Raw genomic sequence first — 54024 nt, 5'->3', positions numbered from 1 at the left:
GGGCGCGCGAAGCCGTGCGCGGGTTCGACGCGACCGTCGACGTGCTGTTCGACGGCCGCAAGGCGTCGATCGCGAGCGTCGTCGGCCTGCTCGGCCTCGGCGCCGGCGAAGGCGCGACGGTCGAACTGGTCGGCCGTGGCGCGCACGCGCAGCAGGCCGTCGATGCGGTCGAGCACGAGCTGCTGCGCGAAGCGCACGGCGAAGTCGAGGAGCAACCGGCGCGGCTGAGGTCGCCCGCGCCGCAGACGGTCGCGCGCAACGTCGGTGCCCCCATCGACCCCAACACGCTTGCGGGCGTATGCGCGGCGCCCGGCATCGCGGTCGGCACGCTGGTGCGTCTCGACGATGCGGAAATCGTGCCGCCCGAGCAGGCCGCCGGCACGCCGGCCACGGAAAGCCGCCAGCTCGACCAGGCACTGAAGGCCGTCGACGCCGAACTCGACGAAACGGTGCGCAACGCATCGGCGCGCGGCGCGGTCGGCGAAGCGGGCATCTTCGCGGTGCACCGCGTGCTGCTGGAAGACCCGACGCTGATCGACGCGGCGCGCGACCTGATCAGCCTCGGCAAGAGCGCGGGCTTCGCCTGGCGCGCGACGATCCGCACGCAGATCGACACGCTGTCGAAGCTCGACGATGCACTGCTCGCCGAACGCGCGGCCGACCTGCGCGACATCGAGAAGCGCGTGCTGCGTGCGCTCGGCCATACGAACGGTGCCGCGCGTGCACTGCCCGATGAAGCGGTGCTCGCGGCCGAGGAATTCACGCCGTCCGACCTGTCGTCGCTCGATCGCCAGCGCGTGACCGCGCTCGTGATGGCGCGCGGCGGCGCGACGTCGCACGCGGCGATCATCGCGCGGCAGCTCGGCATTCCGGCGCTGGTCGCGGTCGGCGATGCGCTGTACGCGATTCCGGACGGCACGCAGGTCGTCGTCGATGCGAGCGCGGGCCGGCTCGAACACGCCCCGACCGCGCTCGACGTCGAGCGCGCGCGGCACGAACGCCAGCGCCTGGACGGCGTGCGCGAGGCGAACCGGCAACTGGCCGGCGAGGCGGCCGCGACGGTCGACGGTCGCGCGATCGAGGTGGCCGCGAACATCGCGACGCTCGACGATGCGAACACCGCGGTCGACAACGGCGCCGACGCGGTCGGCCTGCTGCGCACCGAGCTGATGTTCATCCATCGCCAGGCCGCGCCGACGGTCGTCGAACACCAGCAGAGCTACCAGTCGATCGTCGACGCATTGCAGGGCCGCACGGCGATCATCCGCACGCTCGACGTCGGCGCCGACAAGGAAGTCGACTACCTGACGCTGCCGCCCGAACCGAACCCGGCGCTCGGGCTGCGCGGCATCCGTCTCGCGCAGGTGCGCCCCGATCTGCTCGACGATCAGCTGCAGGGCCTGCTCGCAGTGAAGCCGTTCGGCGCGGTGCGCATCCTGCTGCCGATGGTGACCGACGCGGGCGAGCTCGTGCGGCTGAAAAAGCGCATCGACGAATTCGCGCGCGCGCAGGGCCGCACCGAACCGATCGAGGTCGGCGTGATGATCGAGGTGCCGTCGGCCGCGCTGCTGGCCGACCAGCTTGCGCAGCACGCGGATTTCCTGTCGATCGGCACGAACGACCTGACGCAGTACACGCTCGCGATGGACCGCTGCCAGGCCGACCTGGCAGCGCAATCCGACGGCCTGCATCCGGCGGTGCTGCGCCTGATCGACATCGCGGTGCGCGGCGCCGCGAAGCACGGCAAGTGGGTGGGCGTGTGCGGCGCACTCGGCGGCGATCCGCTTGCGGTGCCGGTCCTGGTGGGCCTCGGCGTGACCGAGCTGTCGGTCGACCCCGTATCGGTGCCGGGCATCAAGGCGCGTGTGCGCCGTCTCGATTACCAGTTGTGCCGTCAGCGCGCGCAGGATCTGCTCGCGCTCGATTCGGCACAGGCGGTAAGGGCAGCAAGCCGCGAGGTCTGGCCGCTCGACTGAGCGTCGACGGCAGGTTCGCGACCGGTTTCAAGACGAAAGCAATTAGGTCAACGACGATTAACGACGAGACAAGGATTGGAGGACTGAATGAACGGGAATCCGTTTCTGAAAATACAGGGTCTAGGCCGGGCGCTGATGCTGCCGATCGCGGTATTGCCGGTCGCCGGCATCCTGCTGCGACTCGGCCAGCCGGACGTGTTCAACATCAAGATGATCGCCGACGCCGGCGGTGCGATCTTCGACAACCTGCCGCTGCTGTTCGCGATCGGCGTGGCGGTCGGTTTCGCGAAGGACAACAACGGCGTGGCTGCGCTCGCGGGCGCGATCGGCTACCTGATCGAAACCGCGATCATGAAGGACATCGATCCCAAGCTGAACATGGGCGTGCTGTCCGGGATCATCGCGGGTGTGGTCGCGGGCCTGCTGTACAACCGCTATAAGGACATCAAGCTGCCGGACTACCTCGCGTTCTTCGGCGGCAAACGGTTCGTGCCGATCATCACGGGCCTGGTCTGCGTGATACTCGGCATCGCGTTCGGGTACGTATGGCAGCCGGTCCAGCATCTGATCGACGCGGCCGGCCAGTGGCTGACGACGGCGGGCGCGATCGGTGCGTTCGTGTTCGGCTTCCTGAACCGCCTGCTGCTCGTCACGGGCCTGCATCACATCATCAACTCGCTCGCATGGTTCGTGTTCGGCAACTTCACGCCGCCCGCCGGCGGCGAGATCGTGCACGGCGACCTGCACCGCTTCTTCGCGGGCGACCCGACCGCGGGCACCTTCATGGCCGGCTTCTTCCCGATCATGATGTTCGGCCTGCCGGCCGCGTGCCTCGCGATGCTGCACGAAGCGCCGAAGGAACGCCGCGCGATGGTCGGCGGCCTGCTGTTCTCGATGGCGCTCACGTCGTTCCTGACCGGCGTGACCGAGCCGATCGAATTCAGCTTCATGTTCCTCGCACCGGTGCTGTACGTGATCCACGCGGTGCTGACGGGGCTGTCGCTCGCGATCTGCCAGATCCTCGGCGTGAAGCTCGGCTTCACGTTCTCGGCCGGCGCGATCGACTACGTGCTGAACTACGGGCTGTCGACGAAGGGCTGGATCGCGATTCCGCTCGGCATCGCGTACGGCGCCGCGTACTACGGGCTGTTCCGCTTCTTCATCCGCAAGTTCAACATGGCCACGCCGGGCCGTGAGCCGGCATCGGCCGACGCGGCCGCGGAATCGTACGCATCGGGCGGCTTCGTCGCGCCGGCTGCAGGTGCTGCCGCGACGGCTGCGGCGCCGCGTGCGCAACGCTACATCGCCGCACTCGGCGGGGCAGGCAACCTGTCGGTCGTCGACGCGTGCACGACGCGCCTGCGCCTGACCGTCGTCGATCCGGAGAAGGTGTCGGAGCCGGAACTGAAGTCGATCGGCGCGCGCGGCGTGCTCAAGCGCGGCGGCAACAGTGTGCAGGTGATCATCGGGCCCGAGGCCGACATCATCGCCGACGAGATGCGTGCCGCCATCGGCAGCGGCGCGGCAGGCGCAGCATCGACGGCGACGGCCGCCGCGGCACAGCCCGTCACGGGCGCGGCCGCCGGCCCGCTCGATCCGGAGCCGACGCGCTGGCTCGCGGTGTTCGGCGGTGCGACCAACGTCGTGTCGCTCGACGCGGTCGCGACCACGCGCCTGCGTGTGGTCGTGCGCGATCCGTCGGCGGTCGATCGCGATCGTCTCGGTGCGCTCGACGTCGCGTGGGTGTCGCTCGACACGTTCCACATCGTCTGCGGCAACGCGGCGGCACGCTATGCCGAACAGCTCGGCGCGCGCCTGCCGCCGTCGGGCAGCGGGGCGGCCGCACAACCGGCCTGATGCTGATGCGATGAAGCCGATCCGATCCGCGCTGCGGTTTCGGGCTGGCCGGCAAAACGAAAACGGCTTGCGATGCGTCGCAAGCCGTTTTTCTTGGGTGCGGGCGATGGCGCGATGCGTTCGCCTGCGTCGCGCCGTCGCTCAGCCCTGCAACCGCTCAGCCGGTCACGGATTCGTCAGCGTGAAGGTCGGCTTCCGGTAGCCGACGCCGGCCCGGTCGAGCTTCGGCAATTCGCGTTGCGTGAGCAGCGTCGCGAAGCCGGCCCAGTCGCGCTGCAGCGCGGCGATGTCGACGTGATGCGTGTCGCCGCGCCTGAAGCGCACGCCGGCCGCATACGGCAACTCCCAGTCGGCCCGGTGCCATGCGCGCTCGGCGAGCGCGAGCAGCCGCGGGTAGGCCATGTATTCGAGGAAGGTGTCGTTGCGCATCACCTCGCCCCACGCCTGGCCCTGCATGCCTTCGATGCGCGGCGCGGGGCCCGTGCCTGTCACCTCGAACGGGTTGCCGTCACGGTCGCCCATCACCTCGGCGTTCTGCGGCAGGTTCTCCGGCGCGAACGAAAACACCTTGTACTCGTCGGTCGCGTGCGAGCCCCAGTAGTAGCCGCGCTCGCGCGGATTGAGCGTGTACGGGAAGTCGAAGTACAGGTAGTCGGGCAGCGCGAGCACCGTCTGGTAGCCCTTGCCGCTCAGGTCGCGCGCGCTGTCCGATGCGCCCCAGAAGATCGTGTCCCACAGCGACACCATCACGTGGCGCGTGCTGAAGTCCTGCGGCCCGTTCGCATGCTTGATGCCGTCCTGCCACGCGGCCATCGTGTCGATCCCGTTCGCGCTGACCGCTGCACTCACCTGTTGCGCGAAACGCGTCGGCAGCTCGTCGATCGACTTGATCTCGCCACGCTGGAGCAGCGCCGTGCACGCGGGCGAACGCGCCCACGGCTTGTCCTGCGCGGCGAGGTCGATGCGCCCCTTGTTCGGATCGGTGCCGTTCAGCGGCTGGAAGCCCCCGCCGAGGAAGATGTTCTTCGCCTCGTCACCGCCGTAGTGCCAGATGTGCAGCGGCGCCTGCGCGTCCGCATGCATCGCCGCGATCTCGCGGATCACCTTCGACGCGAAATTGAGCGCGCCCGGCACGCACGGGTTCAGGTCGCTGCGCCGGTCGTAGAACTGCACCGTCGTCAGGTTCGACGTGTCCTGCGGATCGAGCAGCCGGTACGCGTTCGCTTCCTGCTCGCGGCCGGCCGCATGCAGCCGCTTGTAACGTGCCTCCATCGTCACGACGGCGGCGCGCGCATGCGCGGGCATGTCGATCTCGGGGATGATCTCGACGAAATGCGCGGCCGCGTAGCGCACCAGCGACACGTAATCGTCACGCGTCAGGTAGCCGCCGCCCGAGCGGTTGTCCGGGCCGGAGCCGAGCTGCGGCAGCAGGCAGCGCGTCTCGCTCGGATCGTGGCAGCGGCGCGAGCCGATCTCGGTCAGTTCGGGCAGGCCGGGAATCTCGATGCGCCAGCCCTCGTCGTCGGACAGATGCAGGTGCAGGCGATTGAGCTTGTACGCGCTCATCTGGTCGATCAGGCGGCGCAGCGTCGCCGGATGCTTGAAGTTGCGCGCGAGATCGACGTGCATCCCGCGATGCGTGAAGCGCGGCGCATCCTCGACGAGCATCGCCGGGATCGGGCCGCCGCCAACGGGCGCGAGCGAGTACAGCGTCTGCACACCGTAGTAGAGGCCGGCGCGATCGTACGCCTCGATGAACGCACCGCGCGGCCCGATCGCGAGCCGGTAACCGCCCGGCGTCGCGATGTCGGCCGGCAGTCGGCGCGGCGCAACCACACCCCATACCGGCACGCGTGCGCCGTCGAGCCCGAGTGTGCTTGCGCGTTCGCGCAGTGCCGCGACCTGCGCGTCGGGCAGGTTCGGCAGCGCGAGCTCGACGCCGCGCAGGTCGAGCGTGCCGGGCAGCGGCTGCTCGCGCTTCACGCTCGGCAGCGCGCGGCTCGCATCGGGCCGTGCGGCCACGGGCGGCGCATTGCCGGTCGAGTTGTTCTGCGCGTCGGCCGGCAGCGATTCGACGTAGCGGAGCTCGTCGTCGGTGTCGTTGTAGCGGAGCACGGCGGGCGGCGCGCCGTCGACGACCACGTACGGGCGCGGGATCACGTCGCTGTAGCGCAGCAGCCAGTATTCGGCGACGAAGGGCAACTCGATGCGCTCGCCCGGTGCCAGCCGCACCGAGCCCGGTTGCGGCGTCAGTTCGTACAGGTCGCCGGTGAGCCGCCGCAGCGCGAAGCCGGGGCGGTCGATCCGCAGCAGGCGGCGGATGCTGTGCAGGTAGAGCTTCCAGCCGCCGTCGGCGATCGCCTGGTGGCCGCGGTTCTGCAGGATCAGGCGACCGGTCGCGCAGGCCGCGCCGTCGGCGCCGAGATCGGCGCACGGCACGCCGGCCGCGGCGGCATGATTGTTGTCGACGGCGACGCGCAATGCGAGGCCGTTCGACAACCGCGCCGCGAGATCGGCCGGCGGCACGGGTGGACGGACGGCGCCGGCCGTCGCGACCGCCGCGCTGCTCGACGCTGGCAGCGCGCCGAGCGCGACCGGCGACAGTGCCGCGACCAGCAGGCCGGCAAACAGGGTGGACAAGGTTCGGTTCATGCGGACTCCTGAGACAAAAGGGGGCGTAGCGGCGTCACGGGATGACGTCGCTGCGAGCGGGTCTTTCAACGGAGCTGCGGGGACAACAGGGTGCGCGGGCGATGCGGCTGCCCCGCGCGAAGTCGGCACGCGGGCGCGTGCGTTACGGAACGGGTGGCGGGCAGGCGTGCCGGTCGGATCGGCGCGGACGGGTACGCGTCTTCATCGGCGGCGCACGGCAGCGGCTGCTGCTGATGTTGATGCCGTGACGGCGTGCCCGTTGGCAAAGGCGCGCGCGCGACCTGCGCGGTCGATGACGGCAGCGCTCGCCGACGCCGCGCAACCGGCCGCCGCACGCCGACGGCGAAATGGCGCGCAAGCGCGCGCCACATACGGGATTCGCATGTCTCCCCCACCCAGAAGGATTCGGCCTGTCAGCGGCCGTGTCCAAAGATCTTATGAAACCTTTTATTGGTATTCAAGTGGTATCAATCTGGCGCTAAATTGGCATCGGTGTGACGGGCCTGTCCGGCCGGCCCGGGGCGAAAAAAAACCTCGCGCGAGGCGAGGTTCCTTACGGACGGCGGCCGCATGACCGGCCATGCGCGTCAGTCGCGACGCGCACGCACGGGCGCTTCCTGCGTCTTCTGCCGCGCTTCGAGCCACATCGCATTGACGATGCCGAACGACAGTGCGACGCCGATACCGAGAATCCAGCTGAAATACCACATGATCCGACTCCTTGCGAAACGGTGGGCGAGGGCGCGTGTGCGCCCCGGCCCGGTTCAAAGCTTCAATACATCGAATGCTTGTTCTCTTCGAGCACGTCGCGCGTGACCTTGCCGCGCATCACGCGATATACCCAGCTCGTGTAGAGCAGGACGATCGGCAGGAACACGATCACCGCGAACAGCATCACCTGCAACGTCATGTGGCTCGACGTCGAATCCCACACGGTCAGGCTGCTGCGCGGGTCGAGCGACGACGGCATGATGAACGGGAACATCGAGAAGCCGGCGGTGAGGATCACGCCGGTGATCATCAGGCCCGTGCAGAAGAACGCCGTCTTCTCCTGCTTCGAGCCTGCGAGCAGCAGCGCGATCAGGCCACCCGCGATCGCGACGACGGGCGCCGCGATCATCCACGGGAATTCGCCGTAGTTCGCGAGCCACAGGCCCGAGCCGGCGGCGACGTCCTTGAGCAGCGGGTTCGCGACCGTATCGGTCGGCGCGGCGTGCGTGATGTGGAAGCCGCCGATGGTCGACGCGACCAGCACGCCGGCCAGCACGAACAGCACGACCGCGAGGAACGACGCCACGCGCAGCGCGACCGACGCGCGGCGCGCGATCACCCCTTCCGTCTTCATCTTGATGAAGGCCGCACCGTGCGCGACGAGCATCGTGAGGCTGACGAGCCCGCACAGCAGCGCGAACGGGTTCAGCAGCGCCCAGAAGCCGCCGTAGTAGGTCACGCGCAGGTCGCTGTCGAACTTGAACGGCACGCCTTGCAGCAGGTTGCCGAACGCGACGCCGAACACGAGCGCCGGCACGAAGCCGCCGACGAACAGGCCCCAGTCCCAGCCCGCGCGCCAGCGCGGGTCGGGCCGCTTGCTGCGATAGTCGAAGCCCACCGGCCGGAAGAACAACGCGAACAGCACGAGCAGCATCGCGAAGTAGAAGCCGGAGAACGACGCCGCGTAGACGAGCGGCCAGGCCGCGAACATCGCGCCGCCGGCCGTGATCAGCCACACCTGGTTGCCTTCCCACGTCGCGCCGACGGTGTTGACGATGATGCGGCGTTCCTCGTCGGTCTTGCCGAGGAACGGCAGCAGCGCGGTCGCGCCCATGTCGAAGCCGTCGGTGACGGCGAAGCCGATCAGCAGCACGCCGACGAGCAGCCACCAGATCAGCTTGAGAGTTGCATAGTCCATAGCGATTCCTTGTTCGGTTGCGAGGGCGTGCTCAGACTGCGGCCCGCTCGCCGGCGGCGGCGAGTTCGTGGTGATAGCGGCCGGTATGCAGCGACGACGGGCCGAGGCGCGCGTACTTGAACATCAGCTTGATCTCGATGACGAACAGCGCGGTATAGAACAGGATGAAGCCCGCGAGACTCAGGTACAGGTCGCTCGGCTGCAGGCTCGACGCGGACAGGTGCGTCGGCAGCACGCCGGCGATCGTCCACGGCTGGCGGCCGAGCTCGGCGACGATCCAGCCGAATTCGATCGCGATCCACGGCAGCGGGATTGCCCACACCGCATAGCGGAGGAACCAGCGGCGGTTGTCCTGCAGCAGTTCGCGGCGCGCGCAGAACCAGAATGCGGCAACGAACGTCGCGACGAAGAGGAAGCCGAGGAACACCATGATCCGGAACGAGAAGAACACGGGCGCGACCGGCGGGATCGTCTTCTTCGCGGCGGCCTTGATCTGCTCGGGCGTCGCATCGACCACGTTCGGCGTGAACTGCTTGAGCATCAGCCCGTAGCCGAGGTACTGCTTGTGCTGGTCGAACAGCGCGCGGGTCGCGTCGCTCGTGTCGCCCTGCTTGATCTTCTGCAGCGCGCCGTACGCGACCATCCCGCTCTGGATGTGCTCCTCGCTGTGCTTCGCGAGTTCACGCAGGCCGATTACCGGTTCGTCGATCGAGCGTGTCGCGATCAGGCCGAGCGCATACGGGATCTTGATCGCATAGTCGGTGCGCTGTTCTTCCTGGTTCGGAATGCCGATCAGCGTGAACGATGCGGGTGCCGGCTGCGTTTCCCATTCGGATTCGATCGCGGCGAGCTTCATCTTCTGCACTTCGCCGGTCGTATAGCCCGATTCGTCGCCGAGCACGATCACGCAGAGCGTCGCCGCGAGGCCGAAGCCGGCCGCGACCGCGAACGAGCGCAGCGCGAAGTCGACGTCGCGCTTCTTCAACAGGTACCACGACGACACGCCGAGCACGAACATCGCCGCCGACACATAGCCGGCCGACACCGTGTGCACGAACTTCACCTGCGCGACCGGGTTGAAGAGCACGTCGAACAGGCTCGTCATCTCCATGCGCATCGTCTGGTAGTTGAACTCGGCGCCGACCGGGTTGTTCATCCAGCCGTTCGCGACGAGGATCCACAGCGCGGACAGGTTCGAGCCGAGCGCGACGAGGAACGTGACCATCAGGTGCTTGACCTTCGACAGGCGGTTCCAGCCGAAGAAGAACAGGCCGACGAACGTCGATTCGAGGAAGAACGCCATCAGGCCTTCTACCGCGAGCGGCACGCCGAAGATGTCGCCGACATAGTGCGAGTAGTACGACCAGTTCGTGCCGAACTGGAATTCGAGCGTGATGCCGGTCGTCACGCCCATCGCGAAGTTGATCCCGAACAGCTTGCCCCAGAACTGGGTCATGTCCTTGTAGACCTGTTTGCCGGTCATCACGTACACCGCTTCCATGATGACGAGCAGCCAGGACAGGCCGAGCGTCAGCGGCACGAACAGGAAGTGGTAGAGCGCCGTGATGCCGAACTGCAGACGTGACAGATCGACGACTTCACTACTTATCATGGTGGTCTCCCTCGGTAGATGCAGGCGCCGGTACCGAGAGCAGCTTCTCGGCGACGGCGGCAGGCGGCAACGACATGTGCTCGGCCTGCGGATGATTGAAGAATGCGTATTTGAGCGACATCAGGAGGATCAGCTTGACGATCAGCACCAGGGTGATGTCGCGGGCGAGGGTCGGGCCGCGTGCCCACGCGGCGATGCGCGCGCGCCAGCCGATCGTGCCGGCCGGCCGCGGCGGAGGCGGCGCAGGCTCTTTATTGATCGAGATCAAGGCGATTATCCTGAATCGATTTAAGTCTGATTTGGGGCGACTTTACGTCGGATTTATGACGGCCGTGAAGCTGTTTTAATCCTTTTGCGCCTGACATGCCAATTTTAAAAGGACGGCTTTCCGATGCCGAGTGCTGCGCTGCGGCAGACCGTCGCGAAACGCGGGCCGAAACTTGAGGCAGATCAAGGTTATGCGGAAGGTGCCCCCAAACGGCCTATTACCTGACGAATCAGGTCAATTAATCCGCACTGAAACGAGCCGAAAAGCGAGCGAAGAAGCGAATGAAAAGCAACGGAAAAGACAGGCGAAAAAAAACCGCTGCCGGTCGGGCAGCGGTTTTTGATGAGGCGCTCTAAATCGCAGCGATTTATGCGTATTCGGCGAGGGCAGTGCGCATCTTTTTCATCGCGCTCGCTTCGATCTGGCGGATGCGTTCCGCCGACACACCGAACTCGGCAGCCAGATCGTGCAGCGTCGAGCCGCCCGAGCCGTCGTCGTCGACGTGCAGCCAGCGCGCCTCGATGATGCGTCGGCTGCGCGCGTCGAGTGCGCCGAGTGCCTGCGCGATGCCGTCCGTCTGCAGCGTGTCGCGCTGACGCGCGGCCAGCACGGCGGTCGGTTCGTTGTGCGAGTCGGCCAGGTAGGCGATCGGCGCGTACGATTCCTCGCCGTCCTCGACCTGCCCTTCGAGCGCGATGTCGCCGCCCGACAGGCGCGTTTCCATTTCGGTCACGTCTTCGCGCTTGACGTTGAGTTCCTTCGCGAGGCCGTCGATTTCCTCGGGCGTCATCGCCTGCAGGCCCTTCTTGTGGCTGCGCAGGTTGAAGAACAGCTTGCGCTGCGCCTTCGTCGTCGCGACCTTCACCGTGCGCCAGTTGCGCAGGATGTACTCGTGAATCTCGGCCTTGATCCAGTGGATCGCGTACGACACGAGACGCACGTTCTGGGCCGGATCGAAGCGCTTCACGGCCTTCATCAGGCCGATGTTGCCCTCCTGGATCAGGTCGCCGTGCGGCAGGCCGTAGCCGAGATAGTTGCGCGAGATCGACACGACGAGTCGCAGGTGCGACAGCACGAGGCGGCGTGCCGAGTCGAGGTTGTTGCTTTCGCGGAATTCGGTCGCGTACTGGCGTTCCTCTTCCGGCGTCAGCAGCGGAATGCGATTGACGGCCTGGATATACGCGTCGATGTTGCCAAGCTGGCCGGGCAACATCGATTGGGCTGCGAGCGCCAGCGAGCCTGCCGATGCGGCCTTGGCCGGCGTGGGGCTCAGGGTGTTCGGGAGGGTCAGGGCGTTGCTCACTAAAAAACTCCTTTGGAATCAGGGACAAACCCCCGGTCTCGGATGAGATTCCGGGAGCCATCTTAGCACTCCCGGAAACCGAGTGCTAATTCCTTAGAGCAAGCGTGGGCATCGGAGTTCCCACTTTTTCTATCGAGCAAGTCGAGTCGATAGTCTATTCTGCGACAGAGCGGACGAAGCGAAGTTCCGTAAGCCGTTGTTTCTGATGGCAATCAGTAGACGATTTCAATTTTTGTCGTTTCGGAAGGAAGCCATTTCGCTTTGTGATGCCTATCCGAAAAGTCCTTTACCATACCATTCAGTTCGCTTGAGCCGGCCGAAGCGGCAGGCTCCATTCAACCCACAAAGTTGGAGTGTCAGATGAACAATAAGAAGAATCGCCGGCCCCGCAGCCGGCTTGCGCTGCACGCGCTGCTGGCGGCGTCACTTCTGGGCGGATCGGGTGCGGCGTGCGCGGATCGATGGGGGATTCAGGCGGGCGGCGGTTTTTCGGATCGCCGCGGCGTCGACAAGGCCGATCTCGGCGTGGTGTGGGATCCGGGCTGGAACTGGTGGGAAATCGGCGGCTGGCACTTCGCGTTCGTCGTGGAAGGGCACGCCGGCTACTGGCACACGGGCGGGAACGTCCACAGCAGCATCGGCGAATTCGGCGTGACGCCGATGTTCCGCTTCATCAAGAGCGCCGGGGAGATCCGTCCGTTCATCGAGGCCGGCGGCGGCGTCAGGCTGCTGACGCACCCGACGATCTCGGATCACTTCTCGTTGGGGACCGCGTTCCAGTTCGCGCCGACGGGGGGCGTGGGCGTGCAGTTCGGCCAACGGCAACAGTATCAGGTCGGCTACCGTTTTGAACATGTGTCTAACGCGGGTATCAAAGAGCCGAATCCTGGTATAAATTTCCACCAGTTCTACTTGCAGTACAACTTCTGATCCGCACGCCCGCGCACGGCGTGCGCGTTGCCGAGGAGTCAGGCGATGGCGAAGGTGGTCGATGCGATCCGCGCGCTCGAGCGCGATCGGTTCCGGGCGATGGTGGACGGGGACGGCGAGGCGCTCGACACGCTTTTGTCGGACAAGGTGTTCTTCGTACACACCAACGGCAAACGCGAAACCAAGCAGCAGTTCATCGACGCCATCGTCGCCGGCCGCCGCCGCTATCGCCAGATCGAAATCCAGTCGCAGGACGTGCTGCCCGTCGGCGATGAAACCTGCGTCGTCACCGGGCGCGCGTTGATCGAGATGGAAACGAACAACGGCGGCCTGGTCTTCCCGATTGCCTATACCTCCGTCCACACCCACCAGCAGGGCCGCTGGAGCCTGTTCGCGTGGCAGGCGACGCGGTGCGCGACCGAGACATGAGCGCGCGTGGCGCTCCTTTTCATGTCCCGACCGAAGCGGCCTTCTGGGCCGTTTTTTGCTGCCTCGTGCGGCGCGGATCGCGCGGCGCACGGGCGGTCACGCCCCGCTCGCTGACGTTTGAACCCTGAAACGGAACCTGTCGCTCAGGCCGCCGCGCGGCGATCCGCGCAGTGCCAGGCCGAGCGGTTGATCGCGCTGACGACCGCATCGCGCGCGGCGCTCGCCGCATCGGCGTGCAGGCCGACGCCGTGCCGCAGCGGCGCATCGCCGACCCGGCAGCCGACCGATACCGCGATCCGTCCATCCGCCGTGCGTGCGTGTTCGCACGATGCGACGTCGATCGCCGCGCCGGCGGCCGCCGCGAATGCCGCGGCAAAACGTCGCACGGCCTCGTCGGGCGTCGTATCTGCGGCGGGCGCTGCCGCGATCTCGCGGTTCTGCCAGCGCGCGCCGTTGCCGTGTCGCGCGGCCGGCCCGTCGGTGTCGAAGAATTCGCGCGCGAACAGCGCGCAGATCGCGTCGCCCGTCACTTCCTCGCCGGACGCGTCGGCGAGCGTCTGCACCGCATGGCTGAATTCGATCTGCACGCGGCGCGTCGGCGTGAAACCCATCCCGCGTTCGAGCAGGAACGTCGCGCCGCCCTTGCCCGACTGGCTGTTCACGCGGATCACCGCGTCATAGCTGCGGCCGAGGTCGGCCGGGTCGATCGGCAGGTACGGCACTTCCCAGGCCGCATCGGGGCGCTGCTGCGCGAAGCCCTTGCGGATCGCGTCCTGGTGCGAGCCCGAGAACGCGGTGAACACGAGGTCGCCCGCGTACGGATGGCGCGGATGCACGGGAATCTGGTTGCAGCGTTCGACGACGCGGCGCACCGCGTCGATGTCGGAGAAATCGAGGCCCGGATCGATGCCCTGCGTGTAGAGGTTCAGCGCGAGCGTGACGAGATCGACGTTGCCGGTGCGTTCGCCATTGCCGAACAGGCAGCCCTCGATGCGGTCGGCGCCCGCGAGCAGCGCGAGTTCGGCCGCCGCGACCGCGGTGCCGCGATCGTTGTGCGGATGCACGGACAACACGATGCTGTCGCGGTACGCGAGGTTGCGGTCCATCCACTCGATCTGGTCGGCGAACACGTTCGGGCTCGCGGCTTCGACGGTGGCCGGCAGGTTGACGATCATCTTGTGATCGCGGGTCGGACGCCACGTCTGCGCGACCGCGTCGCAGATTTCGCGCGCGAACGTCAGCTCGGTCATGCTGAAGGTTTCCGGCGAGTACTGGAAGGTCCACTGCGTGTCGGGGCGCGCGGCGGCGTGTTCCTTGATGATGCGCGTGCCGTCGATCGCGAGCGCCTTCACATCGGCCTTCGACATCCCGAACACGATGCGGCGGAACGACGGGCACACCGCGTTGTACAGGTGCACGATCGCGCGCGGCACGCCTTCGAGCGCATCGAACGTGCGGGCGATCAGGTCCTCGCGCGCCTGCACGAGCACTTCGATCGTCACGTCGTCGGGAATCCGCTTGTCGTCGATCAGCTTGCGGACGAAATCGAAGTCGGTTTGCGACGCCGACGGAAAACCGACTTCGATCTCCTTGAACCCGATCGCGACCAGCATCTCGAAGAACTCGAGCTTCTGCTCGATGCTCATCGGCTCGATCAGCGACTGGTTGCCGTCGCGCAGGTCGGTGCTCATCCAGACGGGCGCGCGCTCGATGGTGCGCGACGGCCATTTGCGGCCATTGAGGCGGACGGGCTCGAACGGACGGTACTTGTCTTGCGGATTGCGCTGCATCTTCTGGACCTCGGGTCTCAAGTCGCGAGCGAAGACGGGCGGCATGGGCGACGGTTGGCGCTGCCTCGCTCCGCGGCACGTGAACGCGCTGCGGATGCGGATGATCTTCGCGAGTCGGCCGACGGATAGACGGACGAATGCTGACGACTTCGGGTTGTAAAAACTACGAGAGGGGTGCTGCGAGGAACTGCTGGGAGGGACCGTGCGGACAGCACACGGCGCTACGAAAGCCTTAGGCTAGTCGTAGCGATAGCGGCCGCGCTAGGCGGCCGGAGGTAATTCGGAGGGTGTTCGGAAAGGAACGCATGAGGGCAACTCTATGCCAGGATGCGCTCGCGTGTCAAATGCCCCGCAAGCGGGGCCGGTTCGCGAGCGTGCCTTCAGCGTGCGATGCGGGCGATCTGCACGATCGTCGCGACCTGCCGGGCGACCGTGTCGGGCACCGGCACTTCGCCGCGCAACACGGCGTCGGTCCACGCGGCCGTCGTGGCCGCGTCGCGCGATTCGGGCAGGGCGACAGGGGGCGCATCGGTCGACGAGCGTTCTGCGTCGATCAGCGTGTCGCACACGCCGTCGTGCAGCCAGTCGACCTGCACCTGGCGCCGCGTGTCGGCAACGGCCTCGCCCTCGGTGCCGCGTGCCAGCAGCGCGCCGCCGAGCGCGGCGTCCGGATGATCGCGGAACAATTGCGCCAGGCTGTCGCGGTACGGCGGGTGCGTGTAGTTGACGAGCCGCAGGCCGGCCGGCGCGAACGGCTGCAGGATCTTCACGAGCGTGTGCGTCGAGTTGCGCACGCCGAGCACGCTGCGCATCGACAGCAGGTGTGCGATGCGCGGCGCCAGCACCTCGATCGACGCGAACGCGACGCGGCGCTCGGCGAGCATGTCCTCGATTGCATCGTGCGACGCCGACGGCGCGAGCGACAACGCCGAGAAGATCTCGGCGCTCGTCACGCGGCCCGGATCCTGCTCGACGCCATGCACGAGCACCGGCACGCCTTCGCGCGCGAGCAGCAGCGCGAGCAGCGGCACGAGGTTCGGCTGCTTGCGCGCGCCGTTGTAGCTCGGGATCGACACGGGGCGGAACGCGGCATCCTGCACGTGCACCGGCTCGAACGACGCCTGCGCGGCGGCGAGCATCGCGGCCAGCTCGTCGGCGGATTCGCCCTTCAGCCGATAGGCGATCAGGATTGCGCCGAGTTCGACGTCCGACACGCGCGCGTCGAGCATGGCGCGATAGAGCTCGAACGTGTCCTCGGCGGACAGCGCGCGTGCGCCGTGCGGGCCGCGGCCGATTTCCTTGATGAAGCGGGCGCACGGGAACGGAACGGCGGCGGAATCGTGGGAAGCGGTCATCGGGGCGTGGGGCGGGCGGCCGGCATCGGGCCGCGCAGTGAGCGGTGAGGAATGCCCCGAGTATCGCATGGGTGCGGCCGGCGCCAAGCGAGGCCGTGCAGCGCGGCGCGCTACACTCTGATTCCCGGCGGTGCGCGCCGGCTGCGCCGCGCCCGTGCCGTCGCCGGCCGAATACGACTACGAGAGACATCCCATGAAGCTTTACAGCTATTTCCGCAGTTCCGCGTCGTACCGCGTGCGGATCGCCCTGAACCTGAAGCAGCTGCCGTTCGACTATGTCCCCGTGCACATGCTGCGCGACGGCGGCGAGCAACTGAAGGACGCGTACCGCGCGCTGAATCCGGATGCGGTCGTGCCGACGCTGACCGACGGCGACGCGACGCTGCAGCAGTCGCTCGCGATCATCGAATATCTCGAGGAAACCCATCCGGAACCGGCGCTGCTGCCGCAGCAGCCGGTCGATCGCGCATATGTGCGCGCGGTCGCGCTGCAGATCGCGTGCGAAATCCATCCGCTCAACAACCTGCGCGTGTTGAAGTACCTGAAGCACACGCTGAAGGTGCCTGAAGAGGCGAAGAACGCGTGGTACCGGCACTGGATCGAGGCCGGTTTCGAGACGCTCGAGACGCGTCTCGCGAGCGATCCGCGCACCGGCAAGCTGTGCTTCGGCGATACGCCGACGCTCGCCGACGTGTGCCTCGTGCCGCAGGTGTTCAACGCGAACCGCTTCTCGATCGACACGACACGCTATCCGACGATCCAGCGGATCGTCGACCATGCGTCGACGTTCGATGCGTTCAAGGCTGCCGAGCCCGGCGCGCAGCCCGACGCCGAATGAGCGGAGCGCGCCCTTGGTGACGGGGGCGCGCATGAAAAAGGGCGCCCGAAGGCGCCCTGTGCGATGCGTACCGGCGGTGTTCAGCCGAGCAGCGCGTCCGCGAATTCGACCGCGCTGAACGGCTGCAGATCCTCGACCTTCTCGCCGACGCCGATGAAGTAGACCGGCACCGGGCGCTGCCGCGCGATCGCGGCGAGAATCCCGCCCTTCGCGGTGCCGTCGAGCTTCGTGACGATGAGGCCGGTGAGGCCGAGCGCGTCGTCGAATGCCTTGACCTGCGTGAGCGCGTTCTGGCCGGTGTTCGCGTCGATCACCAGCAGCACTTCGTGCGGCGCGCCGTCGTGTGCCTTCGAGATCACGCGCTTCACCTTCTTCAGCTCTTCCATCAGGTGGAGCTGCGTCGGCAGGCGGCCGGCCGTGTCGGCCATCATCACGTCGATCTTGCGCGCGCGCGCGGCGCTGACCGCGTCGAAGATCACCGCGGCCGGATCGCCGCTTTCCTGCTGCACGACCGTCACGTTGTTGCGCTCGCCCCAGACCGCCAGCTGTTCGCGCGCGGCCGCGCGGAACGTGTCGCCCGCGGCCAGCAGCACCGACTGGTCGAAGCTCTGCAGGTGCTTCGCGAGCTTGCCGATGCTGGTCGTCTTGCCCGCACCGTTCACGCCGGTGATCATCATCACGAGCGGCTGCGCGCGGCCGAGCATCAGCGATTTCTCGAGCGGCGTCAGCAGCTCGACGAGCAGGTCGTGCAGCGCGGATTTCACCTGCTGCGGGTCGGTCAGGCGGCCCGTGCGCACCTTTTCGCGCAGCGCGCCGAGCAGGTACTCGGTCGCGTCGACGCCCGCGTCGGACATCAGCAGCGCGGTTTCGAGCTCCTCGTACAGATCCTCGTCGATCTTCGTGTTGACGAACACGCCGGTGATGCTCGAGCCCGTCTTGGCGAGCCCCGTTTTCAGGCGCGCGAGCCACGATTTCTTCGCGGTGGCGTCCTGCAGCGGCGGCGGGACGATTTCGACCGTCTCGACGACTTCGTCGCGGCCGTCGTTGGTCGGCGTGACCGTCATCACGACGGCCGGCGCGGCCGGTTGCGCGGGCGCTTGCGGCACGTCGGCCGCGGGCGGGGCCTCGACCGCGGGCGCTTCGGACGGGTCGTCCGTTTGCTGCGCGTCGGCCGATTGCGATTCCGCCGGATCGGGCTCCTGCGTTTTCTTGAATCGTTTGAAGAAGCTGAACATGGTCTGACGTCGGGAAGAGGGCGCGCCGCCGCCAGGGGCGGGCACCGGAGGGGCCGTTCTGCGTTCGCGCGGGCGCGGCGCACGGCGGCCGAAACCGTGCATTTTATCAGTGCGGCGTGGCGCTCGCGCCAGTGCGCATCGCCGCTGTGGTAACGTGCGCCTGTTTAGCGGTGCGCCCCCGCGCGCACCCGGTCCCTCCGTCGTCGATATTCCGTATGTCCCGTTCCTCTCCTGGCCGCCCGGCGGCCCCTTCTGGTCGCGGCAAGCCGCACACGATCCGCATCATCGGCGGTGACTGGAAACGCACGCCGCTCGCGGTGCTCGATCTCGACGGCCTGCGGCCGACGCCCGATCGCGTGCGCGAGACGCTGTTCAACTGGCTCGGCCAGGATCTCGAAGGCCGGCGTTGCCTCGACCTGTTCGCAGGCACCGGTGCGCTCGGTTTCGAGGCCGCGTCGCGCGGCGCGGCGAGCGTCGTGATGGTCGAGCGCCATCCGCGCGCGGCGCAGCAGCTGCGTGCGATCAAGGACAAGCTCGGCGCGCGTGCGGTCGAGGTCGCGGAGGCGGACGCGCTGCGGCTCGCGGCCGGGCTCACGCCGGGCGCGTTCGACGTCGTGTTTCTCGATCCGCCGTTCGACGATCAGGCCGCGCTCGAGCGCGCGATTGCGCTGGCGGCGCCGCTCGTCGCGGCCGGCGGCGCGCTGTACGTCGAGACGGGGGCGGAGCTCGATCCGGCCGCGCACGAAGCGCTCGCCGGCTGGGAGGTCGTGAAGCACGGCAAGGCCGGTGCGGTTCACTATCATTTGCTGCGGCGCGAAAATGATGAATAATGCGCGTTCCATACGAGGCGGCGCGCCGCAAAGGCGACGTATGCCCATCTCGGCAGCGGCGTGCGCATCGCACGGCTGCCATCCCGTTTGCGTGATGACAGGAGGAGCGACATGGTAGTCGCCGTGTATCCCGGTACGTTCGATCCGCTGACGCGCGGGCACGAAGACCTCGTGCGGCGTGCGTCGAGCATTTTTGATACGCTGGTGGTCGGTGTGGCCGACAGCCGCGCGAAAAAGCCGTTTTTCTCGCTCGAGGAACGTCTGACGATTGCGAACGAGGTGCTCGGCCATTATCCGAACGTGAAGGTGATGAGTTTCACCGGCCTCCTGAAGGATTTCGTCCGCACCAACAATGCGCGCGTGATCGTGCGCGGCCTGCGCGCCGTGTCCGATTTCGAATATGAGTTCCAGATGGCGGGGATGAACCGCTACCTGCTGCCCGACGTCGAGACGATGTTCATGACGCCGTCCGATCAGTACCAGTTCATCTCGGGGACGATCGTGCGTGAAATCGCGCAATTGGGCGGCGATGTCAGCAAGTTCGTGTTCCCGTCCGTCGAGAAGTGGCTGACCGAGAAAGTCGCTGCGATAGGAGGCCCTGCCGCGTAATGCGGCGGCGGCCGGTTTCGTTGCGAAGCCGGCCGCCGGCCTGAAGAAGTGAGATCAGTATGGCTTTGATGATTACCGACGAGTGCATCAATTGCGACGTGTGCGAGCCCGAGTGCCCGAACGGCGCGATTTCGATGGGCCCGGACATCTACGTGATCGACCCGAACAAGTGCACCGAGTGCGTCGGCCATTTCGACGAACCGCAGTGCCAGCAGGTGTGTCCGGTCGAATGCATTCCGCGCGATCCGCAGCATGACGAATCGCACGCGCAATTGATGGAGAAGTATCACGCGTTGACCGCCGAAAAGGGCGACGACGCGTCGTGACCCAGCGGTGACGCGCGCGCTCGAGTCCTTCGGCACGCCCGTCACGCATCCGGATCGGTGCCGCCCGGCGCCGGTTCTTCCGTTTCAGGCCAGCAGCTCGCGCAACGCCGCGACGAGCGCATCGCATTCGGCGTCGGTGCCGACGGTGATGCGCAGGTGCTGGTCGATCCGCGGCAGCCGGAAGTGCCGCACGAAAATCTCCCGTTCCTTCAGTTTCGCCGCAATCGCACCCGCGTCGTGCGCGGGATGGCGCGCGAACACGAAATTCGCGGCCGACGGCACGATGTCGAAGCCGAGCGCGTCCAGCGCATGCGTCAGACGCGTCCGGCTGTCGATCACGCGCCGGCAGGTTGCATTGAAATAGTCGGTGTCTTCATATGCGGCCTGCGCGGCAACTTGCGCGAGCCGGTCGAGCGGGTACGAGTTGAAGCTGTCCTTCACGCGGTTCAGCGCGTCGATCAGCGCGGCATCGCCGAACGCGAAGCCGACGCGCATGCCCGCAAGCGAGCGCGCCTTCGACGTCGTGTGGACGACGAGCAGGTTCGGGTAGCGATCGATGAGCGTAATCGCGGACTGCGCGCCGAAGTCGACATACGCTTCGTCGATCACGACGACCGACGACGGATTCGCGGCTGCGATCCGCTCGACGTCAGCAAGCGGCAGCGCGCGCCCGGTCGGTGCGTTCGGGTTCGGAAACAGTACGCCGCCGGCGTCGTCGAGATAGTCGTCGACGCGGATCGAGAAGTCGTCCGCGAGCGGCACGATCGACGTCTGGACGCCGTACAGGCGCGCATAGGTCGGATAGAAGCTGTACGTGATGTCGGGGAAGCGCAGTGGCCGGTCGTGCTTGAGCAGCGCCTGGAACGTGTGCGCGAGCACCTCGTCGGAGCCGTTGCCGACGAACACCTGCTCGGGCTTGATGCGGTGATGGGCCGCGACCGCTTCGCGCAGCGCGCGCGCAACCGGGTCGGGATAACGGCGCAGCGTGTCGCCGGTCTCGCCGAGTTCGCGCGCGATCGCCGCGACGACGCGCGGCGACGGCGGATAGGGATTCTCGTTGGTGTTCAGCTTGACGGGGTGTGCGAGCGCGGGCTGCTCGCCCGGCACGTAAGGCACGAGTTGCTGAACGATGTCGCTCCAGTAACGGCTCACCGCTTGGCTCCTGTCGGGCAAAGCGACCAGATTACCGCATGTGCGCGCAGGGTGGGGCGGGCGGGGCCGCCCGGTGGCGCCGGACAGCTCGATGCACCGGAGCGGTGCGATGCGGTCAGTTGCGATGCAGCTGCATCGTCGCGCGGTCGAGTTCGCCCTTGACGACCATCGGCATCACGGCGAGCGCGCGTTCGATCGACGCGTCGATCACGTCCTGTTCCTCGCGGCGCGGCGGTTTCAGCACGAAGTTCGCGACATCGGGCTTCGCGCCGGCGCGCGCGCTTTCCGGAATCAGGTCGCGCGGATGGCCGATGCCGATCCGCAGCCGCCAGTACTGCTGCGACGACAGGTGTGCGGTGATGTCCTTCAGGCCGTTGTGGCCGCCGCTGCCGCCGCCGAGCTTCAGCTTCACGGTGCCGGGCGGCAGGTCGAGCTCGTCGTGCGCGACGAGGATCTGGTCGGGCAGGATCTTGAAGAATTGCGCGAGCGCGACGACCGACTGGCCGGAACGGTTCATGTAGGTTTGCGGCTCGAGCAGATGGACTTCTTCGCCGTGCAGGCGCGCTTTTGCGTAGAAGCCATGGAAGCGGCGCTCGTCGCGCAGCGTCGTGCCGGCTTCGCGGGCGAGCTGGTCGATCAGCCAGAAGCCGGCGTTGTGGCGCGTCGCGGTGTATTCCGCCCCGGGATTGCCGAGGCCGACGATCAGTTTGATCATGACGTTTCGAAGGCGGCAACGGCCGCCTGGCGCAGAAAAAGAAAAACCCGCCGGGCAAGCCGCGGCGGGTTGCGTCGACCGTTTCGTGAAACGGATCGATGGGGCGCGTTGGCAGCCCGCTTAGGCAGCCGGCGTTTCGCCTTCTGCTGCGTCCGACACGGCACCAGCCGGGACCGTCGCCGATGCGACAACCGGGTTTTCCGCGTCGATGTGTGCGACCAGCGCGACGCCCTTCGGCAGCGTGATGTCCTTCGCGTGCAGCGATTGACCGGCTTCGATCTTCGACAGGTCGACTTCGAGGAACTCCGGCAGGTCAGCCGGCAGGCACTCGATTTCGATTTCCGTCGCGACGTGCGAAACGATCGCGCTCGACAGCTTCACGGCCGGGCTGATTTCAGCGTTCAGGAAGTGCAGCGGAGCCTTCGTGTGCAGCTTCTTCTTCGCGTCAACGCGTTGGAAGTCCACGTGCAGCACCAGTTGCTTGAACGGGTGGTATTGCACGTCGCGCAGCAGAACCTGTTGCGACTGGCCAGCCACTTCGAGGTCGAGGATCGACGAGTGGAAAGCTTCCTTCTTCAGGGCGTGCCACAGGGCGTTGTGATCGAGTTCGATCTTTTGCGGGGCTGCTTCGCCACCGTAAACGATACCCGTGGTCTTACCAGCGTTGCGCAGGCGGCGGCTCGCACCCGTACCTTGCTCTTGGCGCTCGAAAGCGACGACTTTCATGTGATTCTCCAATAGCTGCCCGCGACCAGGCAGTAAAACGGGGCCGTCAGACTGCGGCCCCCGATGAAACGGCCGGGGTTTCGTCTATCCCGTCCGATTGTGCAAAAAGCGAAGCGTTGCCGCTTCGCTTTCTGCGCATGCTTTGTTCAGTCGATTCGCGATCAGGATTCCGCGAACAGCGACATCACCGAGTCGCCGCGGCGGATCCGCGAGAACGTTTCGGCCAGCAGGCTCGCGCTCGTCAGCGAACGGATCTTCGAGCAGCCGAGCGATTCGGCGGACAGCGGGATCGTGTCGGTGACAACCAGCTCGTCGAGCGCCGATGCGGCGATGCGATCAGCTGCGCCACCCGACAGCACCGGGTGCGTCGCGTACGCGAAGACCTGCTTCGCGCCGCGCTCTTTCAGCACTTGCGCGGCCTTGCAGAGCGTGCCTGCCGTATCGACCATGTCGTCCATGATCACGCAGGTGCGGCCTTCGACTTCACCGATGATGTTCATCACTTCGGAGACGTTCGCCTTCGGGCGACGCTTGTCGATGATCGCGAGATCGCAGTTGAGCTGCTTCGCGAGTGCCCGGGCACGCACCACGCCGCCGACGTCCGGCGACACGACGAGCAGATCCGGGTAGTTCTGCTTGCGCAGGTCACCCAGCAGGATCGGCGTTGCGTAGATGTTGTCGACCGGGATGTCGAAGAAGCCTTGAATCTGGTCGGCGTGCAGATCCATCGTGATGATCCGCTCGACGCCGGCGATTTCCAGCATGTTCGCGACGACCTTCGCCGAGATCGCGACGCGCGCCGAACGCGGGCGGCGATCCTGACGGGCGTAACCGAAGTAGGGGATGGCTGCAGTGATCCGGCCGGCGGATGCGCGCTTGAGCGCATCGACCATGATCATCAGTTCCATCAGGTTGTCGTTCGCCGGTGCGCACGTGGATTGCAGGACGAAGACGTCCTTGCCACGCACGTTTTCCTGGATCTCGACCTGGATCTCGCCGTCGGAGAAACGGCTGACCATTGCTTTGCCGAGGGGAATTCCAAGGATATTGACGACTTCCTGGGCGAGCGCGGGATTCGCGTTGCCAGTAAAAACCATCAGGCCGTCATGGCTGCTCATCGTGCACCTGCTTCGGGCTTAGGCGGGAAATGCGGGAAAATTTTTGGCAGGGGAGGAAGGACTCGAACCCTCGCATGCCGGAATCAAAATCCGGTGCCTTGACCAACTTGGCGACTCCCCTACACTCAACTGATAACTTCACCGAACTTGTGTAGGCCGTTCGGCAAAGTAAAACTTCATGACGCGAAAGCGAAGAGCGGATGCTCGTTCAGGCTCTCGGCAACTGCACCGTTCCAACCGGTGGGCAGCTTGGCTTGCGCCGCTTCTGCCTCATGCTTGCTGCGAAACGCTGCAAACACGCTTGCTCCGGAGCCGGTCATCCTCGCGGGGGTCACATCATACAACCATTTGACCACCTGCGCAACTTCCGCGTACTTACTTGTCACAACTTGCTGCATATCGTTCCGACCGAAACTATCTGGCCATCCCGCGTCGCTGCTTTGCTGTGCAAGAAAGTCCGTAATTGTGACGCGCTTCGAATCTCTTGTCAACAACTCATCTGAAAATATTTCAGCGGTTGGGACATGAACGCGGGGCGTTACAACCAAGAACCAGCGAGTCGGCAATTGTACCTCAGCTAATTCTTCTCCGATACCCTCTGCGAACGCATTTTTTCCAAAAATAAAAAACGGGACGTCTGCGCCGAGTTTTACCGCGAGCGACTGGAGCTCGGCGCGCGGCAGGTCGAGTTGCCACAGGCGGTTCAGCGCGAGCAGCGTCGTCGCCGCGTCGGAGCTGCCGCCGCCGAGGCCGGCCCCCATCGGCAGGCACTTGTCGATCTCGATGTCGACACCGTGTGCGGTGCCCGTATGCGCTTTCAGCAGGTTGGCTGCGCGCACGACGAGATCGCTTTCCTCGGGCACGCCGGGCACGTCGGTTACGCGTGCGACGCGGCCGTCGTCGCGCAGCGTGAAGTGCAGCGTGTCGCCCCAGTTCAGCAACTGGAACACGCTCTGCAGATCGTGATAGCCGTTCGGACGGCGGCCGGTGATGTGCAGGAACAGGTTGAGTTTCGCGGGCGCAAGGCAGTTGCGCAGCGAGCGGGTCGAATCGGTCATGCGTATGTCTGGGCTGGGCGGGTGCTCACTGATCGAGCACGAGCTTGATGTCGAGCGGCGGTGTCGCGCGCACGAGGTTGACGCGTTTGACGCCCGTGGCCGGGGCATCCGCGTAGGCAAGGTAGTCGATCGTCCAGCCGTCCTGGCGGATCTGCTTGACGCGCGTACCGTCGGCCGGATCGCGCACCGTCTGCGCAGGCGTGGCGGGCGCGGCTGTCGGCAGCAGCCAGTAGCGCAGGCCCGCGAGCGGCAGTTCGAAGCCGAGCGTTTTCTGCATCAGGTCGCCGACGTCGGGCGCATATTGGGTCGGGCGGTTCGGCAATTCGAGCGACGCTGCGCGCGGCGTCGACTTCACGACCGCGAGCGTCTGGCCGAGCGGGCTGCGCAGCTCGAGCGACACGTCGTCGCCGTGCTCCTGCCAGTCGAAGTTGCCGTACACGTTCTGCGGATTGCCGAGACGGTCGTCGTACCGCACCGCGAAGCGGCCATGGTAAGCGTGCGTCGCGGCGGTCTGCAGCGCCGCGCCGGTCGGCGCGCTGGCCGACGGCGGCGTGCTCGCGCAGCCCGCGAGCACGAGCGCCGCGCCGGCTGCAGCCAGCGTGCGCTGCGCGCGGAAGGACAGGGAAAACGTCGGGAACATCTGCATCAGAGACCGTTGATCTGGAGGCGTTTCAGCGTCTGCACGAGCGTTTCGTTGTCCGGCTCGAGCTTCTGCGCGTCACGCCATGCGGAACGCGCATCGTCCTGCGCGCCGCTCTTCCACAGCACTTCGCCGAGATGCGCGCCGATCTCGGCGTTCGGCTGCAGTTCGTACGCGCGCCGCAGCACCTTCGCCGCGCCGGCCGTATCGCCCATCCGGTACTTCACCCAGCCGAGGCTGTCCATGATGTACGCGTCGTTCGGCGCGAGCGTCATCGCCTTGTCGATCAGCTTGCTGGCTTCGGGGAGCCGCTGGTTGCGGTCGGCGAGCGAATAGCCGAGTGCGTTGTATGCCTGCGGATTGTCGGGCTGCGTGCGGATCAGCTCGCGCAGCTGCTTTTCCATCGTCGTGTAGTGGCCGGTCTTTTCGGCCGCCATCGCGTAGTCGTAGCGCAGGTCGGGATCGTCGGGGAAGTCCTGGACCGCCTGCCCGAGCCGTGCCTCGGCCTCCGGATAGCGCTTCGCGGTGAACAGGATCGACGCGTCGGTGCGTGCGACCACGGCCGCATCGCGCGGATCCGTGATCGGCAGGTCGTCGAGCACCTTGCGCGCCTCGTCGGTCTTGCCCTGTTTCTGCAGCAGCTGCGCGCGCGTGATCTGCGCGGGGAGGTAGTGCTGGCTCGTCTGGTCGACCTTGTCGAGCCATTGCGACGCCTGCGCGTCGTTGTTCTGGTCGATCGCGATCTGCGCGAGGTAGATGTAGCCCTGCCCGACGTCGAGGTTCGGCTGCTTGTCACCGAGCTGGACGTACTGCTTCAGGAAGACCGTCGCTTCGTCGAGCTTCTTCTGCTGGATCTTGATCAGCGCGAGCGCCATCAGCGGCGTCGGATCCTTCGCGTCGAGCTTGCGCATCGTCTCGAACTGCTTCTGCGCGTCGTCGAGGCGATCGTCGGCGAGATAGAGCTGCGACAGCGCGAGCCGCGCATCGCGCGACTTCGGATTCTGCTGAACATACTTCTCGAACGACACGATGCCCGCCGCGCGTTCCGCCGGCCCCATCTGCGACAGCATCAAAGCTGCCGGCAGGTAGTCGGGGCGGAGCTGCAGCGCCTGCTTCAGCGATTGCGCGGCGCCGTCCTTGTCGTCGACCGCGAGCTGCTGGCGCGCGATCGCGAGCTGGGCTTCGGGCCGGTTCAGGTCGTTCTTCAGCATGTCCTTCAGCACCGCGAGGCCGCCGACGCGGTCGGAGCCGCGCACGAGCAGCGCCTGCAGCGCGAGGATCGCCGGGCCGCGCGTCTCGCCGGTCGCCCGGGCCAGCTCGCGCGCGAGCATCGGCTGCGCGTCGGCCGGCTTGCCGGCGAGCACCAGCAGCGCGGCATCGACCTGCGATGCGCGATTCGAATCGGGTGCGTACTGGCGCCACAGGTTCGCGGCGGACAGCGCGTCGGCCGGGCTCTGCGCGCCGAGTGCGATCTCGGTCGCGCGCTGCGCCATGCGCGGATCGCGCGTGTCGCGGGCGAGCGCGAGGTAGGTCTGGTAGGCCGGCGCGGGCTGGTTACGCTGCAGCGCGACCTCGGCGGCGAGCACCTGGTAGACGATCTGGCTCGTCAGCGGAACACCGGGGAGATCCTTTTTCTCGTCCGGCATCACATGCTCGAACGCGCCCTGCGACTCCGCGTCGTCCGATGCCGGATCCTGCGCGTGGGCCGGGAAGGCGGTGAGGGTCCAGGCGGCAAACAGCGCGGCGCCGAGTGCACGGCGGACCGGGAAGGCGCGCGCGCCGCGCACGGCGGCGGGGCGCTTCTGAAGCAGCTTCGAGGGCAGAGTCATGGAAATCCGTTCGATGTTTCAACCGATTGTAACGCGCTCGCTACAATACACGCACGATCGTGAATCCAGTCTCAGACCCGCAAACAATGCCAGAGTTGCCAGAAGTCGAAGTCACGCGCCGGGGCATCGAGCCCTTTGTCGCAGGCCGCCGCGTCGAGCGTGTCGACGTCCGTACCGAGATGCTGCGCTGGCCCGTGCCGGCCGGGCTTGCCGAGCAGTTGCGCGCGCGCGAGGTGCTCGCCGTCGAGCGCCGCGGCAAGTATCTGCTGTTCGAGGTCGACGCGGGCTGGTTCATCGTCCACCTCGGCATGACGGGCACGCTGCGCGTGCTGCCCGCGGCCGGCGTGCCGGTCGCCGCGAAGCACGACCACATCGACTGGATCTTCGACGAATTCGTGCTGCGGTTCCGCGATCCGCGCCGCTTCGGCGCGGTGCTGTGGCACCCGCGCGAAGCGGGCGACGTGCATGCGCATCCGCTCCTCGCGAGCCTCGGCGTCGAGCCGTTCTCGCCGGCGTTCACCGGCGCGCTGCTGCACGCACGCACGCGCGGGCGGACCGTGTCGGTCAAGCAGGCGCTGCTCGCGGGCGACATGGTCGTCGGCGTCGGCAACATCTACGCGTCGGAGAGCCTGTTTCGCGCCGGCATCCGGCCGACGACGGCCGCCGGTAAGGTGTCGCTGCCGCGCTACGAGCGGCTGGCCGACGCAGTGCGCGCGACGCTGGCCGACGCGATCGAGCGCGGCGGCAGCACATTGCGCGATTTTGTCGGCAGCAACGGCGAAAGCGGCTATTTCCAGCTCGACTGCTTCGTCTACGACCGCGCGGGCCAGCCATGCCGCGTATGCAACACGCCGATCCGCCAGATCGTGCAGGGTCAGCGGTCGACCTATTACTGCCCGACCTGCCAGCGTTGAAACCTTTTTCCACGATTAGATAACTTGAAGCCGCCCCGCATCGCCCCCGCTCCGTTCCCCGTCACGCCGCTGCATCGCTCGTTCGCCACGCGCCTGGTCGCGTGGCAGCGCGAGCATGGCCGCCACGACCTGCCGTGGCAAAACACCCGTGATCCGTACCGGATCTGGCTGTCGGAAATCATGCTGCAGCAGACGCAGGTCTCGACCGTCATCCCGTATTACACGCGCTTTCTCGAACGCTACCCCGACGTCGCCGCGCTCGCGGCCGCGCCGACCGACGACGTGATGGCGCTGTGGGCGGGGCTCGGCTACTACTCGCGCGCGCGCAACCTGCATCGCTGCGCGCAGGTCGTCGTCGCCGAGCACGGCGGGGCATTTCCGGCGACGCCTGACGCGCTGGCCGAACTGCCGGGCATCGGTCGTTCGACGGCCGCGGCGATCGCGTCGTTCGCGTACGGCGCGCGCGCGACGATCCTCGACGGCAACGTGAAGCGCGTGCTTGCGCGGGTGTTCGGCGTCGAAGGCTTCCCGGGGGAGAAGCGCGTCGAGAACGACATGTGGGCGCTCGCCGAGTCGCTGTTGCCCGACGCCGCGAACGCGGCCGACGTGAGTGCGTATACGCAGGGTCTGATGGATCTCGGCGCGACGCTGTGCGTGCGCGGCAAGCCCGATTGCGCACGCTGCCCGTTCGCGGGCGACTGCGTCGCGCAATCGACGGGCCGCCAGCGCGAACTGCCGGCCGCGCGGCCGAAGAAGGCCGTGCCGACCCGCAAGACCTGGATGCTCGTGCTGCGTGACGGTGACGCCGTGCTGCTTGAGCGGCGGCCGCCGACCGGCATCTGGGGCGGGCTGTGGAGCCTGCCGCAAGCGGACGGCGACGCCGCGCTCGCGGAGCTCGCGCGTGGCTTCGGCGGCGGCGGCACGGTGCCGCTCGCGCCGCTCACACACACGTTCACGCATTTCCGGCTCGAGATCGAGCCGCGGCTGAGCGACATGGCCGACGGTGGCGGCCTGCCTTCGGGCGCGCGGGACGCGGACACCGCCTGGGTGCCGCTGAGCCGGCTCGACGCGTATGGCGTGCCGGCGCCCGTGCGCAAGCTGCTCGATGCGCTGAGCGGGCCGCTGCTGTAACGGAGGGGAGGGGCGCGGCGCATGCCGCGTTTTCAGGGAAACGTCGGACGCCCGTGGCTTTTCGTCCCGACGGAAGTCCCCCGAGGTGGCTTGGCGCGAAGTGGCGGTTCGGGGCGCGGCGGAAAACGCCGGCCCGCCTTTTCGCCTGGAAGAAAGCCCCTCGTGGGATGCCATCTTCCGCCCAGTTCGGGCAAAGCGACAGGTCCCGCGCTCGCTATAACCAGCCGTGCCGGTCCAGCACGTGGTGCACGGCGTCGATGCGCGCGCCGACGTCCGGAAACTCCATCAGCTTCTGCCGCGCGCGCAGGTCGAGCGGCAGCAGTTCCGCGAGCCGGTTCGACACCCAGCTCGGATCGTCGAGGCGGAACGGCTCGACGAACGGCATTTTCTCGGGATCGGACTTCTTCAGCGCGTCGATGATGCGCTCGAGCACCTCGGCGCACGAGCCGAACTGCGCGAGCGACTGCTCGCCTTCGAGCGGGATGTCGTCGGGCAGCGGCTCCGCGATGCCGACCAGCAGCCCGTTGCCTTCGACGCGATACGACAGCAGCTCGAAACGCTGCGTGCCGACCGCCTGCAGGTACAGCATGCCGAATTCACCGGTATCGCACTCGGTGATGCGCGCCATGCAGCCGATGGTCTCGGGTACCGACACGGCGCCGTCCTGCGCGACTTCCGGCCCGCTCTTCAGCAGGCACACGCCGAACGGTGCGTCGTCGCGCAGGCACGCGCGGGCCATGTCGAGATAGCGCGCCTCGAACACCTTGAGCGGGAGCAGGCCCCCCGGAAACAGCACCGTATGCAGCGGAAACAGCGGCAGGTCGATCAGGGTGGTCGATAGGGAGGACATGGGGCGCGCGGGCGTTGGGGCGGGCGTCGCTAGGGTCGGTCGACCTCGGAGACGAGCCGCGACGACGCGTCGACATCCACTGGCGCGTCACGATGCCGCACGATCACGTTCGCGTCGTGCGCAAGGCGCGCGGCGAGCGTTTCCGCGATGAACACCGACCGATGCTGCCCGCCCGTGCAGCCGATGGCGACGGTCAGGTAGCTGCGGTTGTCATCGCGGAAGTGCGGCAGCCATTTCATCAGGAACGCATGGATGTCGTCGATCATCTGGTGGACGATCGGCAGTGCGTCGAGAAAGGCGATGACCGGCTGGTCGAGCCCGGTGAGCGGGCGCAACTGGTGGTCGTAGTACGGATTCGGCAGCGCGCGCACGTCGAACATCAGGTCGGCGTCGAGCGGCACGCCGCGCTTGAAGCCGAACGATTCGAACATCACCATCAGGTCGTTGTTCTTCTGCTCGATGAAGCGCTTGACCCACGTCCGCAGCGCGTTCGCGCGCAGCGTGCTGGTGTCGATCTGGTGGCCGAATTCGGCGAGCGGCGCGACGAGGTGGCGTTCGCGCTCGATCGCCTCCTCGAGCGACGACAGCAGGCCGACGTCCGCATCGTGCGACAGCGAGCCGGACAGCGGATGGCGGCGGCGCGTCTCGGAGAAGCGCTGGATCAGCGCCTGGGTGCTCGCATTGAGGAACAGCACGCGCACGTCGTGCTCGCGCGACAGATCGCGGATCAGGCCGGGCATTTCGTCGAGCGACGCGCTCGAGCGCGCGTCGATCGCGACCGCGAGCCGGCGCTTGCCATCCTCGGCGAGGTAGCGGGCGAGTTCGGGGAGCACGTGCGGCGGCAGGTTGTCGACGCAGTAATAGCCTGCGTCTTCGAGCGCGTTCAGCGCGACGGACTTGCCTGAGCCGGAAATGCCGGTGATGAGGACGATGCGCATGGGAAGCAGAGAATCCTGACGTTTCATCATAGCACCGGCTCGACGCGTCGGCGTTGCGTGGCCGGCGCGTGCGGGTTACACCAGTTTGCCGGGGAACTGACTGTCGGGATCTTGCATCGCGAGTCGTTGCCGATCCATGAAATCGCGCAATGTGTCGATTCCGCGCAACTGCAGGATCGTGTTCCGGACGGCCGCCTCGACGAGCACCGCGAGGTTGCGGCCGGCCGCAACCTGGATCGTGACCTTGCTGATCGGCAGGCCGAGCACGTCGACGGTCTGGCTTTCGAGCGGCAGGCGCTGGAATTCGCCGTCGGGGCGCCGCACGAGCTGGACGATCAGCTTCAACTTCATTTTCCGCCGCACGGCGGTCTCGCCGAAGATCGTCTTGATGTCGAGCAGGCCGAGGCCGCGCACTTCGAGCAGGTTCTGCAGCAGCGGCGGGCAGCGCCCTTCGACGAAATCGGGGCCAAGTCGGACGAAATCGACCGCGTCGTCGGCGACGAGGCCGTGGCCGCGGCTGATCAGCTCGAGGCCGAGTTCGCTCTTGCCGAGGCCCGAATCGCCGGTCAGCAGCACACCCATCCCGAGGATGTCGATGAACACGCCGTGCAGCGTCGCGCGCGGTGCGAGGATGCGCGACATGTAGAGCCGCAGGCTGTCGATCACCGCGGCGGCCGACATCGGCGTGGTGAACAACGGGGTCGACGAGCGCGTACAGCGCAGCACGAGTTCGGGCGGCGCCGCGGCACCGCCGGCGACGACGAGGAACGGCGGTTCGAGCGCGATCAGCTCGGCCATGTGGCGCGAGCGGTCTTCGTCGGTTTGCCGCTGGTAGTAGTCGATTTCGGCTTCGCCGAGCACCTGGATCCGGTTCGGGTGGATCAGGTTCAGGTGGCCGACGAGGTCGGCGCTCGAGGTTGCATTGCCGACGGTGTCGGCCGAAAAGCCGCGCTCCCAGCCTTCATGCCCCGTCAGCCAGCTCAGTTTCAGCGTGGCCGCGTTGTCGTCGAAGATGCTCTGGGCGTTGATGCTGGACGTATCCATGACTCTCGTCACTCCAATGGGCCGGTGCGTGCGCGCGGCGACGGACGTCGCCATGCCGGGCCGGCGCCGGGCGGCCCTGAACGGCGGCGTGTGCCGCCGCGTACGGGAAAATATTCCGCCCGGATCAACTCAAGGTTGCCACTGAGTGAGCAGGCGATGCAACTCGGCGATATCCGTTTCGTTGTGCAGACGCTCGCGCGCGTCGCGATCGGACAGCAGTTGCGCGATTTCCGACAGGATCTCGAGGTGCTGCTGGGTGGCTTGCTCGGGCACGAGCAGGAAGATCAGGAGGCCGACCGGCTGGCCGTCGGGGGCTTCGAACGGGATCGCATCGGCGAGCCGGACGAACGCGGCGAGCGGGTGCTTGAGGCCCTTGATGCGGCCGTGCGGAATCGCGACACCTTCGCCGAGCCCGGTCGAACCGAGGCGCTCGCGCGCGAACAGGTTGTCCGTGACGGTGCTGCGGCCGATGCCGTTCTGATTCTCGAACATCAGCCCGGCTTGTTCGAAGACGCGTTTCTTGCTGGTGACCGAGAGGTCGATGACGACGTTCTCTATGGGCAGGATTTTGGCTAGGCGATTCATGTTGGCAGGCGATTGGGCGGCCTGGGGTCTCCTTGCGGCGGCGGACTGATTTTCCATGTTCGGCGATATCAAGGCATGTGGCATGGCAACGTGCAACGCAGCTACCGCATCCAACACCCCCGGCGATAACCGGAACATTATAGAGCACAGCCGCGTGCATGGCGCAGCACGGACGGACCGGTTGCACCTGCGCGCCGAGTGGCAAAAAAAACGCCCGGCGAACCGGGCGGCGTGCGTGTTGCGGTGACGATTACTGCGGCGGCAGTTCGATCTGGTCGATCGACGGTTGCAGCTTGATCGGGTCGTGCGCGTGCGTTTGCAGGCGCTCCATGTGCTTGACGACCTGGCGATCCAGCTTGTCGATCAGCAGATCGATCGCTGCATACAGGTTACCGTTCGCGCTTTCGACGAAGATGTCCTTGCCCTTCAGGTGCAGGTTGATTTCCGCGCGCTGCTGCTTGTCCTTTTCCTTGTGGTTGTCGACCGAGAGGATCACAGTGCCATCGATCACCTGATCGCTATGCCGTAGCACCCGGTCCAGCTTGGTGATCACGTATTCGCGAATTGCAGGCGTGACTTCGAGATGATGTCCACTGATCTTCAGGTTCATAGTGCTTCTCCAAGCGAGTGACCACCCGGCCGCATCGAGGCGGCGCTCCGGTCGACTTGCCCGTGCCGCACGAAGGCGGCGTATCGTGGACAGGTCGCCCGGCCTGTTCCCCGTGTGCGCGGTGGTCGGGACACGCCTGCCGCCGGGCAGGCAGCAGGCTTAAAGAGACTTGCGCAGATTCACTGCCGGGATCTTGAGGGCTTCGCGATATTTCGCAACCGTGCGGCGCGCGACCACGAAACCCTGTTCTGCCAGCAGCTCGGCAATGCGGCTGTCCGAAAGTGGCGATTTTGGGTCTTCAGCTCCTATCAGTTGCTTGATGAGGGCTCGGATGGCTGTCGACGAAGCGGCGCCTCCGGTGTCGGTCGAGACGTGAGATCCGAAGAAGTACTTAAATTCAAGCGTCCCGAACGGGGTCAGCATGTACTTCCCGGTTGTCACACGGCTGACAGTCGACTCGTGTAGGCCCAGCGTATCAGCTATTTCCCGCAAAACCAAGGGGCGCATGGCAATTTCACCGTGCGCAAAGAAGTTCTTTTGACGCTCGACAATGGCCTGCGCGACACGCAGGATCGTGTCGAAACGCTGCTGGATGTTCTTGATCAGCCAGCGTGCTTCCTGGAGCTGCTGCTTGAGCGAACCGGCCGCCGGATCGCCGCGGCTGTTGCGCAGGATGTTCGCGTAGAGGCTGTTGATCCGCAGGCGCGGCATGACCTCCGGATTGAGCTCCGCGAGCCATCCCTGGCCGGCCTTCTTCACGATGATGTCGGGCACGACGTAGTCGGCCTCGGCCTTGCCGTACGCGGCGCCGGGGAACGGCTCCAGCGAGCGGATCAGCGTGTGCGCGTCGCGCAGCGCGTCGTCGCTCGCCTTCAGGTGCTTGCGCAGCCGCGTGAAGTCGCGGGCGGCGAGCAGTTCGAGATGCTGCGACACGATCTCGAGTGCGAGCGTGCGTGTCGGGGACGGATCGAGGCGCAGCAACTGCAGCTTCAGGCATTCGGATGCCGAACGGGCACCGACCCCGGCCGGATCGAAGCTGTGCAGCAGTGCGAGCGCCGCGTTCAGTTCGTCGCAGTCGATCTCCAGCTCGGGCGGCAGGTCGGCGAGTACTTCATCGAGCGTGGCGGTCAGGTAGCCGTCGTCGTCGAGCGATTCGATCAGGAACATGACGAGCGCGCGATCGCGCGGGCCGGCCTGCGTGACGCGCAACTGCGCGGACAGGTGGTCGCGCAGCGACGTCGCCGCTTCCTGCACCTGCAGCGGCGGGAGGTCGTCGTCGTCGGATGCGCCGCTCGAGCGGCCGTATTCGTCGAGGTTCCACTGCGGGCCGTCGTTGCCGTCGCCGGATGCATAACCGTCGTATTCGTCCGCGCCGGCCGGCTCGTCGCGCTCGGCACGATCGCTCGACGAACTGCTGCCGTTGGTCGCAGCGGGCTCGGTGTTCTGTGCGGGAGGCGTCTGCGCGATCAACGATCCGTCCGCAGCGACACGCAGCGGGCTCGCGATCCATTCGTCGTCGTTCTCGAGCAGCGGGTTCTGTGCGACGGCCATCGCGACTTCCTGCTGCAATTCGAGCGTCGACAACTGCAGGAGCCGGATCGACTGCTGTAGCTGGGGCGTCAGCGCCAGATGTTGCGACAGGCGGAGTTGAAGGCTGGCTTTCATGGCAAGGAGGGAGTCATACCGGCAGTTTGCCACGACCCAGGCGCGTTGAGCCATCCGCGATTACGCGCGGCGCGCCGCCCGGCCGCGGGCATGGCCGCGAAGCGGGGCGCGGCCCCGCGCGGCGACGCCGGGCGGGGTGCAGCCAGCCACGAGGAGGAGTTACATCCGGAAGTGTTCGCCGAGGTACACGCGGCGTACGCTTTCGTTTTCGATGATTTCGCTCGGCGCACCGGCGGCGAGCACCGAGCCGTCGCTGATGATGTAGGCGTGGTCGCAGATGCCGAGCGTTTCGCGGACGTTGTGATCGGTAATCAGCACGCCGATGTTGCGCTGTTTCAGGAACTTGACGATCTTCTGGATCTCAAGCACCGCGATCGGGTCGACGCCGGCGAACGGTTCGTCGAGCAGGATGAAGTTCGGGTTGGTGGCCAGCGCGCGCGCGATTTCGACCCGGCGCCGCTCGCCGCCCGACAGCGACAGCGCGGGGTTCTCGCGCAGGTGGCCGATCTGCAGCTCGTCGAGCAGTGCTTCGGCGCGCGACGAGATCGCGTCCTTCGACAGCCGCTTGCCGTCTTCGCCGTGCTGCAGTTCGAGCACCGCGCGGATGTTCTCCTCGACGGTCAGCTTGCGGAACACGGACGCTTCCTGCGGCAGGTACGACAGGCCGAGCGACGCACGCTTGTGGATCGGCAGCAAGCTGATCGAGCTGCCGTTCAGCGAGATCTCGCCCGCATCGAGCGGCACCAGGCCGACGATCATGTAGAACGACGTGGTCTTGCCGGCGCCGTTCGGGCCGAGCAGGCCGACGACTTCGCCGCTCTTCACGTCGAGCGACACGTCCTTGACGACCGTGCGCGAGCCGTAGCGCTTCTTCAGGTTGCGAACGACGAGCGAGCTCGTCGTGCCGGCCGGCTGGCGGTTCGGTAGCGCGTTCATTGGCCCGGCGCCCCCTGGATCGTGGTCGACGGCGACAGCTTTGCCGGTGCGCCGTTCAGCGGCGCGGGGCCGCCGTTCTTCGGCGACAGCATCGCGCGCACGCGGCCGTTCGGGTTGCCCGGCGCGGCGACGTCCTTGCCGCCCTTCGCGGTGTAGAAGTCGCGCTGACCGTCGTACGTGATCACGCTGCCGTGCACGGTATCGGCGATGGTCGACGTACCCTGCAGTCGGCGCACGGTCGCGGCGGTGGTCAGCGTGGTCAGGTCCTGCTTGCCGTCGTAGTCGATGCGCTCGGCGTCGCCGTCGATGTACTCGTCGAGGCCTTCGCGCTTCTGGCGGAACGTCGCGTGCTTCTTGCCGCTGCCGAACGAAGTGGCGTACTGATAGCCTTCCGGGTCCTGGCGCACTTCGACGCGATCGCCCTTGATGATGATCGTGCCCTTCGTGATCACGACGTTGCCGGTTGCGACCGTGACCTGCTTCAGGTCGTCATAGGTCAGGTTGTCGGCCTCGACGTTGATCGGCTTGCTTTGGTCGGCCTTCTCGGCATGGGCGAGCGGCGCCAGCCCGATGAGCGGGAGCGCCACGAGCGTCGCGGCAAGCGCGGCGCGGACGGCGCGCGCAGCGCCGCCGGAAATCTGTCGAGGGAACGATTCGTTCATGCAGTCACGTGAGGGATGCGTCACTTGGGTTGACCTTTCGAGCCGCCGGACGTGTCCTGCGCGGCGATCGTGCCGCGCACGTTGCCGTAAAGCTCGATGACCCGGGTGACGTTGTTGTACTTCATGCCGTCGGTCGCGTTGACGAGCGACAGGCCGCGCTGAAGTTTAACCGGCTTTTCGGTCTGGATCACATCGTCATTGACGAAGATCCGGAAATGCTGGGAATCAGCCTGCATCTGCGGATCGCCGCCACCGGCCGCGCGCAGGATGCGCGCGTCGTCGTACAAGTCGACGATCGACACGTCGCCGTTGACGGTGCCGCGCTTCGAGGTGGTCGTCACGACCGGCTTGCCGGGCTGGAACGCGCGCATGGCCGGAGCGGTCAGGTCGCTGTCTTCGGTGTCTTCGTAATGGATCAGCTTCGCGGCCGTCAGCCGGTACTGGGTCGAGCCGGACTGGTCGAGCTCGGTGACCGAGAAGTTGTCCGCGAAATAGTCGGGCGTATGGCGCTTCGGCTGCACGGTGCCCTCGCCGGGCGGCGGCAGCGTGGCCTGCAGCAGCCACCAGGTGACGCCCGCGAGCGCGGCGACCGCGGCGAGCGGCAGCAACTGGGTCCAGCGGAAATGCGTGTTCATCCGTCAGGCTCCGCAGGCAGCCGCGAGCAGCGCGTCGTAGCGGCGCTGCGCGCGCAGGATCGCGTCGCAGACTTCGCGGACGGCGCCGTGGCCGCCGCGGGCCTCGGCCACCCAGTGCGCGCGGGCGATCACCTCGGGGTGCGCGTTCGCGGGCGCAGTCGCGAAGCCGCAGCGCAGCATCACGGGCAGGTCGGGCCAGTCGTCGCCCATGTAGCCGCACTGGTCGGCGGTGAGGCCGAGCGAGGCGATCAGGTCGGCAAACACGGTGAGCTTGTTCTCGACGCCCTGGAACAGGTGCGCGATCTTCATTTCCTTCGCGCGCGCCGCGACGATCTCCGAGCGGCGGCCCGTGATGATCGCGGTCGCGACGCCGGCTTCGCCGAGCAGCTTCACGCCGTGACCGTCGAGCGAATTGAACGACTTCATCGCGTCGCCGGCCGCGGTAAACAGCAGGCCGCCGTCGGTCAGCACACCGTCGACGTCGAAAATCATCAGCTTCACGCGGCTCGCGCGTTCGGCCGCAGTCAGCGCTGCGCTCATCAGATCACCTTCTTCGAAAACAGGTCGTGCATGTTCAGCGCGCCGATCAGCACGCCGTCGGCATCGACCACCAGCATCTGGTTGATCCGGTGGCGCTCCATCAGTTCCACGGCCTCGACCGCGAGGTGATCCGGTGCAACCGTGCGCGGGTCGCGCGTCATCACGTCGGTGATCGACAGCGTGCGGAAGTCGCCGTCGCGCGCGAGCACGCGGCGCAGGTCGCCATCGGTGAAGATGCCCGCGACCTTGCCGCCGGCGTCGACCACGGCGGTCATGCCGAGGCGCTTCGCGGTGATCTGGAACAGGGCGTCCGACAGCGTCGCGTCGAGCCCGACGGACGGGACGTCGTCGCCCGAGCGCATCACGTCGCGCACGTAGGTGAGCAGGCGCCGGCCGAGCGCGCCGCCCGGGTGCGAGCGCGCGAAATCTTCCGAGCCGAAGCCGCGCGCGTCGAGCACCGCCACGGCGAGCGCGTCGCCGAGCGCGAGCGCGGCGGTCGTGCTCGCGGTGGGCGCGAGGTTCATCGGGCAGGCCTCTTTCGAGACCGCGGCGTTCAGGTTCACGTCGGCGAGCGTGCCGAGGCTCGATTCCGCGCGGCCCGTGATCGCGATCAGCTTCGCGCCGATCCGCTTCACGAGCGGCAGGATCGCGACGAGTTCCTCGGATTCGCCGGAATAGGAGATGCCGATGAAGACGTCGTCGGAGGTGACCATCCCGAGGTCGCCGTGGCTGGCCTCGGCCGGGTGGACGAAGAAGGCAGGCGTACCGGTGCTGGCCAGCGTGGCCGCGATCTTGCGGGCGATATGCCCCGATTTGCCGATACCGGACACCACCACGCGGCCGCGGCAGCCGAGCAGCAGCGCGACGGCCTGGACGAAGCCGCCGTCGAGCTGGTCGCGCAGCGCGCGCACGGCGTCCGCCTCGATGTCGAGCACGTCGCGGGCGAGCGCGAGCGCCCGGTCATCATTGATTTTCGCTATCATGCGCGGAGTATAGCAAAGGCGTTTGTTCGCCGCGCCGGGCCTTCGGACTCGTCCGAGGTCGCCTGACCACCGCCACCACCCGCGCCCGCATTGCCGTGGCCCCGACGAACGAGGACGCTTCGCCCGTGATTTCCCCGCTCGAAATGACCCTGCTGCTGCTGCTGGCCTCAGTGGTGGGCGTCGTCGTATTCCGTTCGTTGAACCTGCCGCCGATGCTCGGCTACCTGACCGTCGGCATCCTGGTCGGCCCGCATGCGTTCGGCATCGCGGCGGATCTGGAGCGGGCCGAGCATCTCGCGGAATTCGGCGTGGTGTTCCTGATGTTTTCGATCGGCCTCGAGTTCTCGCTGGCGAAGCTGAGGGCGATGCAGCGGCTCGTGTTCGGGCTCGGGCTGCTGCAGGTCGTCGCGACGCTCGTGCTCGCGCTCGTGCTGGGCATGCTGTTCGAGCACTGGGTGCACATCACGTGGCAGGGCAGCATCGCGCTCGGCGGCGCGCTGGCGATGTCGTCGACGGCGATCGTGTCGAAGATGCTCGCCGAGCGGCTCGAGATCGAGACCGAGCACGGTCGCAACATTTTCGGCGTGCTGCTGTTCCAGGATCTCGCGGTGGTGCCGCTGCTGATCGTGATCGCCGCGTTCGGCGCCGAATCGTCGAAGGACCTCGCGATCACGCTCGGCTTCGCGGCCGTCAAGATCGTGATCGCGCTCACGCTGCTGCTGGTCATCGGCCAGCGCTTCATGACGCGCTGGCTCAACGTCGTCGCGCGGCGCCGCTCGCAGGAACTGTTCGTGCTGAACCTGCTGCTCGTCACGCTCGGCGCCGCGTTCATCACCGACCGCTTCGGCCTGTCGCTCGCGCTCGGCGCGTTCATCGCGGGGATGCTGATCTCCGAGACGCCGTTCCGCCATCAGGTGGAGGAGGACATCAAGCCGTTCCGCGACGTGCTGCTCGGCCTGTTCTTCGTGACGACCGGGATGCTGCTCGACCCGCGCGTGATCTGGGAGCACCCGTTGCTCGTGCTCGGTTTCTTCGTCGGGCAGATCCTGTTCAAGGGGACGATGATCGCCGGGCTCGCGCGGCTGTTCGGCGCGACACCGGGCGTCGCGATGCGCACCGGCATCGGGCTCGCGCAGGCCGGCGAATTCGGCTTCGTGCTGCTGAACCTGATCCTCGACCGGCATCTCGTCGATTCGACGCTGCTGCAGGCGATCCTCGCGTCGATGCTGCTGTCGATGCTCGCGGCGCCGTTCCTGATCCAGAACGCCGACCGGATCGTGATGCGGCTGTCGTCGACCGAATGGATGCAGCAGTCGCTGCAGATGACGCGGATCGCGACACAAAGCCTCAAGCAGCGCGGCCACGTGATCATCTGCGGCTACGGCCGCGCGGGCCAGAACCTGGCGCGGATGCTCGAACAGGAAGGCATTTCGTACGTCGCGCTCGACCTCGACCCCGATCGCGTGAGCGCGGCTGCGACGGCAGGCGAATCGGTCGTGTTCGGCGACGCGGCGCGCCGCGAGTCGCTGCTCGCGGCCGGTATCCACCGCGCGGCGGCGGTGGCGATCACCTACGCGAACACGCCGTCCGCGCTGCGCGTGCTGCATCACGTGCACGAACTCGAGCCGACGCTGCCGGCGATCGTGCGCACCGTCGACGATGCCGATCTCGAGAAACTGCTCGCAGCCGGCGCGACCGAGGTGATTCCGGAGATCGTCGAGGGCAGCCTGATGCTCGCGTCGCATACGCTGGTGCTGGTCGGCGTGCCGATGCGCAAGGTCGTGCGGCGCGTCGAGGAAATGCGCGACGAACGCTACAGCCTGCTGCGCGGCTATTTCCGCGGCGCGGACGACGCGGACGACGACGACCACGAGCAGGTGCGGCTACAATCGGTGCCGGTCGATGCGCGCGCGGACGCGGTCGGGCGTTCGCTGGAAGAACTGGGGCTGTATGCACTCGGGCTCGAAGTCACGGCGATCCGCCGGCACGGCATCCGCGGCGTCGAACCCGATCCGCAAACCAAGCTGCGCGCGAGCGACATCGTCGTGCTGCGCGGGCTGCCCGAGGCGCTCGCGCTCGCGGAGGAGCGGCTGTCGCGCCATCGGCGCGAACCGCCAGCCGCGGCCGCCTGAGCGGCGCCTGGTTTGATAACCTGACCCGTATTTATTCGAAACGGTGCCCGATCTTCGCGCACCGTTTTTTTCGGAGAGTTTCATGCCGCATTCGTCGTCGGGCGCACCGCTCGATCCGGTCGCCTTCATCCATAGCCAGATCCGCACGGTGCCCGACTGGCCGCAGCCGGGCGTGATGTTCCGCGACATCACGACGCTGCTGCAGAGCCCGAAGGCGCTGCGCATCCTCGTCGACCTGTTCGTCGAGCGCTATGTCGATGCGAAGCTCGACTATGTCGCGGGCCTCGATGCACGCGGCTTCATCATCGCGCCGATCGTCGCGTACGAACTGAGCGTCGGCTTCGTGCCGATCCGCAAGGTCGGCAAGCTGCCGTACAAGACGCGCTCGGAATCGTACGACCTCGAATACGGCAGCGCGACGGTCGAGATCCACGAAGATGCGTGCAAGCCCGGCGATCGCGTGATCATCATGGACGACCTGATCGCGACCGGCGGCACGATGATGGCGGGGCGCAACCTGCTGCAGCGGCTCGGCGCGGAAGTCGTCGAGGGCGCCGCGATCATCGATCTGCCCGATCTCGGCGGCTCGGCGCTGCTGCGCAACGCGGGACTGCCGGTTTATACCGTCACCGAATTCGCCGGCCACTGAACGCCGGCCAGCCTGAGCTTCCACGTTACGCAGCGAGGTCACGATGCCCAACTTCATGCTGTTTCTCGCCACGTCGATCGCGATCACGTTCGCGCCGGGGCCCGATAACCTGCAGGTGCTCGCACGCGGCATCTCGCAGGGCCGCGCGGCCGGCTTCGTCGCCGCGCTCGGCTTCACGGCCGGGATCCTGTTCCACACGACGCTCGCGGCGCTCGGCGTCGCGGCCGTGCTGCGTTCGTCGCCGGTCGCGTTCCAGATCCTGAAGCTCGCGGGCGCCGCATACCTCGTGTGGATCGGCATCAAGGCGCTGCGCAGCCAGGGGCTTTCGAATGCGCATGCGCGCCCGCCGCAGCCGCTCGGCACGATCTTCCGGCAGAGCGTGATCGGCAACCTGATGAACCCGAAGGTCACGCTGTTCTTCGTCGTGTTCCTGCCGCAGTTCGTCGATCCGCACGGCGCGCAGAGCGTGACGCTGCAGATGTTCGAACTCGGCGCGCTGTTCATGCTGCAGACGGCCGCGGTCTTCTCGCTGTTCGGCGTCGGCGCGGGCATGATCGGCGCGTGGCTGAAGCGCCGTCCGAAGGCCGGCGTGTGGCTCGACCGGATCGCCGGCGCGACGTTCATCGCGATCGGCATCCGCGTGGCGCTGAAGGACTGACAGACAATGACGTTTCCGTGCATTGCGGCCGCACGCCGCTTCGATCCCGCTGCGCACCTGCGTTTCGAGATTGCCGGCCAGGCAGTCGGCTGGGTGCGCCGCCAGGACGTCGCCATGCTCGCCCGCTGGCCCGACGTGTTCGAGCTGACCGGCGAGCGTGTCGTGCTGTCGGCGCGCTACGACTCGGTCGACGCACGCAGCATGGCGCTGGCGAGCGCGATCGGCGCGCTTGCGGCCGAAGGCGCGATTCCCGGCTGGCGCGACGAGATCTACGCGATCCGCAACCGCTTCGACGATCCGCCGCTCGCGTACATCGAGCGCGCCGCGTCGCGCTTCTTCGGTACGCAGACTTACGCGGTGCATCTGAACGGCATCGTAGAATATGCGGTTGCGCCGGGCGAGCCGTCCGCCGCGGCCGCCCCTCAGATGTGGCTCGGCCGCCGCAGCGAGACGAAGGCAACCGACCCCGGCATGCTCGACAACGTCGTCGCGGGTGGAATCGGCTGGGGCCTGGGCGTTCACGAGACGCTCGCGAAGGAATGCTGGGAAGAAGCCGGCATTCCGGCCGAACTGGCCGCGCGCGCGATCGCGGGCCGCGCGGTGCAGGTGCTGTGCTCGCTGCCGGAAGGCACGCAGTCCGAACTGATCTTCGTATACGACCTGCGGCTGCCGCGCGACTTCGCGCCGCGCAACCAGGACGGCGAAGTGGCCGAGCACCTGCTGGCCGGCGTGCCCGAGGTGATCGGCTGGCTGCGCGCCGGCCGCGCGACGATGGATGCGAGCCTCGCGACGCTCGACACACTGCTGCGCCACCGCTGGATCCCGGCGGCCGACGCGGCGGGCATCGACGCCCTGTTCGCACCGGCCGCGTGACGCGTGCCGCGCACGCAGTCCGGCGGTGCGAACGGGCAATTTGACGAATACGGAAACGAAGGGAGTAGCGGTCATGCCGACCGATCACAGCTTTATCTTGAAACTGTCGTGCCCCGACCGGCACGGCATCGTCCATGCGGTCTCGGGCTTCCTGTTCGAGCGCAGCAACAACATCCTCGATTCGGCGCAGTTCGGCGACAGCCGCACCAGCGAGTTCTTCATGCGCGTGCATTTCGAGCAGGACGGTGGCGGCGCGGATGCCGCGACGGCGCTCGACACGCTGCGCCGGGAGTTCGCGCCGCTCGCCGAGCAGTTCTCGATGCGCTGGGAAATGCATGACGCGGCCGTGAAGCCGCGCGTCGTGATCATGGTGTCGAAGATCGGCCACTGCCTGAACGATCTGCTGTTCCGCTATCGCACCGGCCAGCTGCCGATCGAGATCCCGGCGATCGTGTCGAACCACAAGGAGTTCTACCAGCTCGCCGCGAGCTACAACATCCCGTTCCATCATTTCCCGCTGATCGGCGGCTCGTCCGATGCCGCGAAGGCCGCGCAGGAAGCGCGCGTGCTGGAAGTGATCGACGAGCACCAGGCCGATCTCGTCGTGCTCGCGCGCTACATGCAGATCCTGTCGCCGAACCTGTGCAAGCAGCTCGCCGGCCGCGCGATCAACATCCACCATTCGTTCCTGCCGAGCTTCAAGGGCGCGAAGCCTTACTACCAGGCGTTCGATCGCGGCGTGAAGCTGATCGGCGCGACCGCGCACTACGTGACGACCGATCTCGACGAAGGCCCGATCATCGAGCAGGAAGTCGAGCGCGTCGACCACAGCATGACGCCCGACCAGCTGACCGCGATCGGCCGCGACGTCGAATGCGTGACGCTGGCGCGCGCGGTGAAGTGGCACGTCGAGCACCGGATCGTGCTGAACGGGACGAAGACGGTCGTGTTCCGCTGATTTGCCGATTGCCGGCCGTCGGCTGGCCGGCAATCACAAACAAAAACGCCGCGCCCTTTACGGGACGCGGCGTTTTTTTATCGCTTCAGACGCGGGCTGCTTCAGATCAGCCGCAGCAGGTACAGCTCGCGCTTCAGGTACGCATAGAAGATCGGCGCGGCGATCACGCCCGGCAGCCCGAATGCGGCCTCCATGATCAGCATCGCGAGCAGCAGCTCCCATGCGCGCGACTCGATCTGGCCGCCGATGATCTTCGCATTCAGGAAGTATTCGAGCTTGTGGATGACCACGAGGAACGCGAGCGACGCGATCGCGGTGCCCATGCTGACCGACAGCGACACGGCGACGATCAGCGTGTTCGAGATCAGGTTGCCGATCACGGGCAGCAGGCCGACGATGAACGTGACGAGCACGAGCGTTTTCGACAGCGGCAGCCGCTGGTGGAAGATCGGCAGCGCGACGAGCAGGTAGATGCCCGTGAACACCGCGTTGATCGCCGAGATCTTGATCTGCGCGAACACGATCCGGCGGAATGCGTCGGCGAAGCGCGACACGCGCGTGACGAGCGCCGTGGACAGCGGCCGGCGCACCTTGCCGTGCTCGACGCCGATCGCGATCATCGCGCCGATGATCATCCCGAACAGCACGTGGCCGAAGCCGCGCGCGACGCTCTTGCCGCTTTGCTGGAGCTGGTCCATGTGTGAGTGCATCAGCACGGCGGCCTTCGTCTTCATCTGCTCGACGTCGACGGGCAGCAGGTTCGCGATCCAGGCCGGCGTGCGGGCGCGGGTCTGCTCGACGATCTGCATCAGCTGGTCGAGCAGGCTTTGCAGGTTCGGCACCGTGCGCTCGAAGTGTTCGATGATGCCGATCGTCAGGCCGGTCAACGCGCCGACGATCGCGATCGACAGCAGCACGACGGCGACCCAGCGCGCGCGCATGCTCGTGGTGTGGCGTTCGATGACGGGGGCGATCGTGTGGATCAGCTGGTAGACCAGCAGGCCGGCCAGCAGCCCGCCGAGCAGCTTGAGCTCGATCACGAGCCACATCGCGAGGATCGCGATCCCATAGCTGCCGATCTCGAGTGCCGACAGCTTCGGCAGGCTGAAGTCGCTCGTCAGCCGCACGCTGCGCAGGTGCGGTTCGCGATTCTGCGCATCGCGCGACGAGTCTGGTTGCTTCTCCATCGTGGATTCCTGTCGTTCGTGTGTCATGCCGCGGAATGCGCGGCAGAGCCGTGTTCGCCCGGCGCCGCACCGGATTGGTGCGTACGGCGAACCTTACGACCGTAAAGTATAGCCGCCATTATGGTCCCCAACGGGGCCGTTTGGCGCATGGTGTAAACGCAGGAGGGAAAACGAGAAGGGGCCGGTTCGGCGGTGCGCAAGGGCGCGCGGCCGGGCGGCCGCGCGCGGGAGGGGAGGCAGGCGGGATGCGTCAGCCGGCCGCGACCTTGCGGGTCGTGCGCTTGAGCAGCGGCGCGAGGTATTTGCCGGTAAAGCTCGCCTTCATCTTCGCGACCTGCTCGGGCGTGCCCTGCGCGATGATCTGGCCGCCGCCGGCACCGCCTTCGGGGCCGAGGTCGATCACCCAGTCGGCCGTCTTGATCACGTCGAGGTTGTGCTCGATGATCACGACCGTGTTGCCCTGGTCGCGCAGCCGGTGGATCACTTCCAGCAGCAGTGCGATGTCGTGGAAGTGCAGGCCGGTGGTCGGCTCGTCGAGGATGTACAGCGTGCGGCCGGTGTCGCGCTTGGAGAGCTCGAGCGACAGCTTCACGCGCTGCGCCTCGCCGCCCGACAGCGTCGTGGCCGACTGGCCGAGGCGGATGTAGCCGAGGCCGACGTCGAGCAGCGTCTTCAGCTTGCGCGCGATGACCGGCACCGCGCTGAAGAACTCGTACGCGTGCTCGACCGTCATGTCGAGCACTTCGCTGATGTTCTTGCCCTTGTACTGCACTTCGAGCGTTTCGCGGTTGTAGCGCTTGCCGTGGCACACGTCGCACGGCACGTAGACGTCCGGCAGGAAGTGCATTTCCACCTTCAGCACGCCGTCGCCCTGGCACGATTCGCAGCGCCCGCCCTTCACGTTGAACGAGAAGCGGCCCGGATCGTAGCCGCGCTCCTTCGAGGTCGGCACGCCCGAGAACAGCTCGCGGATCGGCGTGAACAGGCCCGTGTAGGTGGCCGGGTTCGAGCGCGGTGTGCGGCCGATCGGCGATTGGTCGACGTTGATCACCTTGTCGAAGTGCTCGAGGCCCTCGATAGCCTCGTGCGGCGCCGGCTCGGCAGACGAACCGTACAGGTGGCGCGCGACCGCGTGATACAGCGTGTCGTTGATCAGCGTCGACTTGCCGGAGCCCGACACGCCGGTAATGCAGGTCAGCAGGCCGACCGGTAGCTCCAGATCGACATGCTTCAGGTTGTTGCCGTGCGCGTCGACGATGCGCAGCATCCGCTCCGGATCGGGCGCGAGCCGCTCGTCCGGGTATTCGATCACGCGTTTGCCGAGCAGGTACTGGCCCGTCAGCGACTGCGGATTCGACTGCACCTGCTTCGGCGTGCCTTCGGCGACCACGACACCGCCGTGCTCGCCCGCGCCGGGGCCCATGTCGACGACGTAGTCGGCCGTGCGGATCATGTCCTCGTCGTGCTCGACGACGATCACCGAGTTGCCGAGGTCGCGCAGGTGCTTGAGGGTCGCGATCAGGCGGTCGTTGTCGCGCTGGTGCAGGCCGATCGACGGCTCGTCGAGCACGTACATCACGCCCGTGAGGCCCGAGCCGATCTGCGACGCGAGCCGGATGCGCTGCGCCTCGCCGCCCGACAGGGTTTCCGCGCTGCGCTCGAGCGACAGGTAGTCGAGGCCGACGTTGTTCAGGAAGGTGAGGCGCGCGACGATTTCCTTGATCACCTTGTCGGCGATCTCGCGCTTCGCGCCGTCGAGCGACAGGCCGTCGAAATAGCCGAGCGCGTCGCGCAGCGGCCAGCCGCTGATTTCAAAGATGCCGCGCGCGTAGTCGCCCGTGCCGATCCGCACGTGGCGCGCTTCGCGGCGCAGGCGCGTGCCGTCGCACGACGGGCACGGCTGGTTGTTCTGGTACTTCGACAGCTCTTCGCGCACCGCGACCGAATCGGTCTCGCGGTAGCGGCGCTCGAGGTTCGGGATGATCCCCTCGAACACGTGCTCGCGGATCGTCGTGCGGCCGCGCTCGTTGATGTACGAGAACGGGATCGTCTGCTTGCCCGAGCCGAACAGCAGCACCTTCCGGATCTTTTCCGGCAGATCCTCGAACGCGGCGTCGATGTCGAATTCGTAGAACGCCGCGAGACTCTGCAGCATCTGGAAGTAGAACTGGTTGCGGCGGTCCCAGCCTTTCACGGCGCCGGCGGCGAGCGACAGCGACGGGTGCGCGACGACCCGTTTCGGGTCGAAGAACGTGATCTGGCCGAGGCCGTCGCATTCCGGGCACGCGCCCATCGGGTTGTTGAACGAGAACAGGCGCGGCTCGAGCTCCTGCAGCGAGTACGAGCAGATCGGGCACGCGAACTTCGAGCTGAACAGGTACTCGCGGTCGGTGTCCATCTCGAGCGCGATCGCGCGGCCGTCGGCGAGGCGCAGCGCCGTCTCGAACGATTCGGCGAGCCGCTGCTTCATGTCCGGGCGCACCTTCAGGCGGTCGACGACGACGTCGATCGTGTGCTTGTCGTTCTTCTTCAGCTTCGGCAGCGACTCGACCTCGTAGATCTTCGCGACGCCTTCGTTCGCGGCGCCGCCGCCCGAGCGCACGCGAAAGCGCACGAAACCCTGCGCCTGCATGTCCTCGAACAGCTCGGCATGCTCGCCCTTGCGGTCCGCGACGACGGGCGCGAGGATCATCAGCTTGGTTTCCTCGGGCAGCGCGAGTGCGGCGTCGACCATCTGCGACACGCTCTGCGCTTCCAGCGGGATGTCGTGGTCCGGGCAGTACGGTGTGCCGACACGTGCGAACAAAAGTCGCAGGTAGTCGTGGATTTCCGTGACCGTGCCGACGGTCGAACGCGGGTTGTGGGACGTCGCCTTCTGCTCGATCGAGATCGCCGGCGACAGGCCTTCGATCAGGTCGACGTCGGGTTTCTCCATCAGCTGCAGGAACTGGCGGGCATACGCGGACAGGCTTTCGACGTAGCGGCGCTGGCCCTCGGCATAAAGGGTATCGAACGCGAGCGACGACTTGCCCGACCCGGACAACCCGGTAATCACGACCAGCTTGTGGCGCGGCAGGTCGAGATTGACGTTTTTCAGGTTGTGGGTACGCGCCCCACGGATACGGATCTGTTCCATGAACCTGGCGAAAATGGAGGGAACCAAACCTGCTACTATAACGGCTTTTCGAGGCCGTCGTTTGGGGTCCCCAGCCTTAGCAGCAGGTGGCAGCAAGATGGCGCCTGCGCCGGGAAAAGTGGCCGCAGCGGCCGCGCCGCGCGGTTCCGGGCGGCCTGCGGGCTGCCTGAATCCTGCCCCGACGTGTTGCCGGCCAAGCCTTCCGGGCCGCTGGTCCTGATCTTCCGCCGCCCGGTGTCGGGCGGACATTCCGATCATTCGAAATTCATTCCCGATGTCCAATCCGTCTGCCACGTCTTCCCGCATGACCGCGCCTGAATTGCGCGCGACCACGTCGCTCGCGGCGATCTTCGCGCTGCGCATGCTCGGCCTGTTCATGATCATGCCGGTGTTCTCGGTCTACGCGAAAACCATCCCGGGCGGCGACAACGTGCTGCTCGTCGGCATCGCGCTCGGGGCCTACGGCGTCACGCAGTCGCTGTTCTACATCTTCTACGGCTGGGCGTCCGACAAGTTCGGCCGCAAGCCGGTGATCGCCACCGGCCTCGTGATCTTCGCGATCGGCAGCTTCATCGCCGCGTTCGCGCACGACATCACGTGGATCATCGTCGGCCGCGTGATCCAGGGGATGGGCGCGGTGTCGTCCGCGGTACTCGCGTTCATCGCCGACCTGACCTCCGAGCAGAACCGCACGAAGGCGATGGCGATGGTCGGCGGCTCGATCGGCGTGTCGTTCGCGGTCGCGATCGTCGGTGCGCCGATCGTGTTCCACTGGGTCGGGATGAGCGGGCTGTTCGCGATCGTCGGCGTGCTGTCGATCCTCGCGATCGGCGTGGTGCTGTGGATCGTGCCCGATGCGGCCAAGCCCGTGCACGTGCCCGCGCCGTTCGGCGAGGTGCTGCACAACATCGAGCTGCTGCGCCTGAATTTCGGCGTGCTGGTGCTGCATGCCACGCAGACGGCGCTGTTCCTCGTCGTGCCGCGCCTGCTCGTCGACGGCGGCCTGCCGGTCGCCTCGCACTGGAAGGTCTACCTGCCGGTGATGGGGCTCGCGTTCGTGATGATGGTCCCGGCGATCATCGTCGCGGAAAAACGGGGCAAGATGAAGCCGGTGCTGCTCGGCGGCATCCTGGCTATCCTGATCGGCCAATTGCTGCTGGGCAGCGCGCCGCATACCATCCTGATTGTGGCGGCGGTTCTTTTCGTCTACTTCCTCGGCTTCAACATCCTGGAAGCGTCGCAGCCGTCGCTCGTGTCGAAGCTCGCGCCCGGTTCGCGCAAGGGCGCGGCCACGGGTGTTTACAACACCACGCAGTCGATCGGGCTCGCGCTCGGCGGCATCGTGGGCGGCTGGCTGCTGAAGCACGGTGGCGCCAATATGGTGTTCTACACGTGCTCGGGGCTCGTTGCCGCGTGGCTTATAATCGCGGCCAGCATGAAAGCGCCGCCGCGCAAGGCCTGAACTCACTTCGGGCAGGCACCGGCGGCGCTCGCCGGCTTGCCCGGCGGGCCGCACCGACAGCATGAGCGGGCGGCCCGGCATCGAATTTACTGGAGAAACACATGGCATCCGTCAACAAGGTCATCCTCGTCGGCAATCTCGGCGCCGATCCTGAAGTCCGTTACCTGCCGAGCGGCGACGCGGTTGCGAACATCCGTCTCGCGACGACCGACCGCTACAAGGACAAGGCGAGCGGCGATTTCAAGGAAATGACCGAGTGGCATCGCGTCGCGTTCTTCGGTCGCCTGGCGGAAATCGTCAGCGAGTACCTGAAGAAGGGTTCGTCGGTCTATATCGAAGGCCGCATCCGCACGCGCAAGTGGCAGGGTCAGGACGGCCAGGATCGTTACTCGACCGAAATCGTCGCCGACCAGATGCAGATGCTCGGCGGCCGCGGCGGTGCGGGCGGCGGCGGTGGCGGCGGTGACGAAGGCGGTTACGGCGGCGGCTACGGTGGTGGTGGCGGCGGCGGTGGCCGTGGCGAGCAGATGGAGCGTGGCGGTGGCGGCGGTGGTCGTGCCGGCGGCGCAGCGCGTGGCGGTGCAGGCGGCGGCGCGCAAAGCCGTCCGAGCGCACCGGCAGGCGGCGGCTTCGACGAGATGGACGACGATATTCCGTTCTGATCGGCAAGTCGGCATCCCGCATCACGATGGGCCCGAACGTCCGAGTCAAGCCAGTTGCTTGGCCCGGGCCTTCGGGCCTTGTTTCGTTTACGTCGATGTTCCTTGCGCGCCAGGCAAACCGTGGCTGACGAACTTCCCGACCTCATCGCTCCGCAGCTCGACGTGTTGTTCTGCGGGATCAACCCGGGCCTGACCGCAGCCGCCACCGGGCATCACTTCGCGGGGAGAAGCAACCGCTTCTGGCGCGTGATTCATCTCGCGGGCTTCACGCCGGCGGAAATCTCGCCGCAGGACGATCACGCGATTCTTCAATATGGCTGCGGCCTGACCGCGGTGGTGAAGCGGCCGACCGCGAGCGCCGATCAGCTTTCGCGCGCGGAATTCATCGCTGCGGCCGCGGAGTTCGACCAGAAGCTGGCGCGTTACAGGCCGCGCTTCGTCGCCTTTCTCGGCAAGGCGGCGTACTCGGCGCTTTCCGGGCAGCGAGAAATCGAGTGGGGGCTGCAACCGGCCCGCATGCAGGGGGCGAGCGTCTGGGCGCTGCCCAATCCGAGCGGGAGAAACCTCGCGTTCGGTCTCGACGATCTGGTCGACGCATACCGTCAGCTTCGTCTGCAGGCGAAGGCCGTTTCCGGTCTTCAACCGGAGCGGCAGGATGCGGCGCAGTGAAACCGCGCGTCGGTGGCCGGGCACCGTGCTGCCCCGCGCATTCTTCGACCGAGTCGCCACCGACGTCGCGCCGCAACTGCTGAACAAGATCCTTGCGGCCGCGGACGGCCGAGCCGGCCGGATCGTCGAAGTGGAAGCCTATGCCGGCGCGATCGACCCGGCTGCGCATACCTACCGCGGCAAGACGCCGCGCAATGCGACGATGTTCGGGCCGCCGGGGCACCTGTACGTCTATTTCACGTATGGCATGCACTGGTGCTGCAACTGCGTGTGCGGCCCGGATGGCACGGGAACGGGTGTGCTGATCCGTGCGCTCGAGCCGCTGCACGGACTCGAGCAAATGCGTGCGGCGCGGCCGCCGCGGACGCGCGATCGCGACCTGTGCCGGGGACCGGCGCGGCTGACCCAGGCGATGGGGATCGGCGGCGCGCAGGATGGTGTCGACCTGATCGGCGCGCACGAAGGGTTCGCGATCGTCGACGACGGCATTGCGCCGCCCGCCGATCCGGCGGGCGGGCCGCGCATCGGCATTCGTGTCGGCACGGATCTGCCGTGGCGTTGGAGCGTGCCGGGCAACCTGTACGTATCGGGGCCAGTGACGCGCCGCTGATACACCGCGTGCCAGGATGCGCACAATTCGACCTGCGTCACGCGCCCGCCATTATTGACCGGCTAAGCTTGTCTTTTCGACGTGATCGATCGAGGAGACACAATGCGGCGGGTCGTATTCAACCAGAAGGGCGGCGTGGGCAAATCGACAATCGTCTGCAACCTGGCGGCGATCAGCGCGAGCGAAGGGCTGCGCACGCTCGTCATCGACCTCGATGCGCAGGCGAATTCGACGCGTTACCTGCTCGGCGACGCCGCAGCCGACGCGCAGCCAGGTGTCGCCGATTTCTTCGAAACCGCACTGACCTTCAACTTCCGCCCGGTGGACGTCGCGTCGTTCATTCATCCGACCCCGTTCGAAGGGCTCGACGTGATGCCCGCGCATCCGGAGCTCGACACGCTGCACGGCAAGCTCGAGTCGCGCTACAAGATCTACAAGCTGCGCGACGCGCTGAACGAGCTCGACACCTACGACGCGGTGTACATCGACACGCCGCCCGCGCTGAATTTCTATACACGCTCGGCGCTGATCGCGGTCGAGCGCTGCCTGATCCCGTTCGACTGCGACGATTTCTCGCGCCGTGCGTTGTACACGCTGCTCGAGAACGTGAAGGAAATCCAGCAGGACCACAACGCGGCGCTCGAGGTGGAAGGGATCGTCATCAACCAGTTCCAGCCGCGGGCGAGCCTGCCGCAGCGGCTGGTCGACGAACTCGTCGAGGAAGGGCTTCCGGTGCTCGCGTCGAGGTTGTCGGCGTCGGTGAAGATCCGCGAGTCGCATCAGCAGTCCAAGCCGGTGATCCATCTGGAACCCGGGCACAAGCTCGCGCAGGAGTTCCTCGCGCTGCACCGCGAACTGGCCGGCTGATTCCGCACCCGCCTGACGAACCCGCGGCCGCATCATGCGGCCGTTTTTTTTGCGGCTGTAATTCATATGATCATTTATTCCGTCATTAATAATGCCGAAAACGATTTCATAATAAATCCAGAAAAAACGATTACATAGGTGACCGCTCCATTTTCAATACGCCCCGGTTTTCTAATAAACGGAATAATGAATTGGTAAATGTTGCGCGACATCATGAAGTTATCCTGTAAAAAGGTAAAAATACATTGCGGGACAGAGTGACGTGCGGTGTCGTCTGCGATGTCGGCGCATCAGGGGTTCCAGCGGTCACCTTGGATTAAGATAAGGGTTTATACCTAGCATTAATGCCATTTAATTGACAATTAATCGATCTAGAATGGGGTCCTTCAACTTCCCGCGCTCAAATGAGTGACGGGTTGTCAATAAGGAAGCCTGCTGTCGATCCGGCTTCCAATTTTCTTTACGTCGTCTCTCGCATTGCTAACAGGAGCGTGCCCGATGTCCGTATTTGCCCCCGAAAAAATCAACGCCGAATATCAATCCGGTATTGCAGCGTGGTTTGCGATTGCCCGTCCGGCGATCCAAGGTTTCGAGGCTGTCGTCGAACTCAACCTGCAAGCGGCCCGGACGGCGCTTGAGGAGTACGAGGACAAGCTGAAGAACGCATTCAACAGCAGCAACCCGGCCGTGGGCTTCGCGCAGCAGGTCGCCGTACCGCAGGAAGCAGCCGGCAAGGCCGTGTCGTACGGCCGCCATCTGTTCGACATCGCCGTGTCGACGCAGGCCGAATGGGCGAAGGTCGCGCAAGCGCAATACGAACAGAACGACAAGCGCCTGAAGGACGTGCTCGGCGAACTGTCGAAGCATGCGCCGGCCGGCTCGGCGCCGGTGGTGGCCGCGCTGAACTCGGCGCTGTCGGCGGCGACCGCCGCAGCCGATTCGGTTCGCGCCGCGACGGGTCAGGCAATCGAAGCCGCACAGAGCGGCTTCGATGCGGTCAGCGAAACGGCCACGCGCGGCGCGAAGCAAACGGCTGCCGCCGCACGCAAGGACGCCTCGGCCGCGCGCGAATCGGCTGCGTGATCGCGTAGCCACGCAAGCACGTGTCGCGCATGAGTGCGACACGATCGATCGGCGCCGGATGGCGCCGGACGCCGCGTGTGCCGCGTGGCGTCCGGCGAACCTCCGGTTTGCCGCAAGACGCCGGTGAACCGGCGAGCCGTACCGGTGTGCCGCCCGTTCGAACGGACGGCGCGCGCCGTATGGCGGCGTGCGACCGCAATCGAGCCGAGTGGCCCGAAATGCGCGATCGCCAGCCAAGGCCGGCACGCGACGGCGTCGGAACGACCAACTGATTTCGATGCAGGAACTGGACATGACGGATGTAGTGATCGTATCGGCCGCGCGGACCGCGGTCGGCAAATTCGGCGGCTCGCTTGCGAAGATTGCGGCGCCCGAGCTGGGCGCGACGGTGATCCGCGCGGTGCTGGAGCGTGCGGGCGTGAAGCCCG

50 protein-coding genes, 1 tRNA gene and 1 pseudogene are annotated in these 54024 nt (G+C 66.6%); 22 read left to right on the top strand and 30 right to left on the bottom strand.

Annotated features, from left to right (window positions below; translation table 11 throughout):
* Both ptsP and nagE read left to right on the top strand, forming a co-directional pair.
* Positions 1-1976 (top strand): phosphoenolpyruvate--protein phosphotransferase (ptsP, locus tag F3J15_RS23260; protein WP_166894286.1); only part of this gene is annotated, 1976 nt, incomplete at its 5' end.
* A gap of 87 nt (positions 1977-2063) precedes the next feature.
* Positions 2064-3833: an N-acetylglucosamine-specific PTS transporter subunit IIBC gene (gene nagE / locus F3J15_RS23255; RefSeq protein WP_069248910.1), complete on the top strand. Its 1770-nt coding sequence runs from the start codon at positions 2064-2066 to the stop codon at positions 3831-3833.
* A 165-nt stretch (positions 3834-3998) separates the two neighbouring features.
* Here nagE and F3J15_RS23250 read toward each other — a convergent pair whose 3' ends face one another.
* The 6 genes from F3J15_RS23250 to rpoH all read right to left on the bottom strand — a co-directional run bounded on the left by F3J15_RS23250 (position 3999) and on the right by rpoH (position 11577).
* Positions 3999-6485 (bottom strand): family 20 glycosylhydrolase, encoded by a 2487-nt coding sequence (locus tag F3J15_RS23250; RefSeq protein WP_166894285.1) that lies wholly within the window; start codon positions 6483-6485, stop codon positions 3999-4001.
* A 587-nt stretch (positions 6486-7072) separates the two neighbouring features.
* Positions 7073-7195, bottom strand: a complete 123-nt coding sequence (gene cydX / locus F3J15_RS23245; RefSeq protein ID WP_006477761.1) for a cytochrome bd-I oxidase subunit CydX — start codon at positions 7193-7195, stop codon at positions 7073-7075.
* 62 nt (positions 7196-7257) lie between these two features.
* Entirely contained in the window at positions 7258-8394 is a 1137-nt protein-coding gene (gene cydB, locus F3J15_RS23240; RefSeq protein ID WP_089484613.1) for a cytochrome d ubiquinol oxidase subunit II, read from the bottom strand.
* A 31-nt stretch (positions 8395-8425) separates the two neighbouring features.
* The gene (locus tag F3J15_RS23235; protein WP_166894283.1) at positions 8426-10006 is read right to left on the bottom strand and encodes a cytochrome ubiquinol oxidase subunit I; all 1581 of its coding nucleotides are present in this window, start codon (positions 10004-10006) and stop codon (positions 8426-8428) included.
* Positions 9996-10280 (bottom strand): cytochrome oxidase putative small subunit CydP, encoded by a 285-nt coding sequence (gene cydP, locus F3J15_RS23230; RefSeq protein WP_174937878.1) that lies wholly within the window; start codon positions 10278-10280, stop codon positions 9996-9998. The genes F3J15_RS23235 and cydP overlap by 11 nt, the downstream gene beginning before the upstream one ends.
* Before the next feature lie 361 nt (positions 10281-10641).
* On the bottom strand, positions 10642-11577 hold the full coding sequence (gene rpoH, locus F3J15_RS23225; RefSeq protein ID WP_069248906.1) for an RNA polymerase sigma factor RpoH: 936 nt from the start codon (positions 11575-11577) through the stop codon (positions 10642-10644).
* Positions 11578-11937: 360 nt separating this feature from the next.
* On the opposite strand from rpoH, the gene pagL reads away from it, so the two are divergent.
* Positions 11938-12507 (top strand): lipid A 3-O-deacylase PagL, encoded by a 570-nt coding sequence (pagL, locus tag F3J15_RS23220; RefSeq protein ID WP_089446454.1) that lies wholly within the window; start codon positions 11938-11940, stop codon positions 12505-12507.
* 45 nt (positions 12508-12552) lie between these two features.
* Positions 12553-12936 (top strand): nuclear transport factor 2 family protein, encoded by a 384-nt coding sequence (locus tag F3J15_RS23215; RefSeq protein WP_069248904.1) that lies wholly within the window; start codon positions 12553-12555, stop codon positions 12934-12936.
* A gap of 143 nt (positions 12937-13079) precedes the next feature.
* Here F3J15_RS23215 and leuA read toward each other — a convergent pair whose 3' ends face one another.
* Positions 13080-14726 (bottom strand): 2-isopropylmalate synthase, encoded by a 1647-nt coding sequence (gene leuA / locus F3J15_RS23210; RefSeq protein ID WP_069248903.1) that lies wholly within the window; start codon positions 14724-14726, stop codon positions 13080-13082.
* Positions 14727-15106: 380 nt separating this feature from the next.
* Positions 15107-16081 (bottom strand): DNA-binding protein YbiB, encoded by a 975-nt coding sequence (gene ybiB / locus F3J15_RS23205; RefSeq protein ID WP_166894281.1) that lies wholly within the window; start codon positions 16079-16081, stop codon positions 15107-15109.
* Between the two features lie 193 nt (positions 16082-16274).
* Here ybiB and maiA point away from each other — a divergent pair, with 193 nt between their 5' ends.
* Positions 16275-16919 carry a maleylacetoacetate isomerase gene (gene maiA, locus F3J15_RS23200; RefSeq protein ID WP_166894279.1) on the top strand — a complete coding sequence of 215 codons (645 nt, stop codon included), beginning with the start codon at positions 16275-16277 and terminating at the stop codon, positions 16917-16919.
* Positions 16920-16999: 80 nt separating this feature from the next.
* On the opposite strand, the gene ftsY is transcribed toward maiA, so the two are convergent.
* Positions 17000-18154: a signal recognition particle-docking protein FtsY gene (gene ftsY / locus F3J15_RS23195; RefSeq protein ID WP_166894277.1), complete on the bottom strand. Its 1155-nt coding sequence runs from the start codon at positions 18152-18154 to the stop codon at positions 17000-17002.
* 215 nt (positions 18155-18369) lie between these two features.
* Between ftsY and rsmD the strand changes: the two genes are divergently transcribed.
* The 3 genes from rsmD to F3J15_RS23180 all read left to right on the top strand — a co-directional run bounded on the left by rsmD (position 18370) and on the right by F3J15_RS23180 (position 19919).
* Positions 18370-18984 carry a 16S rRNA (guanine(966)-N(2))-methyltransferase RsmD gene (gene rsmD, locus F3J15_RS23190; protein ID WP_089446450.1) on the top strand — a complete coding sequence of 205 codons (615 nt, stop codon included), beginning with the start codon at positions 18370-18372 and terminating at the stop codon, positions 18982-18984.
* Between the two features lie 111 nt (positions 18985-19095).
* Positions 19096-19593 carry a pantetheine-phosphate adenylyltransferase gene (gene coaD, locus F3J15_RS23185; RefSeq protein WP_039346084.1) on the top strand — a complete coding sequence of 166 codons (498 nt, stop codon included), beginning with the start codon at positions 19096-19098 and terminating at the stop codon, positions 19591-19593.
* A 59-nt stretch (positions 19594-19652) separates the two neighbouring features.
* Entirely contained in the window at positions 19653-19919 is a 267-nt protein-coding gene (locus F3J15_RS23180) for a YfhL family 4Fe-4S dicluster ferredoxin (protein ID WP_069248899.1), read from the top strand.
* An 84-nt stretch (positions 19920-20003) separates the two neighbouring features.
* On the opposite strand, the gene hisC is transcribed toward F3J15_RS23180, so the two are convergent.
* From hisC to F3J15_RS23140, 8 genes are all read right to left on the bottom strand, one after another.
* Positions 20004-21071 (bottom strand): histidinol-phosphate transaminase, encoded by a 1068-nt coding sequence (gene hisC / locus F3J15_RS23175; protein WP_069248898.1) that lies wholly within the window; start codon positions 21069-21071, stop codon positions 20004-20006.
* 115 nt (positions 21072-21186) lie between these two features.
* Positions 21187-21786 carry an aminoacyl-tRNA hydrolase gene (pth, locus tag F3J15_RS23170; RefSeq protein ID WP_006477776.1) on the bottom strand — a complete coding sequence of 200 codons (600 nt, stop codon included), beginning with the start codon at positions 21784-21786 and terminating at the stop codon, positions 21187-21189.
* A gap of 120 nt (positions 21787-21906) precedes the next feature.
* Positions 21907-22512: a 50S ribosomal protein L25/general stress protein Ctc gene (locus tag F3J15_RS23165; protein ID WP_085042200.1), complete on the bottom strand. Its 606-nt coding sequence runs from the start codon at positions 22510-22512 to the stop codon at positions 21907-21909.
* A 161-nt stretch (positions 22513-22673) separates the two neighbouring features.
* Entirely contained in the window at positions 22674-23630 is a 957-nt protein-coding gene (locus F3J15_RS23160; RefSeq protein WP_069248896.1) for a ribose-phosphate pyrophosphokinase, read from the bottom strand.
* Positions 23631-23674: 44 nt separating this feature from the next.
* Positions 23675-23751 (bottom strand) — tRNA-Gln (locus F3J15_RS23155).
* Between the two features lie 55 nt (positions 23752-23806).
* Entirely contained in the window at positions 23807-24688 is an 882-nt protein-coding gene (gene ispE / locus F3J15_RS23150; RefSeq protein ID WP_069248895.1) for a 4-(cytidine 5'-diphospho)-2-C-methyl-D-erythritol kinase, read from the bottom strand.
* Positions 24689-24713: 25 nt separating this feature from the next.
* Positions 24714-25334 carry a lipoprotein insertase outer membrane protein LolB gene (lolB, locus tag F3J15_RS23145; RefSeq protein ID WP_089426356.1) on the bottom strand — a complete coding sequence of 207 codons (621 nt, stop codon included), beginning with the start codon at positions 25332-25334 and terminating at the stop codon, positions 24714-24716.
* Positions 25334-27157 (bottom strand): tetratricopeptide repeat protein, encoded by a 1824-nt coding sequence (locus F3J15_RS23140; protein ID WP_166894275.1) that lies wholly within the window; start codon positions 27155-27157, stop codon positions 25334-25336. The genes lolB and F3J15_RS23140 overlap by 1 nt, the downstream gene beginning before the upstream one ends.
* A gap of 86 nt (positions 27158-27243) precedes the next feature.
* Between F3J15_RS23140 and mutM the strand changes: the two genes are divergently transcribed.
* Positions 27244-28071 carry a bifunctional DNA-formamidopyrimidine glycosylase/DNA-(apurinic or apyrimidinic site) lyase gene (gene mutM, locus F3J15_RS23135; RefSeq protein ID WP_069248892.1) on the top strand — a complete coding sequence of 276 codons (828 nt, stop codon included), beginning with the start codon at positions 27244-27246 and terminating at the stop codon, positions 28069-28071.
* A gap of 24 nt (positions 28072-28095) precedes the next feature.
* A complete protein-coding gene (gene mutY, locus F3J15_RS23130) occupies positions 28096-29202 on the top strand; it encodes an A/G-specific adenine glycosylase (RefSeq protein WP_069248891.1) in 1107 nt (368 codons plus the stop codon).
* Positions 29203-29416: 214 nt separating this feature from the next.
* On the opposite strand, the gene F3J15_RS23125 is transcribed toward mutY, so the two are convergent.
* From F3J15_RS23125 to kdsD, 11 genes are all read right to left on the bottom strand, one after another.
* Positions 29417-30052 (bottom strand): LON peptidase substrate-binding domain-containing protein, encoded by a 636-nt coding sequence (locus F3J15_RS23125; RefSeq protein WP_089484603.1) that lies wholly within the window; start codon positions 30050-30052, stop codon positions 29417-29419.
* A 29-nt stretch (positions 30053-30081) separates the two neighbouring features.
* Positions 30082-30990, bottom strand: coding sequence for an RNase adapter RapZ (gene rapZ, locus F3J15_RS23120; RefSeq protein ID WP_069248889.1), 909 nt, complete (start codon positions 30988-30990; stop codon positions 30082-30084).
* Between the two features lie 75 nt (positions 30991-31065).
* Complete coding sequence (hprK, locus tag F3J15_RS23115) at positions 31066-32034, bottom strand: HPr(Ser) kinase/phosphatase (protein ID WP_011353227.1); 969 nt, start codon at positions 32032-32034, stop codon at positions 31066-31068.
* A 129-nt stretch (positions 32035-32163) separates the two neighbouring features.
* Positions 32164-32703 (bottom strand): PTS sugar transporter subunit IIA, encoded by a 540-nt coding sequence (locus F3J15_RS23110; RefSeq protein ID WP_011546240.1) that lies wholly within the window; start codon positions 32701-32703, stop codon positions 32164-32166.
* 166 nt (positions 32704-32869) lie between these two features.
* A complete protein-coding gene (raiA, locus tag F3J15_RS23105; protein ID WP_006477786.1) occupies positions 32870-33229 on the bottom strand; it encodes a ribosome-associated translation inhibitor RaiA in 360 nt (119 codons plus the stop codon).
* A 159-nt stretch (positions 33230-33388) separates the two neighbouring features.
* Entirely contained in the window at positions 33389-34894 is a 1506-nt protein-coding gene (locus tag F3J15_RS23100; protein WP_089446442.1) for an RNA polymerase factor sigma-54, read from the bottom strand.
* A gap of 159 nt (positions 34895-35053) precedes the next feature.
* Positions 35054-35830, bottom strand: coding sequence for an LPS export ABC transporter ATP-binding protein (gene lptB / locus F3J15_RS23095; protein ID WP_011353224.1), 777 nt, complete (start codon positions 35828-35830; stop codon positions 35054-35056).
* Positions 35827-36492, bottom strand: coding sequence for a lipopolysaccharide transport periplasmic protein LptA (lptA, locus tag F3J15_RS23090; protein WP_069248887.1), 666 nt, complete (start codon positions 36490-36492; stop codon positions 35827-35829). The genes lptB and lptA overlap by 4 nt, the downstream gene beginning before the upstream one ends.
* Before the next feature lie 20 nt (positions 36493-36512).
* Positions 36513-37127: an LPS export ABC transporter periplasmic protein LptC gene (lptC, locus tag F3J15_RS23085; protein WP_069248886.1), complete on the bottom strand. Its 615-nt coding sequence runs from the start codon at positions 37125-37127 to the stop codon at positions 36513-36515.
* Positions 37128-37130: 3 nt separating this feature from the next.
* Positions 37131-37667, bottom strand: a complete 537-nt coding sequence (locus tag F3J15_RS23080; protein WP_166894273.1) for an HAD family hydrolase — start codon at positions 37665-37667, stop codon at positions 37131-37133.
* Positions 37667-38650 (bottom strand): arabinose 5-phosphate isomerase KdsD, encoded by a 984-nt coding sequence (kdsD, locus tag F3J15_RS23075; RefSeq protein WP_166894271.1) that lies wholly within the window; start codon positions 38648-38650, stop codon positions 37667-37669. Before kdsD ends, F3J15_RS23080 begins: the two co-directional genes overlap by 1 nt.
* 125 nt (positions 38651-38775) lie before the next feature.
* Between kdsD and F3J15_RS23070 the strand changes: the two genes are divergently transcribed.
* From F3J15_RS23070 to purU, 5 genes are all read left to right on the top strand, one after another.
* Positions 38776-40782 carry a monovalent cation:proton antiporter family protein gene (locus F3J15_RS23070; RefSeq protein ID WP_166894269.1) on the top strand — a complete coding sequence of 669 codons (2007 nt, stop codon included), beginning with the start codon at positions 38776-38778 and terminating at the stop codon, positions 40780-40782.
* Between the two features lie 82 nt (positions 40783-40864).
* On the top strand, positions 40865-41431 hold the full coding sequence (locus tag F3J15_RS23065; RefSeq protein WP_069257596.1) for an adenine phosphoribosyltransferase: 567 nt from the start codon (positions 40865-40867) through the stop codon (positions 41429-41431).
* Positions 41432-41474: 43 nt separating this feature from the next.
* Positions 41475-42089 (top strand): LysE family translocator, encoded by a 615-nt coding sequence (locus F3J15_RS23060; RefSeq protein WP_059233178.1) that lies wholly within the window; start codon positions 41475-41477, stop codon positions 42087-42089.
* 6 nt (positions 42090-42095) lie between these two features.
* Positions 42096-42962: a DUF4743 domain-containing protein gene (locus F3J15_RS23055; protein ID WP_166894267.1), complete on the top strand. Its 867-nt coding sequence runs from the start codon at positions 42096-42098 to the stop codon at positions 42960-42962.
* A 73-nt stretch (positions 42963-43035) separates the two neighbouring features.
* Positions 43036-43920, top strand: a complete 885-nt coding sequence (gene purU / locus F3J15_RS23050; RefSeq protein WP_166894265.1) for a formyltetrahydrofolate deformylase — start codon at positions 43036-43038, stop codon at positions 43918-43920.
* Positions 43921-44021: 101 nt separating this feature from the next.
* On the opposite strand, the gene F3J15_RS23045 is transcribed toward purU, so the two are convergent.
* Positions 44022-45107 (bottom strand): AI-2E family transporter, encoded by a 1086-nt coding sequence (locus F3J15_RS23045; RefSeq protein ID WP_069248880.1) that lies wholly within the window; start codon positions 45105-45107, stop codon positions 44022-44024.
* A gap of 250 nt (positions 45108-45357) precedes the next feature.
* Positions 45358-48243 (bottom strand): excinuclease ABC subunit UvrA, encoded by a 2886-nt coding sequence (uvrA, locus tag F3J15_RS23040; protein ID WP_166894263.1) that lies wholly within the window; start codon positions 48241-48243, stop codon positions 45358-45360.
* 274 nt (positions 48244-48517) lie between these two features.
* Here uvrA and F3J15_RS23035 point away from each other — a divergent pair, with 274 nt between their 5' ends.
* The 7 genes and pseudogenes from F3J15_RS23035 to F3J15_RS23005 all read left to right on the top strand — a co-directional run.
* Entirely contained in the window at positions 48518-49705 is a 1188-nt protein-coding gene (locus tag F3J15_RS23035) for an MFS transporter (RefSeq protein WP_166894261.1), read from the top strand.
* 101 nt (positions 49706-49806) lie between these two features.
* Positions 49807-50367, top strand: coding sequence for a single-stranded DNA-binding protein (locus tag F3J15_RS23030; protein WP_059651374.1), 561 nt, complete (start codon positions 49807-49809; stop codon positions 50365-50367).
* 120 nt (positions 50368-50487) lie between these two features.
* A complete protein-coding gene (gene mug, locus F3J15_RS23025; protein WP_089446420.1) occupies positions 50488-51036 on the top strand; it encodes a G/U mismatch-specific DNA glycosylase in 549 nt (182 codons plus the stop codon).
* Entirely contained in the window at positions 51023-51646 is a 624-nt protein-coding gene (locus F3J15_RS23020; RefSeq protein WP_166894259.1) for a DNA-3-methyladenine glycosylase, read from the top strand. Before mug ends, F3J15_RS23020 begins: the two co-directional genes overlap by 14 nt.
* Before the next feature lie 102 nt (positions 51647-51748).
* Entirely contained in the window at positions 51749-52513 is a 765-nt protein-coding gene (locus F3J15_RS23015; RefSeq protein ID WP_039345972.1) for a ParA family protein, read from the top strand.
* A 498-nt stretch (positions 52514-53011) separates the two neighbouring features.
* Positions 53012-53596 (top strand): TIGR01841 family phasin, encoded by a 585-nt coding sequence (gene phaP / locus F3J15_RS23010; RefSeq protein ID WP_166894257.1) that lies wholly within the window; start codon positions 53012-53014, stop codon positions 53594-53596.
* A 292-nt stretch (positions 53597-53888) separates the two neighbouring features.
* Positions 53889-54024: pseudogene (locus F3J15_RS23005) on the top strand (acetyl-CoA C-acetyltransferase); the annotation flags it as partial.

This window comes from Burkholderia sp. Ap-955, assembly GCF_011753045.1.
GTDB classification, from domain to species: domain Bacteria; phylum Pseudomonadota; class Gammaproteobacteria; order Burkholderiales; family Burkholderiaceae; genus Burkholderia; species Burkholderia lata_D.
This window is presented reverse-complemented; position numbering and strand designations above follow the sequence as displayed.

Excerpts from the sequence above, each read along its gene's own strand:
- nagE (WP_069248910.1), top strand. The coding sequence starts at position 2,064 with ATGAACGGGAATCCGTTTCTGAAAATACAGGGTCTAGGCCGGGCGCTG.
- F3J15_RS23250 (WP_166894285.1), bottom strand. The coding sequence starts at position 6,485 with ATGAACCGAACCTTGTCCACCCTGTTTGCCGGCCTGCTGGTCGCGGCA.
- cydX (WP_006477761.1), bottom strand. The coding sequence starts at position 7,195 with ATGTGGTATTTCAGCTGGATTCTCGGTATCGGCGTCGCACTGTCGTTC.
- cydB (WP_089484613.1), bottom strand. The coding sequence starts at position 8,394 with ATGGACTATGCAACTCTCAAGCTGATCTGGTGGCTGCTCGTCGGCGTG.
- F3J15_RS23235 (WP_166894283.1), bottom strand. The coding sequence starts at position 10,006 with ATGATAAGTAGTGAAGTCGTCGATCTGTCACGTCTGCAGTTCGGCATC.
- pagL (WP_089446454.1), top strand. The coding sequence starts at position 11,938 with ATGAACAATAAGAAGAATCGCCGGCCCCGCAGCCGGCTTGCGCTGCAC.
- F3J15_RS23215 (WP_069248904.1), top strand. The coding sequence starts at position 12,553 with ATGGCGAAGGTGGTCGATGCGATCCGCGCGCTCGAGCGCGATCGGTTC.
- leuA (WP_069248903.1), bottom strand. The coding sequence starts at position 14,726 with ATGCAGCGCAATCCGCAAGACAAGTACCGTCCGTTCGAGCCCGTCCGC.
- ybiB (WP_166894281.1), bottom strand. The coding sequence starts at position 16,081 with ATGACCGCTTCCCACGATTCCGCCGCCGTTCCGTTCCCGTGCGCCCGC.
- maiA (WP_166894279.1), top strand. The coding sequence starts at position 16,275 with ATGAAGCTTTACAGCTATTTCCGCAGTTCCGCGTCGTACCGCGTGCGG.
- ftsY (WP_166894277.1), bottom strand. The coding sequence starts at position 18,154 with ATGTTCAGCTTCTTCAAACGATTCAAGAAAACGCAGGAGCCCGATCCG.
- rsmD (WP_089446450.1), top strand. The coding sequence starts at position 18,370 with ATGTCCCGTTCCTCTCCTGGCCGCCCGGCGGCCCCTTCTGGTCGCGGC.
- coaD (WP_039346084.1), top strand. The coding sequence starts at position 19,096 with ATGGTAGTCGCCGTGTATCCCGGTACGTTCGATCCGCTGACGCGCGGG.
- F3J15_RS23180 (WP_069248899.1), top strand. The coding sequence starts at position 19,653 with ATGGCTTTGATGATTACCGACGAGTGCATCAATTGCGACGTGTGCGAG.
- pth (WP_006477776.1), bottom strand. The coding sequence starts at position 21,786 with ATGATCAAACTGATCGTCGGCCTCGGCAATCCCGGGGCGGAATACACC.
- F3J15_RS23165 (WP_085042200.1), bottom strand. The coding sequence starts at position 22,512 with ATGAAAGTCGTCGCTTTCGAGCGCCAAGAGCAAGGTACGGGTGCGAGC.
- F3J15_RS23160 (WP_069248896.1), bottom strand. The coding sequence starts at position 23,630 with ATGAGCAGCCATGACGGCCTGATGGTTTTTACTGGCAACGCGAATCCC.
- ispE (WP_069248895.1), bottom strand. The coding sequence starts at position 24,688 with ATGACCGATTCGACCCGCTCGCTGCGCAACTGCCTTGCGCCCGCGAAA.
- lolB (WP_089426356.1), bottom strand. The coding sequence starts at position 25,334 with ATGCAGATGTTCCCGACGTTTTCCCTGTCCTTCCGCGCGCAGCGCACG.
- F3J15_RS23140 (WP_166894275.1), bottom strand. The coding sequence starts at position 27,157 with ATGACTCTGCCCTCGAAGCTGCTTCAGAAGCGCCCCGCCGCCGTGCGC.
- mutM (WP_069248892.1), top strand. The coding sequence starts at position 27,244 with ATGCCAGAGTTGCCAGAAGTCGAAGTCACGCGCCGGGGCATCGAGCCC.
- F3J15_RS23125 (WP_089484603.1), bottom strand. The coding sequence starts at position 30,052 with ATGTCCTCCCTATCGACCACCCTGATCGACCTGCCGCTGTTTCCGCTG.
- rapZ (WP_069248889.1), bottom strand. The coding sequence starts at position 30,990 with ATGCGCATCGTCCTCATCACCGGCATTTCCGGCTCAGGCAAGTCCGTC.
- hprK (WP_011353227.1), bottom strand. The coding sequence starts at position 32,034 with ATGGATACGTCCAGCATCAACGCCCAGAGCATCTTCGACGACAACGCG.
- F3J15_RS23110 (WP_011546240.1), bottom strand. The coding sequence starts at position 32,703 with ATGCCACATGCCTTGATATCGCCGAACATGGAAAATCAGTCCGCCGCC.
- raiA (WP_006477786.1), bottom strand. The coding sequence starts at position 33,229 with ATGAACCTGAAGATCAGTGGACATCATCTCGAAGTCACGCCTGCAATT.
- F3J15_RS23100 (WP_089446442.1), bottom strand. The coding sequence starts at position 34,894 with ATGAAAGCCAGCCTTCAACTCCGCCTGTCGCAACATCTGGCGCTGACG.
- lptB (WP_011353224.1), bottom strand. The coding sequence starts at position 35,830 with ATGAACGCGCTACCGAACCGCCAGCCGGCCGGCACGACGAGCTCGCTC.
- lptA (WP_069248887.1), bottom strand. The coding sequence starts at position 36,492 with ATGAACGAATCGTTCCCTCGACAGATTTCCGGCGGCGCTGCGCGCGCC.
- lptC (WP_069248886.1), bottom strand. The coding sequence starts at position 37,127 with ATGAACACGCATTTCCGCTGGACCCAGTTGCTGCCGCTCGCCGCGGTC.
- F3J15_RS23080 (WP_166894273.1), bottom strand. The coding sequence starts at position 37,667 with ATGAGCGCAGCGCTGACTGCGGCCGAACGCGCGAGCCGCGTGAAGCTG.
- kdsD (WP_166894271.1), bottom strand. The coding sequence starts at position 38,650 with ATGATAGCGAAAATCAATGATGACCGGGCGCTCGCGCTCGCCCGCGAC.
- F3J15_RS23065 (WP_069257596.1), top strand. The coding sequence starts at position 40,865 with ATGCCGCATTCGTCGTCGGGCGCACCGCTCGATCCGGTCGCCTTCATC.
- F3J15_RS23060 (WP_059233178.1), top strand. The coding sequence starts at position 41,475 with ATGCCCAACTTCATGCTGTTTCTCGCCACGTCGATCGCGATCACGTTC.
- F3J15_RS23055 (WP_166894267.1), top strand. The coding sequence starts at position 42,096 with ATGACGTTTCCGTGCATTGCGGCCGCACGCCGCTTCGATCCCGCTGCG.
- purU (WP_166894265.1), top strand. The coding sequence starts at position 43,036 with ATGCCGACCGATCACAGCTTTATCTTGAAACTGTCGTGCCCCGACCGG.
- F3J15_RS23045 (WP_069248880.1), bottom strand. The coding sequence starts at position 45,107 with ATGGAGAAGCAACCAGACTCGTCGCGCGATGCGCAGAATCGCGAACCG.
- uvrA (WP_166894263.1), bottom strand. The coding sequence starts at position 48,243 with ATGGAACAGATCCGTATCCGTGGGGCGCGTACCCACAACCTGAAAAAC.
- F3J15_RS23035 (WP_166894261.1), top strand. The coding sequence starts at position 48,518 with ATGTCCAATCCGTCTGCCACGTCTTCCCGCATGACCGCGCCTGAATTG.
- F3J15_RS23030 (WP_059651374.1), top strand. The coding sequence starts at position 49,807 with ATGGCATCCGTCAACAAGGTCATCCTCGTCGGCAATCTCGGCGCCGAT.
- F3J15_RS23020 (WP_166894259.1), top strand. The coding sequence starts at position 51,023 with ATGCGGCGCAGTGAAACCGCGCGTCGGTGGCCGGGCACCGTGCTGCCC.
- F3J15_RS23015 (WP_039345972.1), top strand. The coding sequence starts at position 51,749 with ATGCGGCGGGTCGTATTCAACCAGAAGGGCGGCGTGGGCAAATCGACA.
- phaP (WP_166894257.1), top strand. The coding sequence starts at position 53,012 with ATGTCCGTATTTGCCCCCGAAAAAATCAACGCCGAATATCAATCCGGT.